Source organism: Bacteroidota bacterium (genome assembly GCA_005882315.1).
Taxonomy (GTDB): domain Bacteria; phylum Bacteroidota; class Bacteroidia; order Chitinophagales; family Chitinophagaceae; genus VBAR01.
In genome coordinates this window covers 2422199-2479869 of the sequence record VBAR01000001.1, presented here as the reverse complement: position 1 = coordinate 2479869, position 57671 = coordinate 2422199, and the positions used below count along the sequence as shown (strand labels likewise).

At 37.8% G+C, this 57671-nt stretch carries 48 protein-coding genes and 6 tRNA genes (2 of these 54 running past the window's edge); 19 read left to right on the top strand and 35 right to left on the bottom strand.

All coding sequences use genetic code 11. From position 1 onward, the window contains the following. On the bottom strand, nucleotides 1–3384 hold the 5' portion of the coding sequence (gene rpoB, locus E6H07_10275) for a DNA-directed RNA polymerase subunit beta (GenBank protein TMI66256.1). 420 nt of this gene lie to the left of the window's left edge; only the first 3384 of its 3804 coding nucleotides appear in the window; the start codon lies at nucleotides 3382–3384; its stop codon lies beyond the left edge, outside the window. Nucleotides 3385–3650: 266 nt separating this feature from the next. Here rpoB and E6H07_10270 point away from each other — a divergent pair, with 266 nt between their 5' ends. Next, the gene (locus tag E6H07_10270) at nucleotides 3651–4622 is read left to right on the top strand and encodes a helix-hairpin-helix domain-containing protein (protein TMI66255.1); all 972 of its coding nucleotides are present in this window, start codon (nucleotides 3651–3653) and stop codon (nucleotides 4620–4622) included. 130 nt (nucleotides 4623–4752) lie between these two features. Here the strand turns inward: E6H07_10270 and E6H07_10265 are convergent, their stop codons facing one another. Next, nucleotides 4753–5523: a DUF4595 domain-containing protein gene (locus E6H07_10265; GenBank protein ID TMI66254.1), complete on the bottom strand. Its 771-nt coding sequence runs from the start codon at nucleotides 5521–5523 to the stop codon at nucleotides 4753–4755. 173 nt (nucleotides 5524–5696) lie between these two features. Here E6H07_10265 and E6H07_10260 point away from each other — a divergent pair, with 173 nt between their 5' ends. Then, nucleotides 5697–5867, top strand: a complete 171-nt coding sequence (locus E6H07_10260; protein TMI66253.1) for a helix-hairpin-helix domain-containing protein — start codon at nucleotides 5697–5699, stop codon at nucleotides 5865–5867. Between the two features lie 27 nt (nucleotides 5868–5894). Here E6H07_10260 and E6H07_10255 read toward each other — a convergent pair whose 3' ends face one another. Next, nucleotides 5895–6674 (bottom strand): hypothetical protein, encoded by a 780-nt coding sequence (locus E6H07_10255; GenBank protein TMI66252.1) that lies wholly within the window; start codon nucleotides 6672–6674, stop codon nucleotides 5895–5897. Next, a complete protein-coding gene (locus E6H07_10250) occupies nucleotides 6667–7812 on the bottom strand; it encodes a hypothetical protein (protein ID TMI66251.1) in 1146 nt (381 codons plus the stop codon). Before E6H07_10250 ends, E6H07_10255 begins: the two co-directional genes overlap by 8 nt. A 117-nt stretch (nucleotides 7813–7929) precedes the next feature. On the opposite strand from E6H07_10250, the gene E6H07_10245 reads away from it, so the two are divergent. Further along, entirely contained in the window at nucleotides 7930–8310 is a 381-nt protein-coding gene (locus E6H07_10245; GenBank protein TMI66250.1) for a helix-turn-helix transcriptional regulator, read from the top strand. Nucleotides 8311–8315: 5 nt separating this feature from the next. Here the strand turns inward: E6H07_10245 and E6H07_10240 are convergent, their stop codons facing one another. From E6H07_10240 to E6H07_10165, 16 genes are all read right to left on the bottom strand, one after another. After that, nucleotides 8316–8837 carry a hypothetical protein gene (locus tag E6H07_10240; GenBank protein ID TMI66249.1) on the bottom strand — a complete coding sequence of 174 codons (522 nt, stop codon included), beginning with the start codon at nucleotides 8835–8837 and terminating at the stop codon, nucleotides 8316–8318. A gap of 266 nt (nucleotides 8838–9103) precedes the next feature. Further along, a complete protein-coding gene (locus E6H07_10235; GenBank protein ID TMI66248.1) occupies nucleotides 9104–9481 on the bottom strand; it encodes a 50S ribosomal protein L7/L12 in 378 nt (125 codons plus the stop codon). A 128-nt stretch (nucleotides 9482–9609) separates the two neighbouring features. Next, entirely contained in the window at nucleotides 9610–10128 is a 519-nt protein-coding gene (locus tag E6H07_10230) for a 50S ribosomal protein L10 (protein TMI66247.1), read from the bottom strand. Between the two features lie 66 nt (nucleotides 10129–10194). Further along, nucleotides 10195–10890, bottom strand: a complete 696-nt coding sequence (locus E6H07_10225; protein ID TMI66246.1) for a 50S ribosomal protein L1 — start codon at nucleotides 10888–10890, stop codon at nucleotides 10195–10197. Nucleotides 10891–10915: 25 nt separating this feature from the next. Continuing rightward, a complete protein-coding gene (gene rplK, locus E6H07_10220; protein ID TMI66245.1) occupies nucleotides 10916–11359 on the bottom strand; it encodes a 50S ribosomal protein L11 in 444 nt (147 codons plus the stop codon). Nucleotides 11360–11591: 232 nt separating this feature from the next. Next, a complete protein-coding gene (gene nusG, locus E6H07_10215) occupies nucleotides 11592–12173 on the bottom strand; it encodes a transcription termination/antitermination factor NusG (GenBank protein ID TMI66244.1) in 582 nt (193 codons plus the stop codon). Continuing rightward, entirely contained in the window at nucleotides 12173–12373 is a 201-nt protein-coding gene (gene secE, locus E6H07_10210; GenBank protein ID TMI66243.1) for a preprotein translocase subunit SecE, read from the bottom strand. Before secE ends, nusG begins: the two co-directional genes overlap by 1 nt. Nucleotides 12374–12405: 32 nt before the next feature. Further along, nucleotides 12406–12476: transfer RNA gene (locus E6H07_10205), tRNA-Trp, on the bottom strand. Nucleotides 12477–12549: 73 nt separating this feature from the next. Continuing rightward, nucleotides 12550–13737 (bottom strand): elongation factor Tu, encoded by a 1188-nt coding sequence (tuf, locus tag E6H07_10200; GenBank protein TMI66242.1) that lies wholly within the window; start codon nucleotides 13735–13737, stop codon nucleotides 12550–12552. 141 nt (nucleotides 13738–13878) lie between these two features. Beyond that, nucleotides 13879–13950, bottom strand: a tRNA-Thr gene (locus E6H07_10195). Nucleotides 13951–13991: 41 nt separating this feature from the next. Next, a tRNA-Gly gene (locus tag E6H07_10190) sits at nucleotides 13992–14064 on the bottom strand. A gap of 30 nt (nucleotides 14065–14094) precedes the next feature. Then, a tRNA-Tyr gene (locus E6H07_10185) sits at nucleotides 14095–14180 on the bottom strand. A gap of 33 nt (nucleotides 14181–14213) precedes the next feature. Continuing rightward, nucleotides 14214–14286, bottom strand: a tRNA-Thr gene (locus E6H07_10180). A gap of 462 nt (nucleotides 14287–14748) precedes the next feature. Further along, nucleotides 14749–15048, bottom strand: coding sequence for an HPF/RaiA family ribosome-associated protein (locus tag E6H07_10175; protein TMI66241.1), 300 nt, complete (start codon nucleotides 15046–15048; stop codon nucleotides 14749–14751). A gap of 135 nt (nucleotides 15049–15183) precedes the next feature. After that, complete coding sequence (locus E6H07_10170; protein TMI66240.1) at nucleotides 15184–16086, bottom strand: integrase; 903 nt, start codon at nucleotides 16084–16086, stop codon at nucleotides 15184–15186. A 66-nt stretch (nucleotides 16087–16152) separates the two neighbouring features. Continuing rightward, entirely contained in the window at nucleotides 16153–16350 is a 198-nt protein-coding gene (locus E6H07_10165; protein ID TMI66521.1) for a 30S ribosomal protein S21, read from the bottom strand. A 120-nt stretch (nucleotides 16351–16470) separates the two neighbouring features. Between E6H07_10165 and E6H07_10160 the strand changes: the two genes are divergently transcribed. Genes E6H07_10160 through E6H07_10135 form a run of 6 tightly spaced genes read left to right on the top strand, consistent with a single transcriptional unit; the run spans nucleotide 16471 to nucleotide 23509 of the window. Next, complete coding sequence (locus tag E6H07_10160) at nucleotides 16471–17061, top strand: riboflavin synthase (protein TMI66239.1); 591 nt, start codon at nucleotides 16471–16473, stop codon at nucleotides 17059–17061. 19 nt (nucleotides 17062–17080) lie between these two features. Further along, the gene (locus tag E6H07_10155; GenBank protein TMI66238.1) at nucleotides 17081–18175 is read left to right on the top strand and encodes an acyltransferase; all 1095 of its coding nucleotides are present in this window, start codon (nucleotides 17081–17083) and stop codon (nucleotides 18173–18175) included. A gap of 18 nt (nucleotides 18176–18193) precedes the next feature. Then, nucleotides 18194–18934: a glycosyltransferase family 2 protein gene (locus tag E6H07_10150; GenBank protein TMI66237.1), complete on the top strand. Its 741-nt coding sequence runs from the start codon at nucleotides 18194–18196 to the stop codon at nucleotides 18932–18934. Further along, nucleotides 18879–19667: a class I SAM-dependent methyltransferase gene (locus E6H07_10145; protein ID TMI66236.1), complete on the top strand. Its 789-nt coding sequence runs from the start codon at nucleotides 18879–18881 to the stop codon at nucleotides 19665–19667. The genes E6H07_10150 and E6H07_10145 overlap by 56 nt, the downstream gene beginning before the upstream one ends. A 16-nt stretch (nucleotides 19668–19683) precedes the next feature. Further along, nucleotides 19684–21426 (top strand): hypothetical protein, encoded by a 1743-nt coding sequence (locus tag E6H07_10140; GenBank protein ID TMI66235.1) that lies wholly within the window; start codon nucleotides 19684–19686, stop codon nucleotides 21424–21426. A 4-nt stretch (nucleotides 21427–21430) separates the two neighbouring features. Beyond that, nucleotides 21431–23509, top strand: coding sequence for a glycosyltransferase family 39 protein (locus E6H07_10135; GenBank protein TMI66234.1), 2079 nt, complete (start codon nucleotides 21431–21433; stop codon nucleotides 23507–23509). On the opposite strand, the gene hscA is transcribed toward E6H07_10135, so the two are convergent. From hscA to E6H07_10120, 3 genes are all read right to left on the bottom strand, one after another. After that, nucleotides 23502–25352 (bottom strand): Fe-S protein assembly chaperone HscA, encoded by a 1851-nt coding sequence (gene hscA / locus E6H07_10130; protein ID TMI66233.1) that lies wholly within the window; start codon nucleotides 25350–25352, stop codon nucleotides 23502–23504. The two genes, E6H07_10135 and hscA, sit on opposite strands and share 8 nt — an antisense overlap. A gap of 110 nt (nucleotides 25353–25462) precedes the next feature. Continuing rightward, nucleotides 25463–30553: a hypothetical protein gene (locus tag E6H07_10125; GenBank protein TMI66232.1), complete on the bottom strand. Its 5091-nt coding sequence runs from the start codon at nucleotides 30551–30553 to the stop codon at nucleotides 25463–25465. Between the two features lie 30 nt (nucleotides 30554–30583). Beyond that, entirely contained in the window at nucleotides 30584–31696 is a 1113-nt protein-coding gene (locus E6H07_10120; GenBank protein ID TMI66231.1) for a PorV/PorQ family protein, read from the bottom strand. A gap of 204 nt (nucleotides 31697–31900) precedes the next feature. Between E6H07_10120 and E6H07_10115 the strand changes: the two genes are divergently transcribed. The 3 genes from E6H07_10115 to E6H07_10105 all read left to right on the top strand — a co-directional run bounded on the left by E6H07_10115 (nucleotide 31901) and on the right by E6H07_10105 (nucleotide 34503). Next, entirely contained in the window at nucleotides 31901–33178 is a 1278-nt protein-coding gene (locus E6H07_10115; protein TMI66230.1) for a tyrosine--tRNA ligase, read from the top strand. Continuing rightward, complete coding sequence (locus E6H07_10110; protein ID TMI66229.1) at nucleotides 33168–33833, top strand: alpha/beta hydrolase; 666 nt, start codon at nucleotides 33168–33170, stop codon at nucleotides 33831–33833. Before E6H07_10115 ends, E6H07_10110 begins: the two co-directional genes overlap by 11 nt. A gap of 61 nt (nucleotides 33834–33894) precedes the next feature. Continuing rightward, nucleotides 33895–34503: a hypothetical protein gene (locus tag E6H07_10105; protein ID TMI66228.1), complete on the top strand. Its 609-nt coding sequence runs from the start codon at nucleotides 33895–33897 to the stop codon at nucleotides 34501–34503. Here the strand turns inward: E6H07_10105 and E6H07_10100 are convergent. The 5 genes from E6H07_10100 to E6H07_10080 form a co-directional block, all read right to left on the bottom strand. Then, nucleotides 34498–35124, bottom strand: coding sequence for a G-D-S-L family lipolytic protein (locus E6H07_10100; protein TMI66520.1), 627 nt, complete (start codon nucleotides 35122–35124; stop codon nucleotides 34498–34500). The genes E6H07_10105 and E6H07_10100 overlap by 6 nt on opposite strands. 114 nt (nucleotides 35125–35238) lie before the next feature. Beyond that, nucleotides 35239–37173, bottom strand: a complete 1935-nt coding sequence (locus E6H07_10095) for a S9 family peptidase (protein TMI66227.1) — start codon at nucleotides 37171–37173, stop codon at nucleotides 35239–35241. Nucleotides 37174–37318: 145 nt separating this feature from the next. Then, on the bottom strand, nucleotides 37319–38212 hold the full coding sequence (locus tag E6H07_10090; protein TMI66226.1) for a cyanophycinase: 894 nt from the start codon (nucleotides 38210–38212) through the stop codon (nucleotides 37319–37321). Nucleotides 38213–38338: 126 nt separating this feature from the next. Next, on the bottom strand, nucleotides 38339–39664 hold the full coding sequence (locus E6H07_10085) for an amino acid permease (protein ID TMI66225.1): 1326 nt from the start codon (nucleotides 39662–39664) through the stop codon (nucleotides 38339–38341). 89 nt (nucleotides 39665–39753) lie between these two features. Further along, entirely contained in the window at nucleotides 39754–41046 is a 1293-nt protein-coding gene (locus tag E6H07_10080) for an aminotransferase class V-fold PLP-dependent enzyme (GenBank protein ID TMI66519.1), read from the bottom strand. A 239-nt stretch (nucleotides 41047–41285) separates the two neighbouring features. Here E6H07_10080 and cphA point away from each other — a divergent pair, with 239 nt between their 5' ends. The 5 genes from cphA to E6H07_10055 all read left to right on the top strand — a co-directional run bounded on the left by cphA (nucleotide 41286) and on the right by E6H07_10055 (nucleotide 46696). Then, the gene (cphA, locus tag E6H07_10075) at nucleotides 41286–43934 is read left to right on the top strand and encodes a cyanophycin synthetase (GenBank protein ID TMI66224.1); all 2649 of its coding nucleotides are present in this window, start codon (nucleotides 41286–41288) and stop codon (nucleotides 43932–43934) included. A gap of 31 nt (nucleotides 43935–43965) precedes the next feature. Beyond that, nucleotides 43966–44343, top strand: a complete 378-nt coding sequence (locus tag E6H07_10070; protein TMI66223.1) for a four helix bundle protein — start codon at nucleotides 43966–43968, stop codon at nucleotides 44341–44343. Between the two features lie 30 nt (nucleotides 44344–44373). After that, nucleotides 44374–45552, top strand: a complete 1179-nt coding sequence (locus E6H07_10065) for an MFS transporter (protein TMI66222.1) — start codon at nucleotides 44374–44376, stop codon at nucleotides 45550–45552. Between the two features lie 86 nt (nucleotides 45553–45638). Next, nucleotides 45639–46538 (top strand): hypothetical protein, encoded by a 900-nt coding sequence (locus tag E6H07_10060; GenBank protein TMI66221.1) that lies wholly within the window; start codon nucleotides 45639–45641, stop codon nucleotides 46536–46538. Between the two features lie 84 nt (nucleotides 46539–46622). Then, nucleotides 46623–46696 (top strand) — tRNA-Gln (locus tag E6H07_10055). Nucleotides 46697–46747: 51 nt separating this feature from the next. Here E6H07_10055 and E6H07_10050 read toward each other — a convergent pair. Then, complete coding sequence (locus E6H07_10050) at nucleotides 46748–47872, bottom strand: TIGR03118 family protein (protein TMI66220.1); 1125 nt, start codon at nucleotides 47870–47872, stop codon at nucleotides 46748–46750. Between the two features lie 127 nt (nucleotides 47873–47999). Here E6H07_10050 and E6H07_10045 point away from each other — a divergent pair, with 127 nt between their 5' ends. Continuing rightward, on the top strand, nucleotides 48000–49190 hold the full coding sequence (locus tag E6H07_10045; protein TMI66219.1) for an FAD-dependent oxidoreductase: 1191 nt from the start codon (nucleotides 48000–48002) through the stop codon (nucleotides 49188–49190). Between the two features lie 45 nt (nucleotides 49191–49235). Here the strand turns inward: E6H07_10045 and E6H07_10040 are convergent, their stop codons facing one another. After that, nucleotides 49236–52484, bottom strand: coding sequence for a TonB-dependent receptor (locus E6H07_10040; GenBank protein TMI66218.1), 3249 nt, complete (start codon nucleotides 52482–52484; stop codon nucleotides 49236–49238). A gap of 156 nt (nucleotides 52485–52640) precedes the next feature. Between E6H07_10040 and E6H07_10035 the strand changes: the two genes are divergently transcribed. Next, nucleotides 52641–53315 (top strand): hypothetical protein, encoded by a 675-nt coding sequence (locus E6H07_10035; GenBank protein ID TMI66217.1) that lies wholly within the window; start codon nucleotides 52641–52643, stop codon nucleotides 53313–53315. Nucleotides 53316–53350: 35 nt separating this feature from the next. Here E6H07_10035 and rfbD read toward each other — a convergent pair whose 3' ends face one another. The 5 genes in view from rfbD to E6H07_10010 are tightly spaced (at most 15 nt apart) and all read right to left on the bottom strand, a layout consistent with a single transcriptional unit that may run on beyond the window. Further along, the gene (gene rfbD, locus E6H07_10030) at nucleotides 53351–54211 is read right to left on the bottom strand and encodes a dTDP-4-dehydrorhamnose reductase (GenBank protein TMI66216.1); all 861 of its coding nucleotides are present in this window, start codon (nucleotides 54209–54211) and stop codon (nucleotides 53351–53353) included. 15 nt (nucleotides 54212–54226) lie between these two features. After that, nucleotides 54227–54775, bottom strand: a complete 549-nt coding sequence (gene rfbC / locus E6H07_10025; GenBank protein TMI66215.1) for a dTDP-4-dehydrorhamnose 3,5-epimerase — start codon at nucleotides 54773–54775, stop codon at nucleotides 54227–54229. A 1-nt stretch (nucleotide 54776) separates the two neighbouring features. Then, nucleotides 54777–56066: a nucleotide sugar dehydrogenase gene (locus E6H07_10020; GenBank protein TMI66214.1), complete on the bottom strand. Its 1290-nt coding sequence runs from the start codon at nucleotides 56064–56066 to the stop codon at nucleotides 54777–54779. Between the two features lie 7 nt (nucleotides 56067–56073). Beyond that, a complete protein-coding gene (locus E6H07_10015) occupies nucleotides 56074–57393 on the bottom strand; it encodes a UDP-glucose/GDP-mannose dehydrogenase family protein (protein TMI66213.1) in 1320 nt (439 codons plus the stop codon). Between the two features lie 14 nt (nucleotides 57394–57407). Next, nucleotides 57408–57671, bottom strand: the 3' portion of a protein-coding gene (locus E6H07_10010; GenBank protein ID TMI66212.1) for a DegT/DnrJ/EryC1/StrS family aminotransferase. The gene runs 882 nt beyond the window's last position; only the last 264 of its 1146 coding nucleotides appear in the window; the start codon falls outside the window, past its right edge; its stop codon occupies nucleotides 57408–57410.

Here is a 57671-nt window from a genome sequence, read left to right as displayed (position 1 = left end):
TTGCTTACAGTAATCAGCAATTTCATCAACTGAAGCACCATCAAAGATTGGCGTTGCAAATTTCACTCCCAGTCTTTGTGCAGTCCATCCAAGAACAGTTTCATAGATCTGTCCGAGGTTCATACGGCTTGGTACACCCAATGGATTCAGTACAACATCTACAGGTGTTCCGTCTTCAAGGAACGGCATATCTTCCTGGCGAACGATCTTAGCGACAATACCTTTGTTACCGTGACGACCAGCCATTTTATCTCCCACTTTCAACTTACGTTTTACTGCGAGATAAACTTTTGCAAGTTTCAATACACCTGCAGGCAACTCATCACCGATAGAGATATTAAATTTCTCTCTCTTGTAACGGCCTAGTTCTTCGTTGTATTTAATACTATAGTTGTGTAACAGCGTATTGATCTGATCATCTGTTTTCTTATCAGCCGTCCATCCTAATGGATTAACAGTTGAATAGTCGATTTCAGCCAGGTTCTTCTGTGTGAACTTGGCACCTTTTCCAATCAGCACTTCACCAAAGTTGTTGCTTACGCTATTTGAAACATGGTTTCTTAATAATGCACCCAATTTTTCCTGCAGCAAATCCATTACGTTCTTGGTATTTGCTTCGTGCATTTTTTCCAGTTTCTCCAAGGCGGCTTTCTCTCTTACTTTACTATTCTTATCTTTCTTAGCTCTCTGGAATAATTTCTTTCCGATAACAACACCTTCCACACCATTCGGCGCTTTCAGCGAAGCATCTTTTGCATCACCTGCTTTATCACCAAAGATGGCACGCAACAGTTTCTCTTCAGGTGTCGGATCACTTTCTCCTTTCGGAGTGATCTTACCAATTAAGATATCACCTTCTTTTACCTGTGCACCAACCCTGATAATACCATTTTCATCCAGGTCTTTTGTTGCTTCTTCAGATACGTTTGGAATATCCGGTGTCAATTCTTCTTCACCGAGTTTTGTATCACGAACTTCCAGTTCATATTCAGAAATGTGTACAGAAGTAAACATATCTTCTTTCACTACTCTTTCACTAATTACGATCGCATCCTCGAAGTTGTAACCCTTCCATGGCATGAATGCCACTTTCAGGTTTTTACCCAATGCGAGTTCACCATTTTGAGTAGCATATCCTTCAGTTAAGAAATCACTTTTCTTTACATGCTGACCTTTCTTTACAGCCGGCTTCAGGTTGATACTTGTTTCCTGGTTTGTTTTGATAAACTTGGTAAGCCTGTAAACTCTTAAGTCATCTTCAAAGCTTACGAGTCTGTCCGTTTCATCTCTCTCATAACGAACATGAATTTCGTTTGCATCCACAAACTCAACAATACCATTACCATCAGCATGGATCTGGATCCTTGCATCACGAGCAGCCTTTCCTTCCAATCCTGTACCAACAACTGGTACATCAGGACGGATAAGCGGAACAGCCTGGCGTTGCATGTTTGATCCCATCAATGCACGGTTGGCATCGTCATGTTCAAGGAACGGAATGAGTGAAGCACTCAAACCAACGATCTGGTTCGGAGCTACGTCCATAAATTCCACTTCATTTTTATCCAGTATCGGGAAATCACCAGTTTGACGTGAAGTGATTTTCTCTTCTTTAAATTCTCCTTTCTCATCTAACGGTGAGTTAGCCTGTGCGATCTTCTTCAGGTCTTCCTCTTCTGCACTCAGGAAAGAAAGTTTTTTCATATCCACTTTTCCTTCGTTCACCTTACGGTAAGGAGTTTCAATGAATCCCATATCATTGATCTTCGCATGTACGCAAAGTGTAGAGATCAAACCAATGTTTGGACCTTCCGGAGTTTCAATTGTACACAAACGACCATAGTGTGAGTAGTGTACGTCACGAACCTCGAAGCCAGCTCTTTCACGACTCAAACCACCGGGTCCGAGTGCTGAAATACGACGTTTGTGAGTGATCTCACTTAACGGGTTTGTCTGATCAAGGAACTGAGATAACTGCGATGTACCAAAGAATGAATTGATAACAGAAGAAAGTGTTCTTGCATTGATCAAATCAACTGGTGTAAATACCTCGTTATCTCTTACGTTCATTCTTTCACGTATAGTACGAGCCATACGTGCCAGACCCACACCGAACTGAGCATATAACTGCTCACCCACTGTGCGAACACGGCGGTTGCTCAGGTGATCAATATCATCTATCTCCGCTTTACCATTTGTAAGGCGTACAAGATATTTGATGATAAGAATGATATCTTCTTTTGTTAATGTCTTTTGTACTAATGGCGCATCCAGGTTCAGTTTGCGGTTAATTTTATAACGGCCAACTTCTCCTAGATCGTAACGCTTATCACTAAAGAATAATTTATCGATGATACCACGAGCAGTTTCATTATCCGGGGCATCAGCACCACGCAATTGGCGATAGATATACTGAACCGCTTCCAGCTCACTGTTCGAAGTATCTTTATTTAATGTGTTGTAGATAATTGCATAATCACCACCTACATCTTCACGCTGAATAAAAATACTCTTCACATCCATTTCTGCAATCATATCAATTGCTTCATCATCAAGAATGGAATCTCTTTCAAGGACTACTTCATTTCTTTCGATAGAAACAACCTCACCAGTATCTTCATCTACGAAATCTTCTACCCAGCTTCTGAGTACACGGGCAGCTAATCTTCTGCCTGCATATTTAGCTAAAGTCTTCTTATCGGTTTTAACCTCGTCAGCCATTCCGAATAATTCGAGAATGTCTTTGTCAGTTTCATAACCGATGGAGCGAAGAAGCGTAGTTACGGGGAACTTTTTCTTACGATCGATGTATGCGTACATCACGTTGTTGATATCGGTTGCAAACTCCATCCACGCACCTTTGAAAGGAATTACTCTTGCAGAGTAGATCTTTGTTCCATTGGGGTGAATAGACTGACCGAAGAATACACCAGGTGAACGGTGAAGCTGAGAAACAACTACACGTTCAGCACCGTTGATAACAAACGTACCGCGGGGTGTCATGTAAGGAATGTTCCCTAAAAACACGTCCTGGACGATGGTTTGAAAGTCTACGTGTTCCTCATCATTACAGCTCAAACGGAGTTTGGCTTTGAGGGGAACGGCATAGGTTAAACCACGTTCCATACACTCCTCGATCGTGTAACGGGGTGGGTCGATAAAATAATCCAGGAACTCTAATACGAAAATGTTCCGGGTATCAGTGATAGGAAAATTATCCTTAAACACTCGGAATAAGCCCTCGATATTCCTTTTATCGGGTGTTGTTTCTAACTGGAAAAACTCTTTAAAAGATTGAATCTGTACCTCAAGCAAATCGGGGGCGTCTGCGAGGTGTTTGATCTTGCCGAAATCAATCCTGTGGTTCAATTTTGTTGAAGACATAATTGTAAAACCGGTTTTTTAAATGTTCAGGGGATACAAATGACTCACAGGCATTTATTTATAAGAATAAAAGCCTATGTTAATCAGCTATTTAATAATGAATTTGTACCCCAATGTGTTTTGCGCAAAAAATAAGGACTGCAAAGGTAAGGGTTATAAGTTTCTGACCAAGAAAAGTTTGACAACAAAAATGCGGCCTAAATTACTACTAAGCGGGTATTTTCTGGCTTTTCCCTAAAACTTACCTTGGATGAAAACGGGAAGATATGGGCTGGAAGCAATTTGTAAAGGACTACCTGAATTTTACCCGGCGGGAAAGAATTGCTGTCATTATAATTATCGGAGTGATGATAGCAGTTTTGATGGCCCCATCAATTTTGTCAAGAACAGGGTCTTATGCCCCAGATAAAGCAGACACTGCCTGGATAAATACCGTGAAAAGGCTGGAATTAAAACAGCCTGATTCTTTTTACCAGGATGATCAAACTAAGGATGATAATGATTATGCCTACCAGTATGACAGATCAAAAAAAAGTTATTCAAATAATTCGCAACTAAAAGGTGAGCTTTTCTATTTTGACCCAAATAAAATTTCTGCTGCAGAATGGAAGCGTTTGGGATTAAGAAATAAAACAATCCAGACGATTCAGAATTATTTAAGCAAAGGCGGGAAGTTCAGAAAACCTGAAGACCTGCAAAGAGTTTATGGATTACATAAAGATGAATTTGAAAGACTGGAGCCTTATATCAGAATTGAATCTTCTTCTGAAAATAAGGTCAATGAAACATATACGACTGCGGCTAGTGAAAAACCAGGGATTAAAAGATATACGCCAGGGTATTCTGTTATTGATGTGAATGCTGCTGACACAACAGCATTCATTTCTTTGCCAGGAATTGGAAGCAAGTTGGCTGCAAGAATTGTAAACTTCAGAGACAAACTCGGAGGATTTTATTCTGTTGAACAAGTGAAAGAAACTTTTGGTTTGCCTGATTCAACTTATCAAAAAATAAAACAGTATTTGAAATTAGATAACCCGTCAGTGAAGAAAATTAATATCAATACTGCAACTGTTGATGAACTGAAAGCACATCCTTATATCAAATACAGTTTAGCAAATCCTATTGTTGCTTATAGAAATGAACATGGATTATTTTCTAAAGTGGAAGATGTGAAGAAAGTGATGGTGGTAACGGAGGAGATTTATAAAAAGATTCAGCCTTATCTTACTCTATAATCACTCCGGTGTCTCGCCTCATCATTCATTTTGTTTGAAGTCGTTCAAGGCGAAGACCCCGGTGGACAAAAAAATAAATAAACTGTAAAAGGCTGCCCAGGCAGCCTTGAATTTTTAAGAAGAAAGAGATTTATTGATAAGTATACGTAGTCACATTAGTTTCACCTTGCAAAACATAGTCAGTTGTTTGTTTAACAGGATAATTATCAGCATCAAACTTATAAGTAAACTTAACATCCCATGTTACTATATTGTTAGTATCAAAAGTTTTAGACGCAATCATAATATTTTTTACCGTCTTACCGAATAATTTGTCCGACGGCCACATGTTTGAAGTGCCTTGCGGGGCTTTGTTGAGAATTTTTTCATCGTAATGATACTCCCGTTTAGAATTAAATACACCGTCATAAGACAACTTTGAAGAAACCGGGTTGCCATTCACGATCACATATTCCTCCTCCATTAAGTAACCAGTACCTTGTCCTTTTTGCTTTATCATATATCCATTGGCGTCATAAAAATATTCGTATGTGTAAGTAATCGTATTATCTGCTTTCTTATAAACCATTTTGGTGATAGCACCTTTTTCGTTTAGATCACATTCGATAAGTTGGTCAGGCTGACCATCTGACAGCTTCTTCCTTATTACATTCAGTTTAGAACCGGCATCGTAAGAAAAAAAGTATGTATGCTCATCATCCTTATAGTTAGATAATCTTCCCTGTGCATCATAGGTTAGTTCCATGGTTTCCGTAGGATCATTTGCATAAATAGTACTTGCTGCTATCAATTTTTTTTCTACCGATTGCTGCTGTGGTTGTGGCAATTCATTTTTTGATTTGGAGCAGGAAACAGCGGCAATTATTATTAAAGCAGCTGTTATAAATTTCATCTGTTTCATTGTTTTGTTTTTTTGCTTTTTATTTTTTTAATTTGATAGATCAAAGATGCAATCCCATTTTGTCGTTTAAAATTTTATGCCGGCGAACTGCAAAAGAATTGCTGTAAAATGTAGCTAATTAGAATAGAGATGTATCTGCTATTCATAGATACTGCCGCTAATGAGCTGGTTCTTTGGTGGAGGAAGTAAAAGCACATCCCTATATCAAATACAGAGTAGCTAATCCTATTGTTGCTTATAGAAATGAACATGGATTATTTTCCAAAGTGGAAGATGTGAAGAAAGTGATGGCGGTGACGGAGGAAATTTATAGGAAGATTGAGGCTTATCTTGTCATTAAATAGTTCTTCTAATTAAGATTTGAAGCGTTTTTAATTCAATTCATTTTTCTTGATCTTCGATTTAAATAAGTGCAAAAAAGATTTTGCCTCCGATGATATTTCATTCTTCATTTTAATAAGATCAATTGTTATATCTCTTTTTGGCACTTTGATTTTGTACAACTCTGAATATCTTTCGTTGAATAAAAATCTAGCTTTAAACAAACTAAGATTCATAACACTATCTATTTTTTTAGAAAAAGGTAAATCAATTAATGGATTTCTTTTATTAAAATATAAATAGCTAGTATCGTTGTATGATTCATCCACGATTTTTTTTGATGAATAGACTTGGGTTAAAGTATGGTTTTGGGGGTTAGTATATGATGACTCTAATTTACTCTCCTTAATAACATCATATATATCCAAAAAGCCAAAAGCCTTTATTTTCAAAATTGAATCTACAGATGTTTTTTTCCCAATTGAATCATTTATTGAATTAAAAAAATACCCAAATTTATCATCCCTATTAAATACAAATCCAGAATATCTCAATTCTTGAAACAATATTTTTTCATCATCCTCAATACTGTGATGTGAGGGAAGTTGATATATAATTGTTGTACGATCGAAGGTAATAAAAATACTGTCTGTTAAATTTAACAATTTACCATCAAGCTGAACGACTGGAAAATTTAAAATCAATAAAAAACGATTTGAATCTTTGATTCGATCTTTATTTCTGAAAGAGCAATTTAAAAGAATAATGGCCAGGGTAAATGCTATTGTTACCCTGGCTAAATTTTTAAGGCAATTAAATGAATTATTCATATGATTCATTAACATTAAAATTTTTCTGACAGGAATAGGTAAGATCATAGCTTATAGGTGATCCTCTCCATCCCACCGAGCAGGTAACAGAGAGTTGAACATCAACTATGGCATTATAAAGTCCAAGGATTGCATTCCAATAGGTAATATTATGTGATACAGAACCCCCGACTATTACTCCTACTTTAGCGGAACCTTCATGAGTTATAGAATGCCATTGCCATTGCGTACTTCGGTCTTGACTAGCAACTTTAACTTGAGTTCCTTTTTCCCAACTATAAATATACCATCCAATTCCTTTGAGGAGTTTCCATTCCAATTTTTTTATTTTTTGTTCTGGAGTTTCGCTTAAAGTTGTTATGCTTTTTGTTTCATTTGATACAACAATACTGTTTACAAGAGTCATTAACCCATTATAAACAGATTGCGGCACACTACCTCCATTTCCACCACCTCCTCCGCCTTCACAACCATTATGACCACACTCAGTAAATAAATATATTTCACTTAAAATTTCACCTGTATCTATATCATATGTTTGGAGATACCAATCAATACATACACCACAAGGAATTTCTGCAAAAGAAGAAATCTCATTTGATTTGCCATCGCTCTTTGATATCAACTTTACTTGGTCATATTCAATCTGCCCATTATAATAGGTTTTTGCTTCAATTAATTTATAATTTATTTCGTATTTTAAAACTGCTCCTGAAAATTTATTTTGAGTTGATGTTTTTGAAGCAACTAGCAAATTCATTTCCTGTATTTGAAGATTTTGGCTATTCCCATTTGGAACATAATAGATATAGCTTCCTGAAATTATATCACCTTTTTCATTTTCCTTGGTTAATAGAATTTTATAAACCTTGTTATTATCGCCTATCTCGATATCTCCGATTTTGATCGGCGTGATATTAATTCCCGATTCAATTTGTCGAGTTTCTTTCCATAAAAGATATTCATTTCTTTTTTTTGCAAGACTTGAATTTTGGTTATCATACCACGACTTTACTTTTTCATTTAAAGTAGTTAGGTTACCAGGAGGTTTTTCGATGTTTGATTCCTTTTTACAACTTAATGTGAAGAAGAGACATCCAATAACAAATAATGCATTTGAATTGATTTTTGTTTTCATACTTTAAGTTTTGAGGTTAAGAAAATGGTTTAAAAAAATTATATTGTAATACAATACTAATTAAAATAAATTGTAAATACATATTATTTGTAATTACAATTTATTCACATTTTCAAAATGAATACACTTTTTGCTAAAAACTGCGAGGTCTTAAGAAAATCCAAAGGCTGGAAGCAGTCTGAAATTGAAGGATTTAGCGTTTCAACCTGGAGCAATTATGAAAATGGGCGAAGTGTGCCTGGATTTGATGATTTGATTAAAATAGCCAAGTTGTTTGAAATGTCAATAGATGATTTATTATTTACTGATCAATCAAAGCACCATGTTAAGCCAAAGAAAATAACCAGATATTCCACATTAGAATCCGAGAAGCTTAGTTTAGTGGAAGATGAAGGCGATGTAAACGAAATAAGTAATGCGTTACAGCAAAGGATACAAGAACTAGAAAAAAGATTGATAAAACTTGAAAAACTAGTAAAGAAAATTGCACCCTTCTGACTCGTTTAATCATTTTTAGTAGCCAGTCCTGTTTCTTCATCTTCAAAGACAGAAACAGCCAATCCTATCCAGTTGAGATTTGCATTCTTTTTATGTGGGAACAGGCCAATATTAATTGTGAGATTTCCTTTTGTAAAGTTCCATCCGTATTTGGAAGGATGATCTTCTATTGTTTTTACATCTTCTATTATAAAACCGCTACCAAGCAGAAAATTTATTTTATCCCGCCATTCATCAACAATTGCTTTACCATCATTTTCATTTAATGAATCTGCTACATCTGCCATATAGATCGATTCACCAGCCGAGATCAGCAACTCATTATTAGAGGTGCCGTCCAATGAACCACTTGTATAAAAGATCGAATCAGGGGAAGCTTCTGTGAATCTTCTTTCTTTGAAATTACTTTTAAAGCTCTTAAAATAATTTGTTGAATCCTTTACTAAGTCATCCAATTGCTTTGCAAAATTGGTTTGTCCAAATAACACAGTTGGTAGCAGGATTAATATTGTAAATATGATACGCATAAAGGGAATGTTGCAAAAGACGTACCCTGATTAAACATCAATTAAATATCATCCCTTTAGGCTTTGGGCAATAGAAAATAAAAAACCTTTATATAGGAAGGGTTTTGTAACATCAACATTTTTACTGTCCAACCAATGACTCCTGAATGACAGGGTAAGTTTTTTCCCAACGGGAAAATTTATAGGGCATGCTTTGAAATAAAAAAGCCTCTCCGCTAGGGAAAGGCTTTGAATTAATTATCAGTGAAGATCCGATAGCTATCAGATTAAGCGATCTCAACATCGGCACCTGCTTCTTTCAGCCTGTTGACGATATCTTCAGCTTCTGCTTTAGAAATGCCTTCTTTTATGTTCTTAGGTGCACCGTCTACCATTTCTTTTGCTTCTTTCAGTCCTAAACCAGTCAGATCTTTTACGATCTTAACTACGTTCAGTTTAGAAGCACCACCGCTTTTCAATACTACATTGAATGCAGTTTTTTCTTCAACAGCGGCTGCGCCACCACCTTCGCCACCAGCAGAAACTACTACTGCAGCTGCAGCTGGCTCGATACCATATTCTGATTTTAAGAAATCAGCTAATTCCTGAACTTCTTTTACTGTTAAGCTTACTAAATTTTCAGCTAATGCTTTTACGTCTGCCATTTGATTTAAATTTTTCCCGTCTTCTCTTCCACTCCCGATAGCTATCGGGACGGATCCGACGGTTGATTAAAAAAATTGTTTATTTATAATTGCCAATGTGCTGATCCGCACATCTGCTAATTCACTAATTATTCTGCCGGAGCAGCTTCTGTTGCTTTCTTCTCAGCATTCTGCAATAACGCAGCTAGCACTCTCTTCGCTGGTGATTGCAACAAGCCGATCACTTCTCCGATCAGTTCATTCTTCGTTTTGATCTTCGTTAAGGCTACTAACTGATCATTACCCATATACACATCACCATTGATGAATGCAGCTTTCAATACAGGCTTTTCAGTATTGCTTTCTTTACGAAAAGCACTGATGATAAGAGCTGGTTCTTTCGGATTTTCAGAAAACATCAACGCAGTTACTTTATGCAATGAATCATACATACCTGCATATTTTTCGCTGTCCAGGGATTCCAATGCTTTTTTAATAAGCGTATTCTTAGCCACTTTCATTTCTACATGCTTATTAAAACAAACACGACGCAGTTTTACCACTTGTGCAACTGTCAATGATTCTGTATCGGCAATATAGAAATTGTTATACTGGGAAAATTTTCCTTTCAACACTTCTATCACTTCATTTTTTTGTTCTTTAGTCATTTTATTATGTTTTGACTTTTCGAATTAATTGTTTCTTCAAAAGCCCCCTTTAGGGGGTTTGGGGGTTTAATGAACGAATCCTTTTGTATCAATTACAATACCTGGGCTCATGCTGCTGGCCATGCTGATACCTTTCAGGTATGTGCCTTTTGCAGATGATGGTTTTGCTTTGATGATTGCGTTCAGTAACTCATGGCTGTTTGCTTCAATTTTTTCAGGTGTAAAACTTACACGGCCGATAGAAGCATGGATGATACCAACTTTATCAACCTTGAAAGCAATCTTACCGCCCTTTACATCATTGATCGCATTTGCAACATCGTTAGTAACAGTACCAGTCTTAGGATTCGGCATCAGGTTACGGGGGCCTAATACTTTACCCAGTTTACCGATCTTAGGCATTACTGATGGTGTAGCGATGATAACATCAACGTCAACCCATCCGCCTTCGATCTTTGTTACATACTCATCCAACCCAACGAAATCAGCGCCGGCTGCTTTAGCTTCTGCTTCTTTATCGGGAGGACAAAGCACTAATACTTTTTTTGTTTTACCAGTACCGTGTGGTAATGATACTGTACCACGGATCGCCTGGTCAGCTTTTTTAGGATCCACACCCAAACGGATATGAAGATCAACTGAAGCATCAAATTTGCAGGTAGTAATTTGTTTTACTAATGCAGATGCTTCTTTTAATGAATATGATTTGTTGCCGTCTACTTTTGTATTTGCAACTTTTCTTTTTTTACTGATGAATGCCATTGTAATTCGTTTTAACTGTAATCAATTAATTTTCCCATGGAGCTTTACCATCCACATTCAGGCCCATGCTGCGTGCAGTACCGGCAACCATTTTCATGGCGCTTTCTATAGAAAAGCAGTTCAGGTCAGGCATTTTATCTTCAGCAATAGCTTTTACCTGATCCCATGATACTTTACCAACTTTTGCACGGTTGCTTTCTTTGGAACCTTTCTGAATTTTTGCGGCTTCCATCAGCTGAACAGCTGCGGGAGGAGTTTTTAATACAAAGTCAAAACTCTTGTCAGTATAAACGGTGATTAATACAGGGATAACTTTTCCCATTTTGTCCTGTGTTCTTGCATTGAACTGCTTACAGAATTCCATGATATTAATACCCTTGGAACCCAAAGCCGGACCGATCGGAGGTGCAGGATTGGCCTGGCCACCCTTGCACTGTAGCTTTACATAGCCAGTGATTTCTTTTGCCATTTCTTTTTTGATTTATTGGTGATAACGACTTTTCTCCGCCGCGGCGGATACTCAGTCTTCCAAATTCGTCAACTCGCAAATGCGAATATCCAAGAACTTATTTGGGCGGCAAAGATAGGTGTGTGCAGTGTATTTCAGAAGATTTTAAGCAACTATTTCTTGTCTTAGCCGAAATAAAAAAGTCCCGTCCCGATAGCTATCGGGACGGGACTCAATCAGTTGAAAACCAACCTTAGCTAATCTTTTCTACTTGCATGTAGTTAAGTTCTACAGGTGTAGAACGGCCAAATATCTTTACTGTTACTTTCAATTTTTTCTTCTCGTCATTCACTTCTTCAATCGTACCATTAAAGTCATTGAAAGGTCCTTCTATGATCTTGATAGTTTCGCCAACGATAAATGGCTCACTCATACTTACACCACCAACTTCAGCCATCTCATCCATTTTACCCAGCATCTTATTTACCTCTGCTTTACGTAATGCAATAGGATTTTCTTTTCCAAGAAAATGAATAACGCTGTTTGTATTCTTAATCAGGTCACGCAGATCATCAGAAAGTTTTCCTTCCTGAATTTCCACCATTACATAACCCGGGTAATAGTTTCTTTCTCTCACTACCTTTTTGCCATTAGCAACTTTGTATACTTTTTCTACCGGTAAAAAAACTTGTTTTACCACTGTATTCCAATTACTGCGGCTTATCTCCTTATCAAGGTATTCTTTCACCTTACGTTCTTTACCACTCACTACACGAAGCACATACCACTTCGTCTCCTCCTGCTGCACAGGTGTTGTATTTGCTGTAGTTTCCATTAGCTTTTAAATAATTGGTTGTAGAGAAATTTCAGTACACCACCAGAAGCAAAATCCATTATCCACACAATAGCAGTAATAACTAATGTTGCTCCCAATACAATCATTGTAGATTGTTGTAACTGGCTCCATGTAGGCCAGGTTACTTTTTCCATCAGCTCTTTGTAGCTCTCTTTAAAATAAGTTGAAATTTTGTTCATGTTATTTTCCTTTTCAAAAAAAAATTAATCAGCACGGGCACTAGGATTCGAACCCAGATCAAAGGTTTTGGAGACCCGTATGCTACCGTTGCACCATGCCCGTAAGAATCAAAAGTCACCGGCCGTTCGGAAATTCCTTTGGACCAATGACTTTTGAAGTATCAAAGATATAAAGATTATTTTAAAATCTCAGTCACCTGACCAGCACCTACTGTACGACCACCTTCACGGATCGCAAATTTCAGACCTTTTTCCATCGCAATCGGCTGAATCAGTTTTACAGTCAATGTACAGTTATCACCAGGCATAACCATTTCGGTACCTGCTGGTAATTCTACCTCACCTGTTACGTCTGTAGTTCTGAAATAGAACTGAGGACGATATTTCTGGAAGAAAGGAGTGTGACGTCCACCTTCTTCTTTGCTAAGTACGTATACTTCGCATTTGAAATCAGTGTGCGGAGTAATAGAACCAGGCTTAACGATAACCATACCACGACGGATCTGAGTTTTCTCAATACCGCGAAGTAGCAAACCAGCGTTATCACCAGCTTCACCTTCATCAAGGATCTTACGGAACATTTCCACACCTGTTACAGTTGAAGTCAATGGTTTTTCGATCAAACCAACGATCTCAACAGGTTCACCAGTTTTTACACGACCTCTTTCAATACGGCCAGTAGCAACAGTACCACGACCCGTAATAGAGAATACGTCTTCAACTGACATCAGGAACGGCTGATCAACCGGACGAGGAGGCAGCGGAATATAAGTATCAACTGCAGCCATCAGTTCATCGATAGCAGCCAACCATTTTTCTTCACCAGCCAACGCACCAGTTGCAGAACCTTTAATGATCGGCGTATTCGTACCGTCAAAACCATAGAAAGTCAATAGCTCACGGATCTCCATTTCTACAAGTTCCAATAATTCTGGATCGTCAACCAGGTCAACTTTATTCATAAACACAACCATGCGGGGTACACCAACCTGGCGTGCCAGCAGGATGTGCTCTTTTGTTTGAGGCATTGGACCATCAGTAGCAGCCACAACGAGGATTGCTCCGTCCATTTGTGCAGCACCAGTGATCATATTCTTTACATAGTCAGCGTGACCAGGACAGTCAACGTGAGCATAGTGACGGTTCTTCGTCTGATACTCCACGTGGGCCGTATTAATCGTGATACCACGTTCCTTTTCTTCAGGTGCAGCATCAATTTCATCATACTTTTTAGCTGTTGCCAAACCGCTCTTTGCAAGAATGGTTGTGATGGCAGCAGTAAGTGTTGTTTTACCGTGGTCGATATGGCCAATGGTACCAACGTTAACGTGGGGTTTGTCCCTCTTAAAGGTCTCTTTTGACATTGTTATCGGTTTTAAAAGTTGTTTTTATAAATAATGTGCCATGCAACAGGGCTACTATTAAGCTTCCGTTGCGTCGCACTCTTGTACTTTCTGTTTTCTATTCAGCACTTTCAGTTGTCATTCTGAACCTGCCGAAGGATGAGCCGTTAAAGGGAATTGAACCCTTGACCTCTTCCTTACCAAGGAAGTGCTCTGCCACTGAGCTACAACGGCTTTTTGAGTCATTGAAGTCAGTGCGGAATGACTCAATCAAGAGCGGGAGACGAGGCTCGAACTCGCCACCTATAGCTTGGAAGGCTATCGCTCTACCAAATGAGCTACTCCCGCTGCTAAAAATCTCATCGATATAAAGAACTTTCGTGGGCAGAGAAGGATTCGAACCTCCGTACTCGTGAGAGAACAGATTTACAGTCTGTCGCCTTTAGCCACTCGGCCATCTGCCCATCGTAAACCCAATCTGTAAATCGGATAAACAGAGCCACTTGTCGGAATCGAACCAACGACCTACTGATTACAAATCAGTTGCTCTACCAGCTGAGCTAAAGTGGCATTACTTTTCAAACATCTACTTTAACTTCGAACCAAAGATCATCCCCATTCAAGCTGGGGTGCTCAACCAATTGAACTAAAGTGATATTACTTTCCTTCAGCCCGCCACTGTCTCTCGGTTTTTCAAGGATGCTACGGCGGTCGAGGCAATAAAGAACTACCCCCATTTATTAGGGGAGGCAAAGGTAAGGGAATTTGATAATTGCAAAAATGTTCAGTTAACTATTTTTTTACTTGTTTTCAGATGATTGTGTTTATTATCTGATCAGGATTGCTGATTGTCCTCATTATTCTGCAAAATGCGATGCAAATGTTGAATAGAAAACAGAAAGTACAAGAGAGTCTTTCGACAAGCTCAGGATAAACTTGCAACAAAGGTTTAATGGTAGTAATACGGTTTAGTACATAAATGAAAAAGACCCCCGCAATGCGGAGGTCTTGAAAAATTTTATGCTGCTTGTTTTATGCTGCTTGCTTTTCTTTTTTTCGTTTTAGTTGAACCAGTAGTGATTCGAATGCCTGGTCAAATGATTCTTCAAAAGATTTGCTGCCTGCTTTTACAAAAAAATCGTACCGGGGTACGTGAATCCTGATTTCTGCAATCTTGTCTTTAATTGTGTGAGCCACATTGTCAAGTTTGAGAAAAACATTTACTCGGATAATTCGATGGTGAAAGTTGTTTAGCTTTTCCATTTTTTTCTCAATGTAATCCAACAACTTTCTGTCCGCCGCAAAACGTACGGTTTGAATGTTTACGTTCATAGCTCTTAATTTAAGTGAAACAATATGTAAAGAACTTGGTTAAAAGTTTTTTGTACTTCATGTTCAAGTTACGAACACAGCCTGTTTTTTCCAAACTTCTGAAGCCCGATTTTACAGAAAAATGGTAAAATTTTTCTAGGCCTTTGGATGGGCCTTTTTATAAACATCTTTGAGCTTTTCGATAGTATTATGTGTATAAACCTGGGTAGAGGAAAGGCTGCTATGACCCAGTAATTCCTTTACAGCATTCAGGTTTGCACCATTGTTCATGAGATGTGTGGCAAAACTATGACGCAAGACGTGGGGGCTTTTTTTGTCCAATGTGCTGGATTCTCCTAAAACACGGTTCACAATATTATAAGCGTATTTAGGATATAGCTTTTGACCTTTTGAAGTAACGAGTAAAATGTCCTGTACTTTTTCAAACAGTTTTCTTTTCTGTGCCTTGTAATCCTTTATATCAGCCAGTATTGTTGCGGGTACGGGAATGATTCTTTCCTTGTTTCCTTTACCCAAAATTTTTAACTGTCTATTTCCGGTATCAATTTGTGATTCTTTAAGATTTATTAATTCACTTAACCGCATGCCGGTTGCATAAAAAAGAGTGATCAGCATTTTTGCATTTAACGAATCCCAATCTTCGGTTGCAACACTTACAGCATCTATCATTTTTAGTGCATCCTTTTCTCTAATGAAAGAAGGCAATCGCTTTTGCATTTTCGGTGATATTACCTGGCTCATTGGAGTTGATTGCAAATTGCCCGACTTTATATGATACTTGAAAAAAGATTTTAACGTTGATATTTTCCGGTTGATGCTACGTGATGTATTGTCGTTCTCTTTCAACGATGCAAGCCAGCTGCGCACCCATGTATGAGAGATCAGTTTCAGCTCAGTGTTATCGAAAGTATTCTTCAGGAAATTAAAAAAATCAGAAAGATCGGTTTGATAAGCGATGATGGTATGAACTGAATATCGTTTTTCAAATTTCAGGTAATCAAGAAAGGATTGGATATGCGGATGATTAGCTACCTCCATAAATAACAATAGCAGCAAAGCTATAAAACTTTGCTGCTATGTGCCGATTTATAAAAAAGCAAAAGCTTACTTCTCTATTTTTCCGCTGGCGATTTTCTGCTTGTAAACAGCTTTCAACACTTCACCCCGACGTTTAACTGACGGCTTAGTGAAAGACTGGCGTTCACGCAACTGCAGAAGCACTTTTGACTTCTCAAATTTCTTTTTATACTTTTTGAGGGCCTTGTCTATGTTTTCGCAGTCTTTAGAATCGATAATCAGCATTTGTATACCTCCTTTGGTAATTTTTTTAAATGGGCTGCAAAGATAGGGGCTGATGTTCAAATGAAAAAGCTTTGTAAGAAGGAATTTGTCCAAGTGGCCGCCTTTGGGGAGATTTGTCGAATGTTTACGGGAATAATAGAAGCAACTGGCATTATTAAACAGGTCATTTCCAATGGTTCCAACAAGAGTTTTTGGATCGAGTCCCCTATTTCTAATCAACTTAAAACAGACCAAAGTGTGAGCCATAACGGCGCCTGCCTTACCGTAGAGGAAGTTTCAGACAACCGCCATCAAGTGACGGCAATTGAGGAAACATTGATCAAAACCAATTTGGGTAGCTGGAAGGAAGGCGGCACCATAAACCTTGAAAGATGCCTGACAATGAACAGCCGTCTTGATGGCCATTGGGTGCAGGGCCATGTGGACACTACCGCAACATGCCTTCAGAAAAAACCCAAAGATGGAAGCTGGGTTTTTGAATTTGAGTTTCCAAAAAAATTTGCTGAACTGGTGATAGAAAAAGGTTCTATCTGTATAAACGGAATAAGCCTTACTGCATTTGATGTGAAAAAGAAAACATTCAGGGTAGCCATTATTCCTTATACTTTTAATCATACCAATATTCAATATTTAGATAAAGGTGACACTATGAATATCGAATTTGATATGATTGGAAAATATATCCTTAGAAAATTATCTTTGGTTCAATAAACTAACCCACCTACTGCTGATGACGGAAATAAAAACCGATAGACAACACTATCCTGCTTTAGATGGTGTGCGGGGAATAGCGATATTGCTTGTTGTGTTTTTTCACAATTTCGGTTTCATCAACTACTTCTTTTTTGGCTGGTTGGGTGTAGACTTGTTTTTTGTGCTATCAGGATTTCTTATTACTGATATACTTATCAGAGAAACAGGATCAAAAAATTATTTAAAATCCTTTTATACAAGACGGATTTTAAGAATTTTTCCCATTTATTACCTGCTATTGATAATTTTTCTTTTAATACTTCCTCATTTTATTTCGTCTACAGTCAATCTTGAATATTATACAAACAACCAGGCCTGGCTTTGGACCTATACACAAAACTGGTTGTATATTATTAAACCCCACGCCTATTCAAATATCCTGCTTCACTTATGGTCACTGGCAGTGGAAGAACAATATTACCTTATCTGGCCTTTTGTTATTCTAATATTCAGGAAACCGAAAGTTTTACTTGCGATAAGCTTGTTTTTTTTGATTGGAATTATTATTCTAAGGTTAGTATTGTGGAATAAACAAATTGAAGGATTTCAATATTTTAGCTGGTTTACTTTTAGCCGCATCGATGGTATTTGTATTGGCAGCGCATTGGCACTTATAAAATTTATATCGCCAAAATTCATTACTAACAATACACCCTATATCATAAGCTCTGTTGCGATCTTTAATTTTGTGTTTTACTTCATTAATAAAAACTACGGGTTCTCATTTCCTTATTTTCCCCTGATCGGCTACACTACTTTTGCAATTGTTTTTGCTGTAATAGTTTCCGAAGCTGCTACATTGAATAAAAATTTTATTACCATACTACTAAGTTTTACCCCCTTACGTTTCATTGGTAAAATTTCGTATGGCTTTTACATTTATCACTGGCCCATTTATGTTTTGCTTTTCCCGATATTGCTGAATTATTTAAAACAGGTATTACATATAAATACAGGAAGCTCACAGTTCTTAGCAGCAGCAATAGCAACAGTAGCAGGATTCCTGATCAGCATTTTGAGTTTTTATTTCTTTGAAATGCCTTTTCTTAAGCTTAAAAAGTATTTTCGCTGATACTACAGATAAACCTGAATGCAATCCCAGAATACAGAAATAAAACAACTCAGCATCATCATACCCTGTTATAATGAAGAACAATACGTAGCAACTGTTTTGAAGAGAGTAATTGAATGTGATCCCGGCTACAGCCTGGCAAAACAAATAATAATTGTAAATGATGGATCTGCTGATGCTACTCAAAAAAATATTGAAATATTTATCACCCAAAATACCGGAGCAGATATCCGATTATTAAATCATGAAAAAAATTTGGGTAAAGGCAGTAGCATAAAAACAGCTTTGGAACATGTTACCGGCGAAGTTGTTATCGTTCAGGATGCAGATCTTGAATATGATCCAAATGATTTTAATCTTTTGTTACAACCGATCATGAATAATGAGGCGGATGTGGTACTTGGATCAAGGTTTCGTGGAGATGGCCCACATAAGGGGCCCTTTATTTTACACAAACTGGTAAATAAAGTTTATACCTTTTTATCGAACATTTTAACTGGCCAGCATTTATCAGACATACATACCTGTTATAAAATGTTCAAAACCCAAATCCTGAAGTCTGTTATTATTGAAGAACATCGTTTTGGTTTTGACCCTGAAATAATAGCCAAACTTGGTCATAGAAAAGATGTGAGAATAAAAGAAGTGGGCATTTCATATAAGGGACGGAATTTTGCAGAAGGGAAAAAAATTAATTTCACTGATGGCTTCAGGGCATTTTATTGTATTATCAGGTATAACCTCTTTTCAAAAAAATAACCAGCATTTGCAACCAAGAGAAAATACCGGTCACCAGGCATTACAGATATTATCTGAAGCAGACGCATTTAATAACTGGATGTACTCTGCAATTAGCCCTTATGCATCCGGAAATATTCTTGAAATCGGAAGCGGAATGGGTAATATTTCAAAATTTTTCGTCCTGAAAGGAGATGCAATTACATTATCAGATATTGATCCTTTTTACCTTGATCACCTGCAAAAAAAATTTCATACCTACCCGAACGTTAAAAACTTTCTTTCTATTGATCTGCAAACAAAAGAATTCAGTAAATGCTATGAAGATCTAAAAGAAAAATTTGATGCTGTATTTCTTTTAAATGTGCTTGAGCACCTGGCTGATGACAGTTATGCAATTCAGAATTGCAGATTTTTGTTAAAAGAAAATGGCACCCTGATCATCCTGGTGCCAGCTTATTCATTCCTGTTTTCCGAGATGGATAAGCAACTGAATCATTACCGCCGGTATACCACTAAATCAATTTGTAAAAAAATTAATGCAGAAGGTTTCAATATTGAAAAATCATTTTGTTTCAACTTTATCGGCATTCCTGCATGGCTATATGGTAAGATCCGAAAATTTAAAGTATTGCCTAAAACTGAAATGAAATTGTTCAATAACATAGTGCCTTTTGGAAAGTTATTAGACAAAATCACTTTTCATAAAGCCGGGCTTTCTGCGATTGCAGTAGCCAGGAAAAATAAAACCTGATCCTGTAATCTAATCTATGCTTCAGCTCGCAGTACATATGATTATTATTTCTACTATTTGCATGGTATGGGGACTCATGATTTTATTGGCAGCAAAAAAAATCAAACCCGGAAATAATTTCTGGATCCGTTCAACGGCAGGATTTTATTGCTTCCTTTATTTTGCCGGGTTAATTACATTGTCATTTATTAGTTCCTGGCTTTGCCTGTTTTTACCAATGAGGTTTAGCTATCTTCTTTTATTCAGCATTGTGCCATTGTTATTTCTAATTTCAAAAAGAAAAGCAGCTGTAGAGTTATTGAAAATGTTTCCGTTAAAATTAAATCTTTCATTGGTTGAGGTTAGTTTTATTCTTGTTTGCCTTGCAGCATGTTTTATACCCGGCGTTTTAAAACCCCTGAATAGTGATACACAGATATATCATGTACAGATCATCCGCTGGTTCAATGAATATGGTACTGTTCCAGGCATAGCAAATCTTTTTCCACGTTTTGGGTTAGGCTCTAACTGGTTTAACCTGATCGCAATGTTCCGAATTCCATATTTCAGTTATGAAAATTTCACCTGGTTGAATACTACAACTGTTATTTGGTTTTTTGTATGGTTGATTAATAACTGGCGATTTCATTTTTTGAAAAAAACCTCTTCATCCCACCAGGTAATGAGTCATTTTTATTTACTGGTTATTTTGTTTTCCATGCTTGAATGGGAGCTTTTCAGAGATGCAGCAAGCTCTACAAATTACGATTTCATTGTAACCGCATTAACTTTAATTGCTATATCGTTTCTCCTTGAATCAATCTTATTTCTACAAGAAGAAAAAAAAATCTCTTTTATATTCATTGTTCTTTGTATCTCAGTAATTCCATTTAAGCTCTCCGGTATATTCCTTGTGCTTTTATTGTTATTCTATTTATCCGGTTTTTTAAAGATCAAATACTGGATTTATTGTCTTACCGCAGGAATTATAATCATCACTCCTCTTTTAATTAAAAATTATATAGTCACAGGATACCCGGTTTATCCTATGCCTATCAGTTTTAATAATCCCGACTGGAAACTTCCGTTGGAAATGACAGACTATCTCAGACAATATATTTATGTCTCAAACAGGTTTTACAATAGCAAAAGCATCGATTTTACAAAGGTTCCCGAACTTATGCAGCAAAGCTGGATACATTTATGGGCAACGGGATTATTATTTCAGCAAAAAATCATTATTGGTCTGTCGTTGCTTTCTCTTGCTTTGTTTTTTTTCAAGTCAGGGTTATCAGTCAGCCATAAATCACTGCGTGGTTTATTCTTTGTTCTTATACTAATGGCGGCGGGATGGTTCTTCACGGCACCTTCTCCCCGCTTTGGTTATGGCGTACTGCTTATGTTGGCTTTTTTCCCGATCTGTTTTTATTTTGGTAAATATTTTACTCCCCAGTTACACAAGCCTCTTATTATACTTACATTTTTTATAACTGGTTATTACCTTTATTTAAAATCGCAGCCATTTTTTGAACACCCTGATTATTTTGTACACACTGCAAAGCTGGACCAACCTCCGGTCGGAATCATTACAATTAATGGTATGAATTTTAACCTCCCCGAAGTAATTAATAATGGATGGCTACGTGACTGCTACAATACAGATCTTCCATGTATTTATCAAGAAAATAAATACCTGCTGCTTCGAGGCAGTTCACTGAAAGACGGTTTTAAAATGGATCCGCATCCAGATAGTATCTTTATCCGTAACTATGTTTATTAATCAAATGAAAAAAGTCGCTTCATTTTTATATCGAAACCCTGTTGCGCTTTTTTTACTATTTCTCTTTATTGTTTACTTGCCGGTGTTTTTACCCTTTTTTCATTTAAAAAATGATTTAATAACGCAAAATCTTCCTACCCGTTTTGTTATCAGCGAGAGTTTATACTCCGGCTATTTTCCCTGGTGGAACCCATACATACATTATGGTATACCCCAATATGGAGATATGAATAATGGTTTCTGGAACCCATTTCTATGGCTGATAGCAAAAACCATTGGCTATTCGATCTATACAATTACGCTAGAAGAAATGTTTTACCTGCTGCTTGGCGGATGGGGCATGTATAAGTTAATCAAAGAATTATTTTCCAAAAACACGGCTTTGCTAACCGGGCTTGCATATATATGCTGCGGTTGTGCAGTAGGACGATTACAGCATTTTATTATGATACCGGGGTTGGCATTTTTCCCTTTTGTCCTCTTATATTTTATCCGTACTCATAAAGCACCTATTGTTAAAAATTTCATCGCCAGCGGTTTCAGTGTTTTTTTATTTATGTCTGCTACACATCCAAGCCAGGTAATTGGAGGTTCTTACTTCTTCCTGTTTGTTATACTTTTTATATACTTATTCAGAAATTCGGCAACAAAAAAGTTTTACACCGGAAATTTCTGGAAAATAAATTTTGTGTTACTAATAATTGCAGGCCTGTGCTGCTCGGTTATTATTGTCAGTAATCTTGAAGTTCTGCAGCATATATCGCGGAGTAGCAGGGTACCGACAGAATATGCACAGTTTGCCTCTACGACTTTACAGTCTTATTTCTCCGTTTTATTTCCTTTAGCCGTTCATAAGACCAATTTTTTTGATACTGATATTTCAATGCGAAATGTCTATGGCGGAATCGCACTGATAGTTGGTTTGTTTTTTTATTTTAAAAATATAACCCGTAAAGTAATTTTATTCAGTCTGTTGCCGCTTTTATTTTTCGTGCTACTTGCTTCTGGCGGCTGGTTTAAAACCTTTGCCTGGCATGCCTTGCCACTTACTGGTTTTGTACGTATTAATGGCGAATTCACTTATTTCGCACTGTTGATTCTCTTTTTGTTGTCATCTGCAGGATTGTCTTCATTGCTTCAAAAAGACAACTATCCTCATTTGCTTACTGCACCATTTAAATGGTTATTGATGCTGTTCCTGACAACTTCATTGATTTCGTTGATTTTGATTACTACAACAAAATCATCTTTCATATTTACTAGCAGTAATGCTGCCGGTAAATATTATATTAAATCATTATTTGAAAATCTAAGTTTTGCCGATTTACTTCTTATTCAAAGTCTCATTGGAATTTTTACAGTTTGGCTGATTAAAAAATATAAATTTAGTTATACCGCATCGGTCTTTATAATTTGTGCAAATCTTACGATCACAACATGGTTATCCCTGCCATTTACAGGACTTGGGATGAAGTCAAAAAAAGAAATGCAGCAGGTGATTAACAGTAGTCCCCCGGGCATACAATTACAGAAACTCACACCTGTTTCAGAGACAAAGCTGATAACACCGGAAAATAAAAGAGAGTTTATAATGCTGTCTTCTTTCAGTAAAAAAATCGGCAACCCCGAAATGGAAGATTACCCCGTACAGTTAAAATCAAGTGCAGCCTTTTTCAGCGATTCAGCATTAACTAATTTTATTAATCAACAGGCGTGGTTATTTCTTAGTTCAGATACATTGACCACCGCATTCACAAGCTTTGATTCTTCAGCTATTAAAGTGATTGAAAACGGACCTGGAAAAATTAAATGCAGTGTCAGTAATAGCGGATATAAATTTCTTGTTTTATTGCAAAACAATTATCCGTACTGGCGAGTTTCAATGGATGGAAAAGAAATAAAACATTCTACAGCTTTTAAAACATTTATTTCAGTACCTGTTACTGACGGTGATCATATTATTGAATTCAACTTTAACCCCAAACCAATTAGAACAGTTTTGCAAATCAATATCACTATTCTCATTTTACTACTACTTTTTTTGTGTATAAAAAAAACAAGGAACAAAAGCTTGTTTAAATAATCTTTCCTTTCATGGCTTTACCGATCGCTTCATTCATCAGCCGCTCTGCATAAGGCCTTGAAATTTCATTCAGCTTTTCAATAGCTCCCTGAATTTCATCCTTAGTTCCGGAATTGATCAAAGTTTGCAATCCGCTTATTGCATTTTGTGTAATGGATATTTCCTCATCAAGCAGATACTCTTTGTTTTTTTCAATAAACAACCCCGTTGCATCAACTATTTGTTTTCCTTCTGTCTGTGCTTCTACCAAAGCCCTTGTCTGCATATCTTCTTTAGCATGAGTGATGGAATCCAATAGCATTTGTTCTACTTCCGCATCTGTTAATCCATATTGCGGTTTTACTTCAATGCTTTGTTCTACTCCGCTTCTTAGTTCTTTCGCTTTTACAACCAATATTCCGTCTGCATTCACTAGGAAACTCACTTCCACTTTTGGCAATCCTGCGGGCATTGCCGGTATACCTGTTAAATTAAATTCTGCTAGTCTCCGGTTATCTTTTACGAGGTCTCTTTCACCCTGGTATACGGAAATCCGCATTCCACTTTGTCCATCTTTCTGAGTAGTATATTGTCTGCCTGCTTTCGAAGGAACTTTTGAATTTCTCGGGATCAGCACATCCATCAACCCGCCCATTGTTTCAATACCCAACGATAAGGGTGTTATGTCAAGCAATAAAAAATCTTTATTGTTGCCTGCTAAAATATCTGCTTGTACGGCTGCTCCCAATGCCACTACTTCATCAGGATTAACAGTATCATTTACTTTTCTTTTAAAAAACTTACTTACTGATTCGATAACAAGCGGCACTCTTGTACTACCACCTACCATCACTACCTCATTTATTTCAGCAACTTTAATTCCCGCATCAATCACAGCATTTATGCAACAGGCAATTGTTTTTTCAACAAGAGGTCTAATAAGATTTTCATACTCAGTTTTCAAAAGTGATAGATCCTCTCCATTCAACTGATAAGAAAAAGTATTATTAAAACTTAAATGCTTCTTGGCTTCTTCTGCTAATAATCTTATTTGCTGCCTGAAATTATCGTCGGTTGCCTTTTCATTCCATCCTTTTGCATTGATCCAGTATTCGCTTATAGCCCTGTCAAAATCATCACCACCTAGATAAGTATCACCATTTGTTGAAAGCACATCAAATACACCACCTGTTATCCGTAAAACAGAAATATCAAATGTGCCACCACCTAAATCATATACAGCAATAGTTTTTTCTTCCTCTTTATTTAAACCTAAGCCGTAAGCCAAACTTGCCGCCGTTGGCTCATTCACTATTCGCATTACATCGAGCCCTGCAAGCTTACCAGCATCTCTTGTAGCCTGGCGCTGCGCATCATTAAAATAAGCAGGTACTGTTATTACAGTTCTTGTAACCGGTGTTTTTAAAATATGTTCTGCCCTTTTTTTTAATTCTTTCAGAATAAAAGAAGAAAGCTCAATGGGAGAATAAAACTTTTCACCTACTTGCACTTTCACAAGGCTTTCGGTATTATCATCAATTATTTTATAGGTAAAAAAGCCTGTATGCTCACGGATATCATTATATGATTTACCCATTAACCGCTTCACAGAAAACACCGTATTCTCTGGTTCAGCAATCAAAAACTTTTTTGCCTCATCTCCAACTGTTATTTCGCCACTTTTAGAAAAATGAAGAATAGAAGGCACCAGTGCATTTCCATCAAACTCTTTTAACACGACCGGTTTCTTTGTTTCGGGGTGAATGATGGCGACGAGGCTGTTGGTGGTTCCCAGGTCTATTCCAACGATCATTTCCTGTTGCTGCAGACTGCCGGTTGATATATTGATTGCGATTTTTGCCATATAATATTTTCAAGCGATGCGCAAAAGTAACAGTTGATGGACAAACAACACTTACGCATAAAGAAAAAGGGCCGTATTTGCGGCCCTTCTTCACACTTAAAATTTATTAATTAACGCATTAGATACATTTTTCCATATCCATTGTTGAAGAACTTATCGGTATTGTCTTCATTATCTGTCTCATTACTACGATATTTCTCCAACGCCTTTCCTTTGTGATTGGTAATGACGCGGTACAGATAAATACCGTTTGCCAGCTTTTGTCCATAACTGTCTGTTCCATCCCATTTAAACTCAGTGATGTTTCGGCCGATATGTAAAGGCCCTAATTCATCTTTTGTTATTTCCCTCACCACTTTACCAGTAATAGTCAATATCTGTATTCGAATATTTTGCGGCACCTCGCTTCCGGTTATTGTAAATACAAATGCTGTAGATGTAGTAAACGGATTCGGGTAATTCAGCATATTTGAGATCATCGGTTTGTTGATGACCTTAAATACCACTCTGTATTCAATATTACCAGCTGCATTTTCACTTCTGTCTTTACCGGTTACGATCAATTCATACTCGCCATCTTGTGTAAAGTATGGGAAGAAGTCAATAGCGGCTGTATTATTAGCATTCGGTGCCTGGCCAGCCGGTGTAAACCGTAATGTATCGTTATTGAAATTAAACTGGCGTACCGTACCACCGGGATACTTCACTTTTACAGTTAAAAGACTGGTATCATCCAGTATCATCCATCTTGCTTCATCTTTTAGTTTTACCACTATATGCGGTTTGGATGAAACAACATCCCGGTTTAAGATATGGACATTATCAAACGTAACATCAAGCAGCGGGTTAAGGCTGTCTGGTTTTACATACAATGTTTTAAATAAGAAATTATTAAAATGATATTGTTCCGGCTGATCATCATCAGGATTCACTTCTACATAAATTGTATTGTACCCAGAAAGTGAAGGTGTCTGTACAGTTGTGCTTACTACGATCGTATCGTTTACCGCTAATGCCTTTTTTCTCGGTATTGGAATAATATTTGGCGTATTACTTTTATCAGTTATAACCATTTTTACTTTAAGACTATCGAATGGAATTTCGCTGACATTTTTAAATGCGACTTTAAAGTTGAATGGTTCACCTACATCAACAGTATCCTTAGATTCAAAAAGGATATTCGGTGCAATTGCACCTTCCGGTACCGGCACATAAGTTAATCTCCAGTAACGAAGCTGGTAAGGTGTAAAGTTCAGTGTATCCTTTGTAAATAAACGAAGTCTCATATAAGGATAAGCTGTTGCGCTGAAAGAAGAAATATCATAATCTTGCTGTGCAGTGGTCAGGTTATTTAACAATACAATCTCTTGCCCGGTCGGTGATATACCGATCAATGCAAGTGATACACTATCAAGTGGGTTAATATCCGGTGCAACAGTACCTCTCCATTTTAAAGTTCTCCATTCTTTGGCAGGACCCATTAACGGTGATGTTATCAACCCGACAGTATCCGGAGTTTTTATATTGACATCCATGTAAATTTTATCATAGTTACCTGCAGTAAATAGTGTTCTTGGAGGAAATGCTGTCGCATCATTTTTCTTATATGTGAAGATGAATGTACGAGGACGGTTAAAACTGTCTAGTGTTGCAAATCCCTGGTTATATAAAGTATGGTACAATGAATTTCCGGAACCATAAAGAAGTGTATCATCTTTCCATACATTAGGATAAGCGAGTCCCACCGGATCGGTAGGGCTGTTATTTCCCCGTATTACCACATATGAACCGTCAGGAACTACATTATTCAGGAAATTCATGAGCTTACGCCGAGATGCAGTATCTGTAAAAAGATATTCAAATGTATACTCCCGCCTGATACCACAAGTCAATCGGAGACTTTCGTACAATCCGGTAGGTCCGGAGTAATCATTTTTTAAAGCTTTAAGTGTTTTAGGGTTAAAGACACTGACCATTATGGCATCATAATTACATCCACCCGCAATAAATGCGGAATCATTTACGGAAATAATGAAGTCTGGTGCCTGGTTTGAGGCTGTAGGGAAGATCGCATTCTTGATAAAAAGATTATTATTACTTGAATCAAATACAAGCTTTCTGTCTTCCTTTAATATAACACCCGAATAGACCGAGTGGCCATGTTGAAAGTAATGGCTTTGATTATATCCCAGGTCGTTATTAGCCAGGTAAATAAATGATGAGCTATTCCATACCGGCAAGCCTGTTGTTGGCTGTGGAGCTACTCTCCAATAATAAACAGTGCTATCTGTAAAAATTATTCCTGGGCTAAACTCAAGAACTCCTCCAACTGAGCTAAGTGTACGAGTTGCTTTCATTGGTGAATTAAACAATTCAGTCGTATCAATTTCCAGCATATAAGGCTTGAGTGTACTTAACGGGTTAGCAGTAGAAGCAATAAGCTTAATATTTTGTTTATTGATAATTGAAAAATTGTATGGGTAAACTGGTCTCGCTTCATCCTCGTATATGAAAAAGTCCTTTGTAACAGAATTATTTGATTCAAATGTTTCATCTACCTGGTTTTCTGCATCAATTGTAATCGTTATCCTATTTAATCCTTTATCCCGGGTAGCTACAACTGGTATTTTAAGTTTCAGTGAATCTATAAAACGTATACCCGGAATTGTATCCTTATAAATAACTTCAGTAACGTTAGTAGTGGGATAGGTACGTTTTACTTCTACTACAATATTTTTATTAACAGCCTTTCCAAGATTCACATACTGTACATTCAACTGGAAACTATCTTCAGCTATTGAAATGATATTCGGGGAAATCTTTACCATTGGCTCTTCAATCGCATAATCAGGCTTCTCGAAATAATTTAGTTTTATAGCAGGGTCACCATGTAAGCTGGTTTGTTCACATTGAAACCGGGCATAATAATCCAATTGTGATGTAAGGTTAAAGACTTGTGTAATCGTTTCCTTCATTTGCTCACCTAGCGTTTTACCATAATGAGTTGTAGATATGGCAGTATAGTTTTTTGTGTTGTAAATATCAAGGTAATGTACAATACCGAAGTGTGTACTTGCTATAAAAGCAATAGATCCTTTATTAGCAGCGAGAACAAATTTTTCAGATAATGTTTCCCTTACAAGAAAACGAACCGTATTAAAATTAAAAAGATTTCCTGCATTACAACCCATCACTATCATTACCGGGTACTTGCCTGTGTTATTATAGCTGGCCGGATCATCCAAATTAAATTCAAGTGAACTGGTGGCAGAGTGACCAAAGTAAGTAAGTAAGCTCACTCCCTCTTCCATCAATTGTTTTAGTCTTACCGTATTAAGCAATGTAACTGTCTCTGCTGATGTTTTGCTGAATAAATGCACATTAGCGCCGAATAGAGTGTCTTTAATTATATCACGATACCTGTTCATATAAGCTTCCAACAATGCTTCCAGGTTTTCATCACTGGCACCCACTACATGTATTACATTTTTCATCCATGCTTTATCCTGAATGGCAGGTGAATTCGTTTTTTGAGTTTGTTCATATACAATAACCTTTGCAAGGTAATTAAGTATCTCTTCTCCGTTAATTACAGATAACCTTCCAATAGGTGTTACAGGTATCAGGTTTCCAGGATCAGCACTTAAGAGATTATCAGAAGCGGGGTGCCCAAATGTTGGAATGAATCCTAGCTTGTATACATCTGGATTCGACTCAAATGCCCGAAATTGGTTATAGGTTAATCCTTTACCGATCAAAAAAACAAATTTGGGCTGCACCGCATATGTTGCCCTTGCCCAACGCAGAAAATTTCTTACTGATAAAGGATTCATTTTAATACCAAATCCAAATTGGTCAACTAAATCTTCTATCATGTAAATCTTAGCGTTGTAACCGCCGCCAGCGGTTGAGCTTCTATAAGTTTTATATGCTTCAACGGGATTTGAACCATTTGGCCCGGTCATCAATGCCGCATGTGAGATAATTAAATAATCACCCTCATATGCAGTCCCAGTATAATTAACAAAATTTCTCTGAACAGCATTGACTACTGAAGAATAATTTGAGGCATTCTGTGAAACCAAAACCAATTCCCGTTCAGTAGTTGAAGGCAATAACTTAAAACGTAAGGTTGGTTGATTACCCATATCTGCAACATAGCGCTGCCCATTTGTAAGATCAAGTAATACTGGCGTTATCCCACCAAAATTGAAATTGTTTATTTCAAGATAATTACCTGCAACTGAAGCTGGCAATTTGAATTTGAAGTTTATTGAATTATCAAAGTCGAATATCCGTGGATAATCTATCCCAAACATTCCAACCACCATCCTGTCACTATTAACAGTTGTAATATTATTTAAGGTTACTGTAGTAGCTGCTGAAGTAATATTTGCTGCATCCAAAGGAATATCCAGTTTTACATAATCAAAATAATCCATTCGTTGTGTATCAATTGGATTACCGTTAATACTTACACTAAACTCTCGTGGATTAAGCGCATTACCTACTGCATTAATTCTGAATCTTGATTCAGGTGCGCCGGCTCCCGTATATACTTTCAATGAATTGGGAAAACTGCCCAATATAAATTCAGTAGTTGTTGTTCTGCCAATATCTGCAGATGTCCATCCTTCTCCCTGGTCATAAGAAGATGAGTATACATATTCACTTATCACTGCTGCAAAGCCCGGGTTTTGCTTTGTCCTGAAATCAACTCCGGCTGTATGCATAAAATATGGTTCAGCAGGCAATGAGTTTCCTGCAACATCATTGATCGTTGGCGCCAACCTGAAATTGGGACTTGTTGTATTTACCGTAAGAAAGAATGCTGCCGTATCAGTATTAAAATTCCATGCATCATTCAGTTGGTGATCCTGAATTCTGTACATCACTTTATCCACTTTGCCATCATTCATCTTACCCCAAAATTCAATATAATCGGATGCACCGAATAAACCGGTTTGAATAGATGTATAAATTGGCACTTCCTGGCCATTTCTCCATAATTGAAAGTGTTGCGCCTGCACAGTACCCAGACCCCATGAGGCTAAAGCAGATTGATTAATGCGATACAAACCTGTAGCACCGACTTTAAACTTGTAATAAGTTTTATTGTAATCTATCCATTCATTATTAAAGTTCTGTGCTTTCACCAGAACTCCGCTCAGAATAAACAGTATAAGTAAAATTCGTTTCATTGCTCAATGGTTTATTTCGGATGCCTGATTTTATTTTTTCTTACGGTTTGGGTCACTCACCAAATTCAGCCGCAACGAAAACACATGGGTAAATAACGGGTTAGATTGGTTGGCTAGATTGGTAAATGCATAATCAATCGTTACATTCTGTATTTTAAACCCTGCACCACCACCCGGCTGATAGATCCAGACCTTTTTTTGATTCAATGTATCCCCATCCGCCAATGCCCTCTGGAAATTATTGATACCTGCACGCAGGTAAAAAACATTGTTGACATTAAATTCCAAACCCAGTTTCGGATCAACGCTTACCGGATCTGCACTTACGAGTGTATTACGTTTTCCATCAAAAGTCAAATCTAAATTGGCTTCAGCAAGGAGGCTTGATTTTTTTCCCAATTTAAAATCCCTTGCCACGCCTAACACTAACCTTGGTGCCGTCAACTCAGTAGATTTAACGGGGATCTCATTGTTGGTGAGATAAAGAACTTCTTTCTCTCTTTCAGTAAATGTAAATGACCATGCATTGAACGTGGTAGTGATATCACGACCTGATATGCCAAACCGCCATTTATCTTTTTGAATTTGCACTCCTGCATCCAAACCAAAACCCCATGCTTTCGCAAACTTACCTACGCTGCGATGAATAACTTTTGCATTTACTCCAAACTGTACATTCTTATGTTCCGTTTCTTTCAGGCGTTGTGCAAACGAAACAAGAAATGCATAATCAGCCGATGAAAAAGCCTGGATATTGTTATAATTGATAGAACCATCGGGTTCTACCAGGAATAAAGTATTCATGATATCATCTACGGCAAAACGCAACCCGGTGACAGCTACTGTTCTTTTTTTATTTGCCGAAGGGAAAGCGATTCCTGCAAAATCATATTTACCGATACCGGCGAAATATTCAGCATGCATTATGTTAAGCTGGGGAACATCTTTTATGTTTACTAAACCTGCAGGATTCCAATAACTAGCCGTTCCGTCGTTCACTGATGCTACCTGTGCTCCCCCCATTGCAAGACCTCGGGCACCGGCGCCAATATTCAAAAATTCATTGGAATATTTTCTGAACTGTGCAGACGAGTCAGAAAAAATCGCAGTTAATAGGGTAAGTGTTACAAGGGTTCGTTTCATCAGATTAAAGATTTCTAATAAGCAATTCATTTAAGTTTTCAGAGGTGGCGGATGTGGCTTCAAAAATACTTTATACGGGCCGGATTACATAGTCCGGCCAGAAAAGAATATCATCTGAAAACGAATTTGTTAGAAAAAAATTGCCGATGCCCCGTTCCTTTTGCATTCTACCTTACTTTTGTTGCAAATCACAGAGTTACAACTATGAACTTGATAGAAGAATTACGATGGAGAGGGATGATACAGGACATCATGCCGGGCACTGAAGAGCAGCTGAAAAAGGAAATGACAACTGCCTATATCGGCTTTGATCCGACCGCAGATAGCCTGCATATCGGAAGCCTTGTTCCTATTTTATTGCTGGTGCATTTTCAAAAAGCCGGACACAAACCGATTGCCTTAATAGGTGGCGCTACAGGCATGGTTGGTGATCCAAGCGGAAAAAGCGAAGAAAGAAATTTATTAAGTGAAGATGTTTTACGGCATAACCAGGAAGGTGTAAAAAAACAATTGATGCAGTATCTAGACTTCGATACATCGAAAACAAACTGCGCAGAAATGGTGAACAATTATGACTGGTTTAAAGATTTTAGTTTTCTGAATTTTATTCGTGATGTGGGCAAACATATCACAGTGAACTACATGATGAGTAAAGACAGTGTGAAGAAACGATTGGAAGGTGAAACAGGAATGAGTTTTACAGAATTCACTTACCAGTTGGTTCAGGGTTATGATTTTTACTGGTTGTATAAAAATAAAAATGCCAAACTGCAAATGGGCGGTAGTGATCAATGGGGAAATATTGTAACCGGTACTGAACTGATAAGAAGAAAAGAAGGTGGTGAAGCCTTTGCTTTTACCTGCCCGTTAATAACAAAAGCTGATGGCGGCAAGTTTGGCAAAACAGAAAAAGGGAATATATGGTTGGATGCAAATAAAACCACTCCTTACCAATTTTATCAGTTCTGGTTGAATGCAAGTGATGAGGATGCAGAGAAATGGATCAAGATCTTTACTTTTTTGCTACAAGCTGAGATCAATTCAATTCTTGATGAACATAAAAAAGATGCAGGTAAAAGAATTTTACAAAAAAGATTAGCAGAGGAAGTTACACGTTTTGTGCATGGAGAAAATGCATTGCAGGAAGCATTAACAACTACAGAAAAAACATTTACACAAAAAGATATACCGGCAGAAGAACTCACATTAAAAGATTTTGAAGATATGCAGGGTGTTACCCAAATTTCTTTTTCAAGAGATAAAATTCATTCTGGAATAGATATTGTTTCTTTTCTTGCTGAAACAAATATTTTCGACAGTAAAGGGAATGCCCGTAAAAATGTACAGGGTGGCGGTATAAGTCTTAATCGGAAAAAAGTAGAAACAGTTGATTTTAAAATTGATGCTTCACACCTGCTGCTTGATCGCTTTTTATTGGTGAATAAAGGAAAGAAAAATATTTTTTTGATAAGTGTCGGATAATCCTGCTATATCCCTTCAAAAAGTTTATTTTATCAGCGGCCTGGGTGCTGATAAACGTACTTTTTCACTTCTTGATCTTTCTTTCTGTAATCCCGTTTTTATTGACTGGATACAGCCACTACCGGATGAATCATTAGCAGCTTATGCATTGAGATTGAGAAAACAGATCAGCGGGGAACACCCAATTATAATCGGTGTTTCATTTGGCGGTATGCTTGTTACTGAAATGGCAAAAGCCGACCCTGGTATAAAAGCAATTATTATTTCAAGCAATAAAACTGCAAATGAATTTCCATCTCTTTACAGGGCAGGCAAATACTTACCGGTATACAAATGGGTGCCTCAGACACTGCTTAAAAAAGCTGCTTTATTCCGTAGTTTGTTTTTCGGCCCAAAAGGAGAAAAACAAAAAGAACTTTTTAAACAAATACTGAATGATTCAGATACCCGCTTTACCAGGTGGGCTATTCATTCAATACTTTACTGGAAAAACAATGTTGTGCCACAAAATATAATTCATATACATGGCCGTTCTGACAAATTGCTTCCCTGCCGAAGGGTAAAAGCTGATTATGTGGTTGAAAAAGGAACCCACCTGATGATCATGAACCAGCCTGAAGAAATCTCAAACCTGATAAAAAAGTTAATTGTTTAACAGCATACGCTGATTAAAGATATACTGAGTTAAATTGCTTTAAATTTCATTCCAGGATTCTATGCGGATAGCTTTGCTAATACTCCAATTCAGTTTTTTTACATGTTGTTCAGCAAACGACAGTTTAATTCATTTTATCAGACTAAATTTTCTTTACGGCTCTAAACCCGCAAAAGGATATAAAGACATAGAAGCAAAAAAATTCGGAGGAATAAAAGGTGGCCATGTAAATATAGAAGCCGGCGACAAAGTGCTGGACTTTATGCCCGGCAATAATCCTTTATTTCCAAAAGATAAAAAACCATCGGGCGGATTCAGATTAAACAATTCAATATACTGGGATACTACAAACACGAAGTGGACAACAGTATTTATTCCTGTATCGGTCGATCAATTTTCAGAACTACAGTTGCTCTTTGACTCCTTATCAAAGCACACACCTTATGATTATGCAATATTTGGTATGCGATGTGCGGCAGCATCATATGATGTATTAAGTATGATCGGTTTGTTCCCGGAATACTCAAACAGCAAAAATATTGCTACCCATTTTTATCCCAAGCTATTACGTAAAAAAGTGTTGAAATGGGCGACTGAAAATAATTTCACTGTAATAGAACATGAAGGTAAGTCTTCCCGCAAATGGGAATCTGACAAAGGCCTCTTATAACTTTTTTATCACTTTCCACATTTCATCTGCTACTAATTGATTACCTGTTGAATTCAGGTGTACCCTATCGGTTGTAAGAATACCGCGGTCTTTATTTTCTTTATTGTTTTTCAGGTTATACTCAAGAAATAATTTCCTCAGATCAACCAGTGTCAATTTGTTCTTTAATGCGATATTCCGGATGATATTACTGTAATAATTCATATCGCCATCCTGAGGGTTACTGAAATCGGTCTTCTCTCCTATTGCAGCCGGTGTGCAAAGGATCACTTTAATATTCTTTGCGACCAGTTTATCAATAATAGCCTGGTAAAATTTTTCAAATTTATCCGGATCTGTGCCTGTGCCCGATGTTGTTTTATGCCACACATCATTTACACCAATGTATATAAAAACAATATCAGGAGTTTTTGCCAATACATCATTCTCCATTCTCAGGTATAGATCGTACACTTTATTGCCGCCAATACCGGCACCGACAAACTCATATTGAGCAGATTTTCCTTCAACATGACTCATACTATCAATGCGAACTATATAACCACCTTGCTGAACACCTGCCTGCGTGATCGAATCACCGAAGAATATTACTTTGTTCTTTTTCTGATAGCTGAATGACATTGTGATAAAAACTAAACCGACGATTAAAATGTTTTTCATCCAATAAATTTTGAGGACAAGATAAATAAAAAAGTCCCGTTGTGTGCGGGACTTTAATTAGTTATTGCGAAATGATCATTGTTTTTTTGATTCCTCTTTTTTCTCTGTAAGGTGTTTTGCAAAAAACTTTTCCATCGACTTATAAAAATCGGTTCGGTTGTTTTCATTCTGAAAACCATGACCTTCATCATTCTTTACCATATACTCCACATCTACGCCCCTTTTCTTTAATGCTTCTACCATTTGGTCACTTTCGTCTTTATTTACTCTCGGATCGTTAGCTCCTTGTGCTACAAACAAAGGTGTTTTAATCTTATCTGCATGCATTACAGGTGATGCGGCTGCCAGTAAAGCACTATCCTTTACAGGATCACCAACCATTTCATAAAACATAGCTTTATAAGGTTCCCAGTAAGGAGGAATTGTTTTCATAAATGTGAACATATTGGCTACGCCGACATAATCAACAGCTGCGGCATAAAGATCAGGAGTAAATGCAACGCCGGCCAATGTTGCATAACCGCCATAACTGCCGCCATAAATAGCAACTCGTTTCGGATCTGCAATTCCTTCTTTTATCAACCATTGCACACCATCTGTTATATCATCCTGCATTGTTTTGCCCCATTGTTTGAAACTCTTCATCCAGAATTCCTTTCCATAACCGGTTGAACCGCGGAAATTCATTTGCAATACGCCATAACCACGATTTGCAAGGAATTGTGCCTCCCAATTGAAGCCCCATGAATCTCTTGCCCACGGGCCACCATGCGGATTTACTACTACAGGGATATTCTTCGGATCCACTCCTTTTGGTAAAGTAAGATATCCATGTATTGTTAATCCATCCCTTGATTTATATTCTATCGGTTTTGTAGTTGCCATATCTTTTTCATTCAACCGTGGAAAAGCTTCGCCTAATAATTTTGTTTCGCCTGATTGTTTATCATAGAAATAATAACGTGCCGCAAGTTTATCATTTCCTATCGCTACGATGGATTTATCTTCTGAATTATTACTGCCATAAATGCCTACTTCGTAACCATCAAATTTTTTCTTCATTTTATTATATTCATCCTCTGATTCTTTATCCAGGAAATGTTGCTCACCTTTCCAGGAAGTATAATAAACTGCAGTCAGTACTTTTCTTTTTTGAGATTTGCCTAACCCGTCAACATCATAGTCAGGATTGCTGTATAGTTCTCTTACTTCTTTTTTAGTTGAAAGGTCATACTCGATGATCCCTGTTTTATCCCGACCGATATTGGAAGCGGCATAAATATTTTTATTATCAAACGTAAAAAACTGGATGCCAAAAATATCTTTAAAGCTTGTGTTCAGAAAAGAATCGAAAGGTTCTGTTTCAGATGCACGTTGAAAATAAGTTGTATTTACTCCGTCTGTCTTTGTAGCAATGCGGATCACTCCATCGTTATCGGTAAACCAGCCATCATAGTTTTTATCATTTTGAAAAAGCACCTTCAGCTCGCCAGTTTCAATATTCACACTATAAGGATCAAAAAACCTTGCATCCCGCTTATTCATTGTTATCATTACTTCTTTTTCTTTACCGGCTACATACCTCAGGTCATTCAATATGCCTGTCCGCACTTTAGCAAAAGGCGTTAGTGCTTTTACATCTTTGCCATCAATAGCAACTGAAAACAATTGGAAGTTCTCATCACCGCCAACATCCTGCAGGTAAAGAATGCGGTTACCTTTCCATTGATAGGTCCAGATATTACGCAAAGTATCATTGGTAACAGGAACACCAACTGTGTCTGATATTTTCCGAACATGCACATTCGTATGGCCTTTATAAGGCGATAGGTAAGAAATATATTCTCCATCGGGAGATATCTGCCAGCTGAATTTTTCAGGATTCTTAAAAAATTCTTCCACCGGTATCAATGGCGGCTTTTCTTCGATAGCGGTTTTTGTATTGCATGCAGTAATAAATAACATTGCGCCTGCTGCAAACAGCAAGAATAGTTTCTGATTCAATTTCATAATTGTTGATTTTTTTAAAAGGTGAAGGGGCTGAATTAAAATAGTGACAAAGGACGGAAAAGGGGAAATGAAGATAACAGGATTTATATTAAAAAAGCATCCTTTCATCAAAGAATGCTCCCATATTTAACATTAAAATCAAAACTTACTCTACATCCACCTGTTTCTTTACAACGGCACCATCACTGGCTTCCATTAAGAATTTTCTTTCATTAATAATGTAGCCGTTTCCTTTTTCGCAGAAATGAACTTTCAGATTTTCAATTGAAACAGGATTGCCATCCGGTATATCTGCAATATTGGAGTGTAAAATATCATGCCCATCAATAATTACCACCAGCCCGCTGCCAATCGCTTCCATTTTATTCCCTTCAGTGATCAGCATACCAGTATCTTCTCCAAGTCCAATACCAATAGATGAAGGATTTGTCGCAACAGCCTGTACCAATCTTCCAAAACGTCCCCGCTTTTCAAAATGCGAGTCGATGATGATCGTATCAATAAACCCGAGACCGCTTGTCATTTTCACTTCGCCTTTCAGGTGTGCCCTTGTTGCATTGCCTTCATAGATCATTGTTTTACTCATAGCCATGGCGCCTGCACTCGTTCCGGCGATAAGGAAATTTTCCTCCATATAGCGTTTCTTCATGATGGAAAGAAACTCGGTACCCCCATCCGTTACACTTAATCTTAATTGATTACCACCGCTGAACATTACGGCATCACATACTTTTATTCGTTCAATATACTCTGAATTTGCTGTATCCTGGCGGTTACGTATATGCATTACACCCACGTTCACACAACCGATCTTGCCGAATGCATTCATATAATTCTCGCCGACCTCATAGGGGATCGTAGAAGCTGTGGTGATAATTTCGATCCTTGCATTGATGCCGCCAGCCTCTTCCACCACACGGCGAAGTATCTGTAGTTCAAAAAAATTAAGATTATTGCGGTGAATTTCCCCGGTTTCGGAGTCAGCGCCTTTATCTTCAGCGCCGCCAACTGCAATCAGTTTTCCTTTAGGAACAATCATTCAAAAGGGTTTGATTTTTTCAAATATAATCAGAATGATTATAACGTATTTACTATACCAAACATTTTGTGAATATGTGGAAAATTAGGGCACAAACTGTAGTACTACTATTAAAATTTCGTTGTGTCACTCACTTGTACGTTGGGTAATTCTATTCACCATAAAATAGACTACCACTCCTGCTGCGGCTATCAAACTCCCCCACAAAGCAAACCAACCGGTAGAGAATAAAAGAAAAAGCCAGATACAAATAGAAACAATCACAGGCAGTGGAAACAACCACATTTTAAAAGGAAGATTCTTTGAGCCAAATCTTTTCCGCAATAACGAAACACCTACACCCTGCCCGATAAATTGTACAATGATGCGCATGGCAAGAATGGACGAGATCACTTCGCTCAGCTTCATGAATAAACTGAAAATAAAACCGAGTGCACAAAGAAATATGAGTGAGATGTAAGGAAAGTTTTTGGTGGGATGCAGCTTTGAAAATATTTTAAAGAAATTACCGTCGACAGCAGCTGCATAAGGCACTCTCGAATAACCCAGCACAACTGCAAACAAAGATGAAAGGGCAATACACAAGATCAAAACAGTAACAATAATACCTGCCTGCGGCCCGTGCAGCTGTTCCATAAATGAACTAACCAAATATTTATCATCAGGTTTTACAGATTGCCATGGCACTACTCCCATCACACTTATATTCATTAACAGGTAGAGCAAAGTGATGCCTGCAATAGAAATAAAAATACTCCTTGGAATATTCACCTCCGGTCTTTTTATTTCGCTGCCGAGATGACAAACATTATAATATCCCAAATAACTATAAACTGTTTTTACAGAAGCATGTCCCACCGCTGCCCAAAATGCTAAACTGAAAAATGATTCGCTGGCTTCTGGTAACAGTTTAACCGGGTTATGAAAATTTGAAAGCCCACTGATAATGATCCAAGTAATAGTCAACACAACCACTATACCCATTGCGACTGAAATTTTTCCAATCGCTTCTATTTTTCTGTATAGCAAAATGAAAACTAAGATCACCAATGACCCTGAAACAATTTTTTGTTCAATAAAACTCAAATCAACAATATAAGTAAGGTATTGTGCAAAGCCGATGGCACCGGAAGCTACGACCAGCGGCGCCTGAATTGCTGTTTGCCATACAAACAAAAAGCTCATCAGTTTTCCATACTTCTCGCCGAAAGCAATGCGATGAAAATTATAAGTACCTCCCGCCAATGGATAAGCTGCGCCAAGTTCACTCCAGATCATTGCATCAACCAATGCAGTCACAGCGCCGAATATCCATGCCCATAAAAATAATCCGCTGTTGAACTGGCTTACTACAAAAGGCATTACCACAAAGGGGCCGATACCAACCATATCAATCATGTTGATAGTAGTAGCCTGTAGTAAATTTATTTTTCGGTTTTGGAGTGTGGGCATGAAAGAAAATCAAACTGTAATTTAATTGGCTTTCATTATAAAAATTGGTAACACCCGTTCATTCTGCTTGCGAAATCAGAAATAATAAATCATGTCTTTGCAAATGTGTTTATTCCTTCTACCAATATATCGAGGTTATTCGTAGTAGTATATACATTCGGAGTTACTCTCACACTTTTTATATTCTCCCATTCAATTCCTACGGTATGCACTTTATATTTATCAAGCAGGTATGAATCCAGTTCGGCTGGCTTTTTACCTTCTACAGAAACATTACCGATGGCGCAGCCCCATTTAGGAGAAAAGGAAGTATGCAGTTTTACTTTTGGTGTATTTTTTACTTTATCAAACCAGTAATTCTTTAAATAGTGCAATCGCTTTTCCTTTCTTTCATTGCCGATCATTTCATGAAATTCTAATGCTTTACTAATTGCTTGTTCAATAAAGAAAGGTCTTGTACCTAATGCTTCAAATTTTCGGATATCATCTTTCATCGGATCACCCATTGCAAACATCGGGTATATGCTCTTGATCTTTTCTTTCCGCACATACAACATACCGCTACCAATAGGCGCATACAACCATTTATGCAGGCTGCTTGCAAAATAATCACAGTCAAGGTCCGAAATTTTAAAATCGAAATGAAAAAGACTATGTGCACCATCTACCACTACTTCAATTCCCCGCTTATGCGCCTCTGCAGCGATCTTTTTCACCGGTAGTATCTGTCCATTCCAGTTGATGATATGCGTGATATGTACAATTTTTGTCTTTGGTGTAAATGCTTTTACATACTGGCTCACTAAATAATTTTCATCCTCACTTGGCAGTTCGAGATTTATCCAGTTCATTTTTATTCCATCCCGCATTTCTCTCTGCTTATAAGCATTCACGACATTTGGATAATCTTGCTTTGCTGCCACTACTTCATCACCAGCTTTTAACTGTAACCCAAAAATCACCGTCTCTAATCCTTCTGATGAATTGCGGTTAATAGCAACTTCCTCTGCATCACATCCAGCCATTTTTGCCATATGCTTTCTCAAAGGCTCACGGCCCTGGTCAAGCAACCGCCACATATAATAACTCGGCGCTTCATTGCTGTAATCATAATAACGCTTCATTGCTTCCTGCACAGTTTTAGGTGCGGGACTAACACCACCATTATTCAGGTTAATTAAATAAGGAGATATAGTAAATGATTGCTGAATATAATACCAGAAATCTTCTTCACTAGCAAGATCATCCGGTGGAATTCCTTCTGCATTTTTTAATGCTGCATCAAGGTTCCTGGCCCACATCGGTTTAGTTAGTGCAGTAAAAATGGATAAGGCTGAAAATGCACCAGCTTTTTTTAAAAATTTTCTACGGTTGTCGGATATCATCACTGTTAGTTTGTATAAATGTAGCGAAAAGTTTTTCAGCCCACAGAGAACCACTGAGGAATTGAGAGCCACAGAGATTTTCTCTGTGGCTCTCCCTAAACTCTGAGGTTCTCTGTGGCCAAACTGCTGAGTTAAATTGTACTGTACAAGAGTGCGACGCAACGAAAGCTCAATAGTAGTACCCCAGTTGGCTACCTAATTAAAAAAAACTACCTTCCAACCTCAACTTTATTAGTATGAACATCCTCGAAATAAAAGTGCTGAAAGGTCCCAATTACTGGAGTGTGCGGCGGAACAAACTGATCCAGATGAAGCTTGATCTTGAGGAAAAAGAAAACATGCCGACTAATAAAATTCCGGGGTTCAGGGAAAGGCTGGAAAAACTCTTGCCTTCTCTATATGAGCATCGCTGCAGTGTAGGTAAACCCGGTGGTTTTTTTGAACGTGTTGACGAAGGTACCTGGATGGGTCATGTGATAGAACATATCGCATTGGAAATTCAAACACTGGCAGGAATGGATACAGGTTTTGGAAGAACTAGAACTCCTGAAGGTGAAAAAGAAGGTGTGTATTATGTAGTGTTCAGCTATATGGAAGAAGATGCCGGGGTGTATGCAGCAAAAGCATCAGTAAGAATTGCACAAGCATTGATAGATGGGAAAGACTATGACCTTGCCGAAGATATTCAGAACATGCGGGTGATCCGTGAAGATACAAGGCTCGGTCCTTCTACTGGTTGTATTGTAGATGAAGCTGCTAAAAGAGGAATCCCTTTTATAAGATTGAACAAACAAAGTTTGGTACAGTTAGGTTATGGTGTAAACCAGAAACGTATACGTGCCACAATTGCATCTACAACCGGAAATATTGCTGTGGATATTGCTTGTGATAAAGAAGAAACAAAACAGTTGCTTGAAGCAGCGGAGATCCCTGTACCAAGAGGAACAGTAATAAGAACAGAAGAAGGTTTGAAAGAAGCAATTGAAAAATATGGTTATCCATTAGTGATAAAACCAATTGATGGTAATCATGGAAAAGGAAACACGACTAACATCACTACATGGGAGCAAGCCGTAAAAGCATTAGAAGCAGCAAAAGTCTATGGCCGCAATGTGATAATAGAAAAATTCATTACAGGGTTTGATTTTCGTTGTCTTGTTATCAATTATAAATTTATTTGTGCTGCTTTGCGTACACCTGCATCTGTTGTGGGTGATGGGAAGCATGATATCAAATGGCTTATTGAAGAAATCAATAAAGATCCTCGGCGTGGCTATGGTCATGAAAAGGTGCTGACTCAAATTACAATTGACCAGTTTACTCAAAAAATGCTGGATGACGCTAACATTACTTTAGAAACTATTCCTGCAAAAGGTGAAAGAGTATTACTGAAACCAACTGCTAATCTTTCTACCGGTGGCACATCAACCGATGTAACAGATGAAGTGCATCCTGCTAATATCTTCATGTTTGAACGCATTGCAAAAATTATTGGTTTGGATATCTGCGGCATTGATGTAATGGCAACTGATCTGCGAACTCCTGTTTCAGAAAACGGAGGAGCAATACTGGAAGTAAATGCTGCGCCGGGTTTCCGTATGCATATAGAACCGTCAGAAGGATTGGCACGCAATGTTGCCGAACCTGTAGTTGACATGCTGTTTCCAAAAGGAAGTGCTGGAAGAATTCCTATTATCGCAATTACAGGTACAAATGGAAAAACAACTACCACAAGATTAACAGCACATATTGCAAAGAGTGCAGGAAAAAAAGTTGGCTATACGACTTCAGACGGAGTTTATATACAAAATCAACTAATGATGAAAGGTGATTGTACCGGGCCTATCTCATCGCAATTTGTTTTAAAAGATCCGACGGTTGATTTTGCTGTGCTTGAATGTGCAAGAGGCGGAATTTTAAAATCAGGTCTGGCTTTTCAAAATTGCGAAGTTGCAGTAGTAACCAATGTTGCGGCCGATCATATGGGTCTTGGGGGTATACATACACTCGAAGCGATGGGAAAAGTAAAAGCTGTAGTTCCTGAAACAGCTTTTCCACATGGCTATGCAGTCTTGAATGCCGATGATGACCTGGTTTACAAAATGAAAGATGACTTGAAATGCAATATCGCTTTGTTCAGCATGGATGAAAACAATCCAAGAATAAAAGAACATGCAGCAGAAAATGGTTTGAGTTGTGTTTTTGAAAACGGTTTTGTAACAATTATGAAAGGAGCATGGAAAATAAGAGTATTGGATGTAAAGAAAATTCCGTTGACCTATGAAGGCAAGGCTGTACATAATATCAACAACTGTTTACCAGCTGTACTTGCTACTTATTTATTCCGTGATATAACAATTGAAGATATAAGAACCGGTCTGCAAACATTTATTCCAAGCGAAAGTTTGACACCGGGTCGTTTGAACTTTTTCCATTTCAAGAATTTTACTATGCTGGCTGATTTTGCACATAACCCGCATGGCTTAAAACTGCTTTGTGATTTTGTGAGCAAACTGGATTATCCGATGCGTATCGGTGTTATTAGCGGAACGGGTGATAGAAGGGATGAAGACATCCGTGAACTCGGCGAAATATCAGCAAACTATTTTGATGAAATAATTATCCGCTGTGATAAAAATCTCAGGGGAAGAACAGCAGATGAAATAATCGACTTATTGAAAGAAGGAATTGAAAAAGTAAATCCACATATTCCGGTAATGACGATACCCAACGAGGACCAGGCGCTGGATTATATTTATGAAAACCCTAAACAAGGTGCATTATACACTATCATGTGCGATGTTGTAGCAAGAGCATTAGATAAAATAAGAGAACTGAAAGAAAGAGAAGAGAGAGAAGAAAAGCCATTAGCTTTTAGCCGTTAGCCTTTAGAGTTAAAAGTATTAAATAGATTTTATGAGAAATTTCAAGGAACTAAAAATCTGGCAAAAGGGTTTTCAGATTGCTATTAATTGTTTCCGAATTACCGAAACATTTCCTCAACAGGAGAAATTCGGATTAGCCTTGCAGATAAATAAATCGGGTGTGTCTATTCCTTCAAATATTGCTGAAGGCAGCAGCAGAAGCAGCGATAAAGATTATAACCGGTTTATTGAAATTGCTTTAGGCTCTTCATTTGAACTAGAGACCCAGCTTCTGATAGCCCGGGAAGTAAAATACGGTAACCAGGAATTGATCGGAAATACATTAGCCATTTTAACCGAAGAAGAAAAAATGATTACCGCTTTTAGAGAAACTCTTACCACAGCAGAGAAGCCGCAGGCTAAAAGCTAAAGGCTAATTGCTAAAAGCTATATTTACCTAATGACCAAACAAAAAATCGTTCTCTGCTTCACTGTCTTTATAGACATGCTATGCTTTAGCATGCTCTTTCCTGTACTTCCTTATTTTGTAACTGAAATGAAGATGCCGGAAGTGTATGTAGGCATTTGTGTTGCCATTTTTGCCGGAATGAATTTTATTTTTGGACCTCTTTGGGGCGGCATGAGTGATAGAAAAGGACGAAGACCTGTAATGCTGCTGAGTATTTTCATTACACTTTGCTCAAATATCTTACTCAGTTTTGTTTCTAATACAGCTTTATTATTCACTGCCCGGTTGATAGCAGGCGTTGGAAGTGCTAATATCAGTGTAGCGCAGGCTTATATGTCTGATATTTCAACACCGCAAAACCGTACAAAAAATATGGGACTTATCGGCGCCATGTTTGGCTTGGGTTTTATTATCGGACCTTATCTCGGTGGTGTATTTAAAGGCTGGAGTGGCGAAGGTTCTGCTTTTTGGGTTGGGATGGGTGCAGCAATACTTAACGCATTAAATCTTTTAAGCGGCTATTTATTTTTAAAAGAAAGCAACCAGCAAATTGACCCGGATAAGAAAAGAAATTTAAATCCCATCTCTCCCATTCGTAAATGGATAGGCAAACCGGTTTTCAGCCAATTGATGTGGTTATTCTTTTCCTATGTAGTTGCATTCAGCATTATGCAGATCACAAGCGGCTTGTTATGGAAAGAAAAGTATGGGCTAACAATAAAAGAAACTACTTATGTTTTTGCATTTATTGGTATCACATCAGCACTGTTCCAGGGATTATTAGTAGGCAGACTTTCAAAAATATTTTCATCGCGGCAATTAATTATCGGCGGAGCAATCATTATGGCTCTTGGGCTTGCAGCAATACCCCTGCCCCCTAAAGATCTATTTTACCCATGGGAGATCGTAGCCTGCGCCTTTCTTTCTTTTGGTAACTCATGCATCACTCCTGCTGTAACAGCCTGGCTTAGCCGCATAGCGCCACCGGTGCATGTAGGCCAGGTTCTTGGCGCCAATCAAAGTTTTTCATCACTTGCAAGAGTAATTGGCCCGCCATTAGGAACATCTATGTTCTCAAGTCATCATAGCCTTCCTTTTTTCATTAGCGGAATGATCATGGTCCTTCCACTTTTTATCATCTCCCGTTTTCTGAATAAGACACATGAATAATTTTTCTTAAAAAAATTACTCCTAACGGGGTATTGTCTTGTGCGGGTAATGAGTTTAACTTTCAAAGTATAAATCAAACTCATTTTATGCCATCCTCTCTCACCACCCGTATTAATAATATTCAATCATCGATTGGCGTAACTCAATCCGGAGTTTTTGACAACGCTACTTGTATTGAACTGCTAAGCCGTGGTGGTAAAACAGCTAACACAACAGATTTGAAAACACTTATCAAAATGGTGCAGCGTATGGTAAACACTGATGATGACGGTGTACCTGGTTCAGAAACTGTTACAAAAATAGAAGCATTAATTGCACCGGTTTTACCCAAACCACCAGCCGGTGCATCAATGGTATTATCTAAAAAAAGTATTGATGCGTTGATCGCTTTTGAAGTAACATCAAAAGCTTTTTATGAACAGAAATATCAATCACCAATCTGGCCGGGTGGTGAAAGTGGTGTGACAATTGGGATCGGTTATGATCTCGGTTTTTATACAACAAAACAAATAACAGAGACCTGGGGTCCGCTGGTTTCAGCTTCTGATCTGCAACTATTGATAAGTGTAAAAGGCAAAACCGGTTTAAATGCAAAAGCTGCATTACCACCTGTTAAGCAGGTCAAAATTCCTTTTGATACAGCTATAAGAGCTTTTCATTTTTTTACATTACCTGAATTTGCAGGCAAAACCAAAAGACGCTATCCGGGAGTACAAAAACTTCCGCCCGATGCACAAGGAGCATTAGTAAGTTTGGTGTACAACCGCGGAACAAGCATTGAAGGTGACCGAAGAAGGGAAATGAAAAACATAATTAATCTGGTTGCTGCCGAAAACCTGAATGGTATTGCAACACAGATCAGAAATATGAAAAGACTATGGGATCCTCAAAAACAGGGAGGATTGATAACCCGAAGGGAAAAAGAAGCTCAAATGGTGGAAAACGCCAGCTTTAACATCTTGCCTGAAGACCAGGTAATCGTGTAAATATTCTGAAACTTTTCAAATTGCCTTTGGCCAAAAAGAGGTCAACCCTTATTTTTGCACCCCAACAGAAATGTTGAGTGAGTTTGACCCATGGTGTAATGGTAGCACTACTGATTTTGGTTCAGTCAGTTAAGGTTCGAATCCTTATGGGTCAACAAAAAGCTACTGAATCTCAGTAGCTTTTTTTATTATAAAGAAATGGCTTGCATTTATTGATCAGCCCGGGTTATATACCCAAATAATCCTTCTTCTTCATCATCCGGACCTGCCGCAAAATAAAGCCAGTTGGGATTGATCGCTGTTGCGGTTGGCGGTGCAAATGAGATTCCCCACAATCCTTCAATTACAATTGGATTTCCGCTTGCACGAAGCTGCCCCAGGAAATTTCCATTTTCATCAAATGCATTGATCCGTCCATCGCCAAAATTTCCAATAAGGATCACATTAGCAGTAGCCGCAGTTCCCCAAAAACTGGCCGGAGCTTTGGCTATTCCCCATGGCGCATTTAACTGCCCTCTTGATGCAAATCGTTGCAGCAATGATCCATCAGGATTGTAAATATCAACATACCCATTACCCGGGCCCGGTTCTTCTTCACCTACACCTTGTTTGGCATACATTACATATAGTTTGTTGCCAATGTTCTGGATATTAAAAGGCGCATAACCTGCAGGCAGATCATCATCCTCAAATTCCATATCTACTTCGTGCCATGCAGTATCATATACTTCAATTTCGTTATCCTTAAAATTAGCGACATACAAAAAACTATCCGCACCATTGCGGGCAATGGCAATACCGAGATAAGGATCGCCGGGATCATTAATAACTCTTACAGCAGCTGCTCCTCCATTCCAACCAGAAATAACTCCATCTGCACCGGCAAAAATGAAACGAGCTGGGTTGCGATTGGGAAGTCTAAAACCTCTGCCCGCATTAAATACCTGGCCAGTTGGATGACCACCAGTATTTGCAGTAGGTGAAGGAATAGCAACAGCTGCAAGTACCTGGCCGCCATCCTTATTATATACAGTGCTTACACCAGTGGCTTCTGCAGAAATCCAAATCGTACCGGTAGGACTGATCGCAATTCCCCAACCGTTAACCATTAGCGGATCAATTCTTACAGGGTCATACTCGTTATTATTACCCACAAGATTGACTTGCATAAAATTCTTTAAGCTTTTGGAATCCTTGTCTGCAATAGATTGCTCAGCTTGTGCATCCTGCCTTATCTCTTTTTTACATGCTTGAAGCGAGATAAATAATCCTAAGATGATAATTGAAAGTGGTGGAAGAAATGACATGGTGGCTTTCTGAAAAATGTTTGTCATAAAAAGCCATTTTAAATGAATAGATATTTATTGTATCGAAATAATAGGTTAGCAAGTTGCTTTGAGTTAATAATCATAATTACTTTTATAGAAGTACAAACAATAAAGAGCTAACTCTAATTGCAATATGAAGCATTATGATTTTTTGATTATTGGTGCCGGTATTTTTGGCGTTACAACGACAGTTGAATTATGCAAAAGAAAATATTCTGTTGCTGTTTTAAATCCCGGAAAAATTCCTCATCCGCTAGCGGAGTCCACCGATATCAGCAAGATCATCCGTATGGAATACGGAACTGATATTGAGTACATGCAAATGGTAGAAGAATCATTACCTGTATGGCGTGAATGGAATGATCTGTTCAATGAACAACTTTACCATGAAGTTGGGTTTCTGCTGTTATCTAAAAACAATTTTGAAAATGATTCATTAAGTTTTGAAGCAGCCAGCTTTTCAAATCTTATTAAAAAGGGATACAAGCCTGAAAGATTAACACAACAGGATATTGCAAAATTTTATCCTGCGATCAATGCTGAAAAATATATTGATGGATTTTATCATCGCATTGGCGGCTATGCTGAATCTGGTAAACTCGTTGAAAGACTTACTGACTATGCAAGACAATCGGGTTGTGAAATTTTCGAAGAACAAACTGCAAATGAAATTCTCATTTCAAATCAGAAAGCTATTGGTGTAAAGACAAAAGAAGGAAAAATTTTTAATGCAGGACATGTGATCGTTTGCGCAGGAAATCTTTCGCATGTTCTTATTCCTGCTTTAAAGCCATATATAAAAATTACGGGGCATCCTGTTTTTCACATCGATCCTTCACAACCTGAACTGTTCAATGCAGAAAAATTTCCAGTTCTTGCTGCAGATATTTCCAATACAGGTTGGTATGGTTTTCCGTTTCATCCAAAAGCAAACGTGGTAAAATTGGCTAATCATGGAAAAGGAATAGAACTCACTGACCCGGAACATGATGAACGTGTAGTGTATGAATCAGACATCAACCATTTAAAAAACTTCTTAAACGAATCGATTCCTTCATTGGCTAATGACAAAATTGTTTACACAAGAAGATGCTGCTACACGGATACATTAGATGGGCATTTCTGGATAGACAATCATCCCGAAATAAAAAATCTTACGATCGGAACCGGTGGCAGCGGACATGCATTTAAAATGGGGCCTGTTATTGGTGATATGATCGCAACTATTGCGGAAGGAAAGAATCATAAATGGTCTGGCCGTTATCGTTGGCGGCATTTGGATAAATCAGATAAGAATAAAGAAGAAGCAAGATTTAAAAAATAGAAACCTGTTCAATTATCTGAACAGGTTTCTTGTATAATCAACATTCTAAAAATTATATCTCAATCCAAATTGCAATTGCCAGCGGCTCTGCAGATCGGGACTATCAATAAATGTACTTTTGTTTGAAGGATCGAATTGGTAAACCGGGCTGTTGTTATTATAGTTTACAGAAAGCGGCTGATAGAAACCAGAAGTAGTCGCATATTTACGAACACCCCAATTACTGTTTATCATATTCCCAAGATTAACAAGGTCAATACTGAACTGGAGAGATCGTCCTTTTTCCTTGCTCAATATAAGATCCTGTAGAATTCTAACATCCACCTGGCTATACCAGGGAGTAACGCCGCCATATTTCTCTGTGTATAGTCCTCTTCTTTCACTCAGGTATTCATCCTGGAGAATAAAATCTTTCAATCCTTGTCTTTGTGCTGCCGCAGATATAGTATTTCCGTCTACATCTACTAACGAAGCAAAAGCCATTGCATCAATTTCTCCAACAGTTGGAACATATAACAGATCATTGGTAGCAGTTCCATCATTATTAATATCACCACCATACACATATGCAAAACGGTTACCTGAGGTCCATGAGCCAAACAAGGAAATTGTTGTTGCCCATTTTTTATTATGACCATAATCGAACTTGCGTGAAGCAGCTACAATACTGCGATGTGTATTTCCATACAAAGAAGGAGTAAGAATGGCTTCGTTTGCATTATTCAATATTGGGTTGCGGTCAAATGCATCACTTGAAATTTCTGCCGAAATAGAGCTTGCATCTTTTGCAACCAGGTAATTATAAGCAGCCATTACGGTTAGCCCTTTAGCGAAAGTTCTTTGGAGCTGCAGCGTCCAGTTAAATTGGTAGCCTACATCTGTATTAGTAAATACGTACGCATTGGCTGCACCCTGGTTAGCTGCAAGGTAAATATTACGTCTGTCGCCAGTACCTGAATTCAACGTTCCGGTTGGAGTACCTAATTTATAATTACGTACCATCATCGCTTTCACATCTTTTGTATAAGAAATATCTGTTGTTATGATCCATCCTGGATTTGTACGAATATCAATTCCAAGATTTGAACGCCATATCTGTGGCCATCGGAAATTGTGATCAGTAGCATTATAGAAAAAGCTGAATGGATTTCCTATATGATTACCCAACCATACAAATGGAAAACGTCCGGAAAATAATCCTGAGCCGCCGCGTATTTGGAATTTTTTATCTCCGCTAGCATCCCAGTTAAATCCAAATCGTGGTGAAAATAAAGGTTTGCCTGTTGGCAGCCTTGTATTGTCGAGATCTTTGCCGGGTCCATTGGTAACTGGTTTACCATCTTTATCAAATAATGTAAGGTTATCACTATTCTGTACAGTTGGTGATGCTGTCAGGTTAGACCCAGCGTAAGTTCCATCGCCATTAAAATTGGGAAAATCAACACTGAATTTTTTTTCAAAATAAATAGGCTTATCAATACGGAGTCCCAATGTCATTCTAAAATTTGGAGTAACCTGCCATTCATCCTGTCCATAAAGAGCAAACTGGCCAACGGTGAGATAATACCATGACCAGCGATCCGCAACAGCACGGTTCCTTGCATAGTTTACATCCACATCAAGCGGGTAAGCCCCAAATACCAATTTTCCGCTAACTGGTACACTATCTTTGAATGTTTGAATATCGCTATCCCAAAATACTGTAGGGCCATAACCAGTCAGGTTAAATGAATTTCCAAATTTGAAAGTCTCGAGTGATGCACCAATTGTAACGGTATGTTTGTTGGCAAATATCTGGAAATCGTTTGTTGCCTGGAAAGCATCCTGATTCAGGCGATTGTAAATTGAAAAAGGTTCATGACCTGCAACAATATATCTTGTATTATTCTTGGAAATATTTACAACGGGGAAAGGCGCTGAAAATGGATTACGGCTATCTCTAAAAGTTGTGTAGATCACCCTCAGCTTATTTGCATTACCACTTTTGAAATTTGATTTCAACTCAGCAGCAAAATTGTGCAGATCATTCACGATCTCGTAACCTGAGTTTTGAAATTGCAATGTTGTATAATCAGGACCCCGGCGACCGATGGCACTCGGGTGTGCAGGTTTCTCTTTCCTTGCACTTAATCCATTATAAGTAAATGCGAGTTTATGAACACTGTTGATATTCCAATCCAATTTTGCCATCCATTTATAGTTATCTTGATTATGTGTGAACCCCTGGTAATCGCCGGTCTCATAATTAAATTTCGATTTTAAAATGCTTCTTACCGCCTGCATATCGGATTCCAGTACACGGGATGTATTTGAATTGCCACCGTTGCTTGCATTGCGTGTAACATAGCTTGTAGCCTCATCTGTTCTTTGTTCGGTTTCAAAACTTAAAAAATAAAAAAGTTTATTTTTCTTTAAAGCACCCCCAAAAGCAAAGCCGCCCTGAAATTGTGTTAGATCAGGAACAACCTGTTTGTGTCCTGAAACTTCTCTGCCAGTAAATGTTTCTGTACGGTAAAATGCATAAGCCGTTCCTGAAAATTTATTACTCCCGGATTTAGTAACGGTATTTACCCCCGCACCGGTAAAGCCAGCTTGTGTTATATCATAGGGTGCAATATTTACCTGGATCTGTTCAATTGCATCCAATGAAATAGGTTGCGCATTGGTTTGCCCGCCCGGGCCCGGTGCATCTAACCCAAATGGATTATTAAAAATTGCCCCGTCCAGTGAGAAATTGTTATACTGCCCGTTTCTCCCGGCAAATGACATTCCATTGTAAGTAGCAGAAGCAGATGGTGTAAATCTTAAAAAATCTTCTGTAGAACGGGAAATAGAGGGCATTGTTCTTAATTGCCTATTTGAAATATTTGTAGAAGGCCCTGTTCTTTTATTATCAAAAACACTTGAACGGGCAACTACTACCACGTTAGCAATGGTTTGTTCTTTTTCTTCCATTACAACATCAATGCTGTTGTTTAATCCCAGGTCGAGCACTACATTTTCAGTTGTAACTTTTTTATAGCTTACATGTTCAATCGTTACTACATAAGGACCTCCCGCACGAAGATTGGGCACAGTAAATCTTCCATCTGATTTTGTAATTACTATTTGTTTGATTCCTGCATCTGCAAATTCTACAGTAACTGTCACCGATTGCAGCGCTTCACCTTTTGAGTCTTTAACATAGCCGCTTAAAGTGGCTGTTGTTATCTGTGCGGATGCAATTGCAGCAGATAAAATGATCAGTACAATTGTGAATAATAATTCCTGGATTCGGTGGTTAGATTTTCGCATAAAGGACAGTTTGGTACAAATGAAAGGCAATTTTTTTGAAAAACCCGTTTGCGATAGAGCTTGTGTATAACTGAAGTTAGATTTTTTTTGGGGGAAATATGAGTAACAATCGAGTTATATTTTTTCCTAATTTAGGTATTGCTCAAAAAAATAAACATGAAAATCTTATTGTTTGCAGTTTGTCTTGTACTCAGTAATATAATCATTGGCCAGGATTGTAATTATTATTTTTTGCAGGATAATAAAACGATCGAACAGACTTTTAAAAATAAAAAAGGAAAGGAAACCGGCAAACAGGTTTATACTATTTCAAATGTTTCTAAATCCGGAACTGCTACAACTGGAACTGTTAACTCAGAATTTTTTAGTGATAAAGGAAAGAGCATTTCCAAAGCAACTAATAATGTAAAATGTGTAGCAGGTGTTTTAATGATGGATATGAAGTTATTTATTCCATCGGCACAGCAGGAACAAATGGGAACTGCTACCGCTACAGCAAGTGATGTTTATCTTGAATATCCTGTAAACATGAACGAAGGTGACGCACTGAAAGATGGGCAGTTCAGTATGGATTATAAAAGTACGAGCGGAATGTCGGGTAGTGTAAGCGTAAACATTACCGAACGTAAAGTTTTAGGCAAGGAAAGTGTAACCACTCCTGCAGGCACATGGGATTGTTTTAAAATTTCATCCAATCAGAAAATGAATATTAAAATTTCCGGCATTAGCATTCCCGTAAAAGCTGATGTGATCGAATGGTTTGCTCCGGGTTTTGGTGTGATAAAGAGTGATGCGAATGGCGCTACTGCTGAAATAACTTCAATAAAATAAATTTCCAGGTAAATATTCTACAGGCATGACAAGATTCATGCCTTTTTTATTTTTTCAATACAAATAGCAAGGCTGTCTTTCCAGTTTTTTAAACTGATCCCAAATGACTGTTGAATTTTATTTTTATCTAAAACAGAATAGGCCGGTCTTTTTGCTGGTGTAGGATAAGCTGATGTTGGAATCGGATTGACTTTACAATTGCTCCGGGTTATTTCTTTTATTGCAACTGCAAAATCATACCAGCTAATTATTCCTTCGTTAGAGAAATGATAAATGCCGGGTATCCATTTGACAGTGATTTGTAAAATTACTTCGGCCAGATCTGCTGCATAAGTTGGCGAACCCACCTGGTCACTTACAACATTAACTTCAGTTTTTTCACACATGAGCTTCATCATCGTTCTTACAAAGTTTTTTCCAAACTCACTATACACCCATGATGTGCGGAGAATGATCGATTCTGGGTTCAATTGCATTGCCTGCTTCTCCCCCTCCAGCTTTGATGAACCATAAACTGATTGCGGATTAGTTGGCGTATCTTCTTTATAGGGTGTGGATGCATTGCCATCAAAAACATAATCCGTTGATATATGAATAAACCTGCAATCATTTTCTTTACACACTGCTGCCAGTACGCCTACTGCTTCTGCATTTACCTGCATGGCCAGATCTTTTTCCTGTTCGGCCCGGTCCACTGCAGTATAAGCTGCAGCGTTGATAAGAAAGGAAGGCTTATGAATTTTGAAATAGTTTCTCACCATTTCAAAATGATGAATAGGTAAATCTTCTCTTGATAAAAAAATAAAATCAAGCTGTGGATAAGATGGAGCTAATTGTTTTAATTCTTTTCCCAACTGGCCATTGGCTCCGGTTACAAGTATTTTTGGTTGGGCCATTATTAAATCTATGAATTAAAAATTATTCTTACAATCAGCCAGCAGAGGCAATGCTTCGTCTTTATCTGAAACTATTTCCTTACCGGCCGGTATGCGCCAATCGATTTTCAATGCCGGATCATTATAAATTATACCTCCTTCGGTTTCTCTATTGTAAAACTCATTGCATTTATACAACATTTCAGCTTTTTCACTCAGTACAGAAAAACCATGGGCAAAACCTCCGGGAATAAAAAGCTGTTTTTTGTTTTTTGCTGATAACTCAATTGCATAAGAATGTCCATAGGTCGGCGATGTCTTTCTAATATCTACTACCACGTCCAGTATCTCACCAACCAACACTCTTACAAGTTTTACCTGTGCATACGGGTTGAGCTGGTAATGCAATCCCCGGATAACTCCATAAGAAGATAAGGATTGATTATCCTGCACCCAATGAAAATTTACCCCAGCTGACTTAAATGTGTTTTCATTATATGACTCAAAGAAAAAACCACGGCTATCTTCAAAAACCTTTGGCTCGAAGATCAATACATCTTTTAAAGGTGTTACGCTGAATGACATATTATAAACTCCAGTATTGTCGGTTTGAAATTTTATTACGGTAAATTCCTTTGAGGTCAGCAATCATTGCATGTGGTTTTGTAATAGAAGCAAAATAATCGTCACCCAGTTCCTTGTAATCATTATGGGGAACTGTTATAATCACTGCATCATAATCAGTTGAAACTTTGTCTACCAATCCAAAACCATATTCATGTTTCAATTCATCTGAATCTGCATACGGGTCTTCCACTTCTACGTTTACATAATATGACTCCAGCGCCTTTACAACATCCGCTACTTTGGAATTACGGATATCACTTACATTTTCTTTAAAAGTTGCTCCCTTTACCAGCACTTTTGCCTTCTTTACATCGTCTGTATTTTTAATAAGATGCTGTACGATGGTTTTTGCAACATACTTAGCCATATTATCATTAATGTTTCTTCCGGCTAATATCACTTCAGCATCATACCCCAGTTCATTTGCTTTATAAGTAAGATAATAAGGATCCACGCCGATACAATGTCCGCCTACGAGTCCCGGTTGAAATTTCAGGAAATTCCATTTTGTTCCGGCAGCTTCTAAAACTTCATAGGTGTTTATGCCCATCATATTAAAAATGATAGATAGTTCATTCATTAAAGCAATATTCAAATCCCGTTGAGTGTTCTCAATGATTTTTGCTGCCTCCGCTACTTTAATTGAAGAAGCCCGGTGCACACCGGCTTTCACTACAAGCTCATATGTCTTTGCAATGTCTTCAAGCGATGTTGCATCACAACCGGATACCACTTTTATTATAGACGAAAGCGTATGATTTTTATCTCCCGGATTAATTCTTTCAGGAGAATAACCCAACTTAAAATCAGTAATATTTTTTAACCCGGATAATTTTTCAATGATGGGCAAACAATCTTCTTCCGTACAACCCGGATAAACTGTTGACTCAAAAACAACATAATCTCCTTTCTTTACTACTTTACCAACTGTCTCAGATGCTTTTTTTACCGGTGTTAAGTCAGGAACATTATGCTCATCGACAGGAGTGGGTACAGCGACAATAAAAAACTTCGCTTCACGTAACAAATCAAGGGAAGTAGTAAATGTAATATCACAACCTTCAAATGCCTGTTTTTCCAGTTCATTACTAGGGTCGATACTATTACGCATCATCTCAATTCGCTTTTCACTTATATCAAATCCTATAACCGAGATTTTCTTTGCAAATTCCAAAGCGATTGGAAGGCCTACATAGCCAAGTCCAATCACTGCCAGTTTAGATTTTCCGTCAACCAGTTCCTGATACATTTAGTCTTTATTTTTTAAGGGTAACGACAGGCCTGCCAATACATTCATAATAAAATCCGAGTTCATTCATTTTCCCGGTACTATACATATTGCGGCCATCAAAAATTGTTTTCGATTTTAATAAACTTCCAATCCTTTCAAAGTCCGGTGAACGGAACTCTCCCCACTCAGTTGCAATGATCAATGCATCACAACCCATCAGCACTTCATATTGGCTGCTACCATATTCAATTCTGTCTTTAAATTCAAGCTTTGCATTATTCATTGCTTCCGGATCAAAGGCAGCTATGGCGGCGCCTGCCTGTAAAAGTTCCTCGATCATATATTTTGCCGGTGCTTCACGAAAATCATCTGTATTGGGTTTAAAGGATAATCCCCATATTGCCAGCTTCTTTCCTGCAAGGTTATTATTGAAATATTTTTTTATTCTCGACACCAATGCAACCCGCTGAAGGTTGTTTACTTCCGTTACAGCTTTTAGTATTTTAAAAGGATAACCTGCTTCACCGGCAGAATGTATCAACGCTTTTACATCTTTCGGAAAACAACTACCACCAAAACCTATACCGGGAAACAAAAATCGTTGACCAATCCTGTCATCGGCTCCCATTGCTCTTCTTATTAGATCAACGTCTGCCCCAACTCTTTCACATAATTGGGCAATCTCGTTCATGAATGTAATTTTTGTTGCCAGAAAAGTATTAGCAGCATATTTAGTTAGTTCGGCAGTTCGTTCATCCATAAAAAAAACAGGATTTCCTTTACGAACAAAAGGCTCATAAAGTTCAGTCATCAGTTTTTTTGCCCGTTCAGATTGAGTGCCGATCACAATCCTGTCTGGCCGCATAAAATCTTCCACTGCCAGCCCTTCTCTTAAAAATTCAGGGTTGCTGATCACATCAAATTCTCCTTTATAATTTTTTGCAATAGCAGCTTTCACTTTTTCGGCTGTACCTACCGGCACAGTACTTTTGTTTACAATAACATGATATGAGCTGATCAGTTTTCCCAGATCTTCAGCTACTTTCAATATATAAGTTAAATCTGCAGAGCCATCTTCTCCCGGTGGAGTAGGTAAAGCAAGCATGATTAGCTGAGCCCCTTGAATTCCTTCTTCTAAACTTGTAGTAAATTTTAGTCGACCTTCCCGCCTGTTGCGCAGGTATAATCCTTCCAGCCCTCTTTCAAAAATTGTGATCTCCCCTGCATTTAGTTTATCTACTTTTTTTTCATCTACATCAATGCAGGTAATAGTGTTACCGGTTTCAGCAAGGCATGTGCCGCTAACCAACCCGACATATCCTGTTCCTACAACTGCGATCTTCATTTCAGGTTTGAATTTTATTGATTAATGTAATCTAAAATTTTTGATGTAATAAAGCCGAGTTGTTCATGATCCAGCTCTGTATGCATTGGCAACGAAATTACTCTTTCTGTTAGCCAATCAGTAATCGGCAAAGAGATATCCTGCTTTGCAAATGTCTCAAACATTTTTTGCTGATGTCCCGCTACCGGGTAATAGATCATGGCAGGAATTGAATGTTTTGCCAAATACTCTTTCAATCCGTTTCTAAAATCACTTGCATTCTCTTTTACATTCAGCAC

Coding starts and splice junctions, on each gene's coding strand:
- E6H07_10270 (TMI66255.1), top strand. CDS start 3,651: ATGGGCTGGAAGCAATTTGTAAAGGACTACCTGAATTTTACCCGGCGG.
- E6H07_10265 (TMI66254.1), bottom strand. CDS start 5,523: ATGAAACAGATGAAATTTATAACAGCTGCTTTAATAATAATTGCCGCT.
- E6H07_10255 (TMI66252.1), bottom strand. CDS start 6,674: ATGAATAATTCATTTAATTGCCTTAAAAATTTAGCCAGGGTAACAATA.
- E6H07_10250 (TMI66251.1), bottom strand. CDS start 7,812: ATGAAAACAAAAATCAATTCAAATGCATTATTTGTTATTGGATGTCTC.
- E6H07_10245 (TMI66250.1), top strand. CDS start 7,930: ATGAATACACTTTTTGCTAAAAACTGCGAGGTCTTAAGAAAATCCAAA.
- E6H07_10240 (TMI66249.1), bottom strand. CDS start 8,837: ATGCGTATCATATTTACAATATTAATCCTGCTACCAACTGTGTTATTT.
- E6H07_10235 (TMI66248.1), bottom strand. CDS start 9,481: ATGGCAGACGTAAAAGCATTAGCTGAAAATTTAGTAAGCTTAACAGTA.
- E6H07_10230 (TMI66247.1), bottom strand. CDS start 10,128: ATGACTAAAGAACAAAAAAATGAAGTGATAGAAGTGTTGAAAGGAAAA.
- E6H07_10225 (TMI66246.1), bottom strand. CDS start 10,890: ATGGCATTCATCAGTAAAAAAAGAAAAGTTGCAAATACAAAAGTAGAC.
- rplK (TMI66245.1), bottom strand. CDS start 11,359: ATGGCAAAAGAAATCACTGGCTATGTAAAGCTACAGTGCAAGGGTGGC.
- nusG (TMI66244.1), bottom strand. CDS start 12,173: ATGGAAACTACAGCAAATACAACACCTGTGCAGCAGGAGGAGACGAAG.
- secE (TMI66243.1), bottom strand. CDS start 12,373: ATGAACAAAATTTCAACTTATTTTAAAGAGAGCTACAAAGAGCTGATG.
- tuf (TMI66242.1), bottom strand. CDS start 13,737: ATGTCAAAAGAGACCTTTAAGAGGGACAAACCCCACGTTAACGTTGGT.
- E6H07_10175 (TMI66241.1), bottom strand. CDS start 15,048: ATGAACGTAAACATTCAAACCGTACGTTTTGCGGCGGACAGAAAGTTG.
- E6H07_10170 (TMI66240.1), bottom strand. CDS start 16,086: ATGGAGGTAGCTAATCATCCGCATATCCAATCCTTTCTTGATTACCTG.
- E6H07_10165 (TMI66521.1), bottom strand. CDS start 16,350: ATGCTGATTATCGATTCTAAAGACTGCGAAAACATAGACAAGGCCCTC.
- E6H07_10160 (TMI66239.1), top strand. CDS start 16,471: ATGTTTACGGGAATAATAGAAGCAACTGGCATTATTAAACAGGTCATT.
- E6H07_10155 (TMI66238.1), top strand. CDS start 17,081: ATGACGGAAATAAAAACCGATAGACAACACTATCCTGCTTTAGATGGT.
- E6H07_10150 (TMI66237.1), top strand. CDS start 18,194: ATGCAATCCCAGAATACAGAAATAAAACAACTCAGCATCATCATACCC.
- E6H07_10145 (TMI66236.1), top strand. CDS start 18,879: ATGGCTTCAGGGCATTTTATTGTATTATCAGGTATAACCTCTTTTCAA.
- E6H07_10140 (TMI66235.1), top strand. CDS start 19,684: ATGCTTCAGCTCGCAGTACATATGATTATTATTTCTACTATTTGCATG.
- E6H07_10135 (TMI66234.1), top strand. CDS start 21,431: ATGAAAAAAGTCGCTTCATTTTTATATCGAAACCCTGTTGCGCTTTTT.
- hscA (TMI66233.1), bottom strand. CDS start 25,352: ATGGCAAAAATCGCAATCAATATATCAACCGGCAGTCTGCAGCAACAG.
- E6H07_10125 (TMI66232.1), bottom strand. CDS start 30,553: ATGAAACGAATTTTACTTATACTGTTTATTCTGAGCGGAGTTCTGGTG.
- E6H07_10120 (TMI66231.1), bottom strand. CDS start 31,696: ATGAAACGAACCCTTGTAACACTTACCCTATTAACTGCGATTTTTTCT.
- E6H07_10115 (TMI66230.1), top strand. CDS start 31,901: ATGAACTTGATAGAAGAATTACGATGGAGAGGGATGATACAGGACATC.
- E6H07_10105 (TMI66228.1), top strand. CDS start 33,895: ATGCGGATAGCTTTGCTAATACTCCAATTCAGTTTTTTTACATGTTGT.
- E6H07_10100 (TMI66520.1), bottom strand. CDS start 35,124: ATGTCATTCAGCTATCAGAAAAAGAACAAAGTAATATTCTTCGGTGAT.
- E6H07_10095 (TMI66227.1), bottom strand. CDS start 37,173: ATGAAATTGAATCAGAAACTATTCTTGCTGTTTGCAGCAGGCGCAATG.
- E6H07_10090 (TMI66226.1), bottom strand. CDS start 38,212: ATGATTGTTCCTAAAGGAAAACTGATTGCAGTTGGCGGCGCTGAAGAT.
- E6H07_10085 (TMI66225.1), bottom strand. CDS start 39,664: ATGCCCACACTCCAAAACCGAAAAATAAATTTACTACAGGCTACTACT.
- cphA (TMI66224.1), top strand. CDS start 41,286: ATGAACATCCTCGAAATAAAAGTGCTGAAAGGTCCCAATTACTGGAGT.
- E6H07_10070 (TMI66223.1), top strand. CDS start 43,966: ATGAGAAATTTCAAGGAACTAAAAATCTGGCAAAAGGGTTTTCAGATT.
- E6H07_10065 (TMI66222.1), top strand. CDS start 44,374: ATGACCAAACAAAAAATCGTTCTCTGCTTCACTGTCTTTATAGACATG.
- E6H07_10060 (TMI66221.1), top strand. CDS start 45,639: ATGCCATCCTCTCTCACCACCCGTATTAATAATATTCAATCATCGATT.
- E6H07_10050 (TMI66220.1), bottom strand. CDS start 47,872: ATGACAAACATTTTTCAGAAAGCCACCATGTCATTTCTTCCACCACTT.
- E6H07_10045 (TMI66219.1), top strand. CDS start 48,000: ATGAAGCATTATGATTTTTTGATTATTGGTGCCGGTATTTTTGGCGTT.
- E6H07_10040 (TMI66218.1), bottom strand. CDS start 52,484: ATGCGAAAATCTAACCACCGAATCCAGGAATTATTATTCACAATTGTA.
- E6H07_10035 (TMI66217.1), top strand. CDS start 52,641: ATGAAAATCTTATTGTTTGCAGTTTGTCTTGTACTCAGTAATATAATC.
- rfbD (TMI66216.1), bottom strand. CDS start 54,211: ATGGCCCAACCAAAAATACTTGTAACCGGAGCCAATGGCCAGTTGGGA.
- rfbC (TMI66215.1), bottom strand. CDS start 54,775: ATGTCATTCAGCGTAACACCTTTAAAAGATGTATTGATCTTCGAGCCA.
- E6H07_10020 (TMI66214.1), bottom strand. CDS start 56,066: ATGTATCAGGAACTGGTTGACGGAAAATCTAAACTGGCAGTGATTGGA.
- E6H07_10015 (TMI66213.1), bottom strand. CDS start 57,393: ATGAAGATCGCAGTTGTAGGAACAGGATATGTCGGGTTGGTTAGCGGC.